60 protein-coding genes and 1 pseudogene (2 of these 61 running past the window's edge) are annotated in these 55,613 nt (G+C 59.3%); 36 read left to right on the top strand and 25 right to left on the bottom strand.

Going from position 1 to position 55,613, the window contains the following annotated elements:
• The 5 genes from AC0L7L_RS10640 to AC0L7L_RS10620 all read left to right on the top strand — a co-directional run.
• Positions 1-67, top strand: the 3' end of a protein-coding gene (locus tag AC0L7L_RS10640) for a helix-turn-helix domain-containing protein (protein ID WP_473513885.1). The gene continues 500 nt to the left of window position 1, outside the view; only the last 67 of its 567 coding nucleotides appear in the window; its start codon lies off the left edge, out of view; its stop codon occupies positions 65-67.
• A gap of 12 nt (positions 68-79) precedes the next feature.
• Positions 80-604: a GNAT family N-acetyltransferase gene (locus AC0L7L_RS10635; RefSeq protein WP_473508932.1), complete on the top strand. Its 525-nt coding sequence runs from the start codon at positions 80-82 to the stop codon at positions 602-604.
• A gap of 150 nt (positions 605-754) precedes the next feature.
• Positions 755-1,792: a histone deacetylase family protein gene (locus AC0L7L_RS10630; RefSeq protein ID WP_473508930.1), complete on the top strand. Its 1,038-nt coding sequence runs from the start codon at positions 755-757 to the stop codon at positions 1,790-1,792.
• A gap of 147 nt (positions 1,793-1,939) precedes the next feature.
• The gene (locus AC0L7L_RS10625; protein WP_473508928.1) at positions 1,940-2,608 is read left to right on the top strand and encodes a BA14K family protein; all 669 of its coding nucleotides are present in this window, start codon (positions 1,940-1,942) and stop codon (positions 2,606-2,608) included.
• Between the two features lie 179 nt (positions 2,609-2,787).
• Positions 2,788-3,285 (top strand): BA14K family protein, encoded by a 498-nt coding sequence (locus tag AC0L7L_RS10620; protein ID WP_272211882.1) that lies wholly within the window; start codon positions 2,788-2,790, stop codon positions 3,283-3,285.
• A 62-nt stretch (positions 3,286-3,347) separates the two neighbouring features.
• Here AC0L7L_RS10620 and AC0L7L_RS10615 read toward each other — a convergent pair whose 3' ends face one another.
• The 5 genes from AC0L7L_RS10615 to AC0L7L_RS10595 all read right to left on the bottom strand — a co-directional run bounded on the left by AC0L7L_RS10615 (position 3,348) and on the right by AC0L7L_RS10595 (position 8,637).
• Complete coding sequence (locus AC0L7L_RS10615; protein ID WP_473508926.1) at positions 3,348-4,601, bottom strand: class I SAM-dependent RNA methyltransferase; 1,254 nt, start codon at positions 4,599-4,601, stop codon at positions 3,348-3,350.
• Positions 4,591-5,370 (bottom strand): TlyA family RNA methyltransferase, encoded by a 780-nt coding sequence (locus AC0L7L_RS10610; RefSeq protein ID WP_473508924.1) that lies wholly within the window; start codon positions 5,368-5,370, stop codon positions 4,591-4,593. Before AC0L7L_RS10610 ends, AC0L7L_RS10615 begins: the two co-directional genes overlap by 11 nt.
• A 65-nt stretch (positions 5,371-5,435) precedes the next feature.
• On the bottom strand, positions 5,436-7,370 hold the full coding sequence (gene dxs / locus AC0L7L_RS10605) for a 1-deoxy-D-xylulose-5-phosphate synthase (protein ID WP_272211877.1): 1,935 nt from the start codon (positions 7,368-7,370) through the stop codon (positions 5,436-5,438).
• Positions 7,371-7,418: 48 nt separating this feature from the next.
• Positions 7,419-8,348, bottom strand: coding sequence for a pirin family protein (locus AC0L7L_RS10600; protein WP_473508922.1), 930 nt, complete (start codon positions 8,346-8,348; stop codon positions 7,419-7,421).
• Positions 8,349-8,382: 34 nt separating this feature from the next.
• Entirely contained in the window at positions 8,383-8,637 is a 255-nt protein-coding gene (locus AC0L7L_RS10595) for an exodeoxyribonuclease VII small subunit (protein ID WP_473508920.1), read from the bottom strand.
• Between the two features lie 280 nt (positions 8,638-8,917).
• Here AC0L7L_RS10595 and AC0L7L_RS10590 point away from each other — a divergent pair, with 280 nt between their 5' ends.
• Positions 8,918-9,316, top strand: a complete 399-nt coding sequence (locus AC0L7L_RS10590; protein ID WP_272211875.1) for an acyl-CoA thioesterase — start codon at positions 8,918-8,920, stop codon at positions 9,314-9,316.
• Positions 9,317-9,321: 5 nt separating this feature from the next.
• On the opposite strand, the gene AC0L7L_RS10585 is transcribed toward AC0L7L_RS10590, so the two are convergent.
• From AC0L7L_RS10585 to AC0L7L_RS10575, 3 genes are read right to left on the bottom strand one after another with little or no spacing between them, the layout of a single operon-like run.
• Positions 9,322-9,885: a biotin transporter BioY gene (locus AC0L7L_RS10585; protein WP_272211874.1), complete on the bottom strand. Its 564-nt coding sequence runs from the start codon at positions 9,883-9,885 to the stop codon at positions 9,322-9,324.
• Positions 9,882-10,505, bottom strand: coding sequence for an energy-coupling factor transporter transmembrane component T family protein (locus AC0L7L_RS10580; protein ID WP_473508918.1), 624 nt, complete (start codon positions 10,503-10,505; stop codon positions 9,882-9,884). The genes AC0L7L_RS10585 and AC0L7L_RS10580 overlap by 4 nt, the downstream gene beginning before the upstream one ends.
• Entirely contained in the window at positions 10,505-11,182 is a 678-nt protein-coding gene (locus tag AC0L7L_RS10575; RefSeq protein WP_272211871.1) for an energy-coupling factor ABC transporter ATP-binding protein, read from the bottom strand. The genes AC0L7L_RS10580 and AC0L7L_RS10575 overlap by 1 nt, the downstream gene beginning before the upstream one ends.
• Positions 11,183-11,298: 116 nt before the next feature.
• Between AC0L7L_RS10575 and AC0L7L_RS10570 the strand changes: the two genes are divergently transcribed.
• Entirely contained in the window at positions 11,299-12,498 is a 1,200-nt protein-coding gene (locus tag AC0L7L_RS10570) for a winged helix-turn-helix domain-containing protein (RefSeq protein ID WP_473508916.1), read from the top strand.
• Between the two features lie 68 nt (positions 12,499-12,566).
• Here the strand turns inward: AC0L7L_RS10570 and aroC are convergent, their stop codons facing one another.
• The 3 genes from aroC to fabI form a co-directional block, all read right to left on the bottom strand.
• The gene (gene aroC, locus AC0L7L_RS10565) at positions 12,567-13,664 is read right to left on the bottom strand and encodes a chorismate synthase (protein ID WP_272211869.1); all 1,098 of its coding nucleotides are present in this window, start codon (positions 13,662-13,664) and stop codon (positions 12,567-12,569) included.
• Between the two features lie 71 nt (positions 13,665-13,735).
• On the bottom strand, positions 13,736-14,329 hold the full coding sequence (locus AC0L7L_RS10560; protein WP_473508914.1) for a histidine phosphatase family protein: 594 nt from the start codon (positions 14,327-14,329) through the stop codon (positions 13,736-13,738).
• Positions 14,330-14,510: 181 nt separating this feature from the next.
• Positions 14,511-15,329, bottom strand: coding sequence for an enoyl-ACP reductase FabI (fabI, locus tag AC0L7L_RS10555; protein WP_473508912.1), 819 nt, complete (start codon positions 15,327-15,329; stop codon positions 14,511-14,513).
• Positions 15,330-15,587: 258 nt separating this feature from the next.
• On the opposite strand from fabI, the gene pdxH reads away from it, so the two are divergent.
• Together pdxH and AC0L7L_RS10545 are read left to right on the top strand one after the other, a co-directional pair.
• A complete protein-coding gene (gene pdxH / locus AC0L7L_RS10550) occupies positions 15,588-16,208 on the top strand; it encodes a pyridoxamine 5'-phosphate oxidase (RefSeq protein WP_473508910.1) in 621 nt (206 codons plus the stop codon).
• 34 nt (positions 16,209-16,242) lie between these two features.
• Entirely contained in the window at positions 16,243-16,713 is a 471-nt protein-coding gene (locus tag AC0L7L_RS10545; RefSeq protein ID WP_473508908.1) for a heme-degrading domain-containing protein, read from the top strand.
• Positions 16,714-16,723: 10 nt separating this feature from the next.
• Here AC0L7L_RS10545 and AC0L7L_RS10540 read toward each other — a convergent pair whose 3' ends face one another.
• The 3 genes from AC0L7L_RS10540 to AC0L7L_RS10530 all read right to left on the bottom strand — a co-directional run bounded on the left by AC0L7L_RS10540 (position 16,724) and on the right by AC0L7L_RS10530 (position 19,347).
• Complete coding sequence (locus AC0L7L_RS10540; RefSeq protein WP_272211862.1) at positions 16,724-17,206, bottom strand: GNAT family N-acetyltransferase; 483 nt, start codon at positions 17,204-17,206, stop codon at positions 16,724-16,726.
• 68 nt (positions 17,207-17,274) lie between these two features.
• Positions 17,275-18,693: a metalloprotease TldD gene (gene tldD / locus AC0L7L_RS10535; protein ID WP_473508906.1), complete on the bottom strand. Its 1,419-nt coding sequence runs from the start codon at positions 18,691-18,693 to the stop codon at positions 17,275-17,277.
• Positions 18,694-18,753: 60 nt separating this feature from the next.
• The gene (locus AC0L7L_RS10530) at positions 18,754-19,347 is read right to left on the bottom strand and encodes an invasion associated locus B family protein (RefSeq protein ID WP_272211859.1); all 594 of its coding nucleotides are present in this window, start codon (positions 19,345-19,347) and stop codon (positions 18,754-18,756) included.
• A 359-nt stretch (positions 19,348-19,706) separates the two neighbouring features.
• Between AC0L7L_RS10530 and coxB the strand changes: the two genes are divergently transcribed.
• The 14 genes from coxB to AC0L7L_RS10460 all read left to right on the top strand — a co-directional run bounded on the left by coxB (position 19,707) and on the right by AC0L7L_RS10460 (position 29,918).
• A complete protein-coding gene (coxB, locus tag AC0L7L_RS10525; protein WP_473508904.1) occupies positions 19,707-20,600 on the top strand; it encodes a cytochrome c oxidase subunit II in 894 nt (297 codons plus the stop codon).
• 16 nt (positions 20,601-20,616) lie between these two features.
• A complete protein-coding gene (ctaD, locus tag AC0L7L_RS10520) occupies positions 20,617-22,272 on the top strand; it encodes a cytochrome c oxidase subunit I (protein WP_473508902.1) in 1,656 nt (551 codons plus the stop codon).
• A 93-nt stretch (positions 22,273-22,365) separates the two neighbouring features.
• Positions 22,366-23,301, top strand: a complete 936-nt coding sequence (locus AC0L7L_RS10515) for a heme o synthase (protein WP_272211855.1) — start codon at positions 22,366-22,368, stop codon at positions 23,299-23,301.
• 7 nt (positions 23,302-23,308) lie between these two features.
• Positions 23,309-23,443 carry a hypothetical protein gene (locus tag AC0L7L_RS10510; protein WP_272211854.1) on the top strand — a complete coding sequence of 45 codons (135 nt, stop codon included), beginning with the start codon at positions 23,309-23,311 and terminating at the stop codon, positions 23,441-23,443.
• Positions 23,444-23,456: 13 nt separating this feature from the next.
• Positions 23,457-24,056: a cytochrome c oxidase assembly protein gene (locus AC0L7L_RS10505; protein ID WP_272211853.1), complete on the top strand. Its 600-nt coding sequence runs from the start codon at positions 23,457-23,459 to the stop codon at positions 24,054-24,056.
• A 96-nt stretch (positions 24,057-24,152) separates the two neighbouring features.
• Positions 24,153-25,037, top strand: coding sequence for a cytochrome c oxidase subunit 3 (locus AC0L7L_RS10500; RefSeq protein ID WP_272211852.1), 885 nt, complete (start codon positions 24,153-24,155; stop codon positions 25,035-25,037).
• A gap of 63 nt (positions 25,038-25,100) precedes the next feature.
• On the top strand, positions 25,101-25,379 hold the full coding sequence (locus tag AC0L7L_RS10495) for a GNAT family N-acetyltransferase (protein ID WP_473513883.1): 279 nt from the start codon (positions 25,101-25,103) through the stop codon (positions 25,377-25,379).
• A 39-nt stretch (positions 25,380-25,418) separates the two neighbouring features.
• Entirely contained in the window at positions 25,419-25,811 is a 393-nt protein-coding gene (locus tag AC0L7L_RS10490; RefSeq protein ID WP_272211850.1) for a DUF983 domain-containing protein, read from the top strand.
• Positions 25,789-26,538: an SURF1 family protein gene (locus AC0L7L_RS10485; RefSeq protein ID WP_473508899.1), complete on the top strand. Its 750-nt coding sequence runs from the start codon at positions 25,789-25,791 to the stop codon at positions 26,536-26,538. The genes AC0L7L_RS10490 and AC0L7L_RS10485 overlap by 23 nt, the downstream gene beginning before the upstream one ends.
• Positions 26,531-27,058 carry a mismatch-specific DNA-glycosylase gene (locus AC0L7L_RS10480; RefSeq protein WP_272211848.1) on the top strand — a complete coding sequence of 176 codons (528 nt, stop codon included), beginning with the start codon at positions 26,531-26,533 and terminating at the stop codon, positions 27,056-27,058. Before AC0L7L_RS10485 ends, AC0L7L_RS10480 begins: the two co-directional genes overlap by 8 nt.
• A 20-nt stretch (positions 27,059-27,078) precedes the next feature.
• Positions 27,079-28,074, top strand: coding sequence for a 4-hydroxy-3-methylbut-2-enyl diphosphate reductase (ispH, locus tag AC0L7L_RS10475; RefSeq protein ID WP_473513881.1), 996 nt, complete (start codon positions 27,079-27,081; stop codon positions 28,072-28,074).
• A 93-nt stretch (positions 28,075-28,167) separates the two neighbouring features.
• Entirely contained in the window at positions 28,168-29,130 is a 963-nt protein-coding gene (locus AC0L7L_RS10470) for a homoserine kinase (protein ID WP_272211846.1), read from the top strand.
• Complete coding sequence (gene rnhA / locus AC0L7L_RS10465; protein ID WP_473508897.1) at positions 29,131-29,574, top strand: ribonuclease HI; 444 nt, start codon at positions 29,131-29,133, stop codon at positions 29,572-29,574.
• A 35-nt stretch (positions 29,575-29,609) separates the two neighbouring features.
• Positions 29,610-29,918 carry a Dabb family protein gene (locus tag AC0L7L_RS10460; protein ID WP_473508894.1) on the top strand — a complete coding sequence of 103 codons (309 nt, stop codon included), beginning with the start codon at positions 29,610-29,612 and terminating at the stop codon, positions 29,916-29,918.
• A gap of 4 nt (positions 29,919-29,922) precedes the next feature.
• On the opposite strand, the gene AC0L7L_RS10455 is transcribed toward AC0L7L_RS10460, so the two are convergent.
• The 3 genes from AC0L7L_RS10455 to AC0L7L_RS10445 all read right to left on the bottom strand — a co-directional run bounded on the left by AC0L7L_RS10455 (position 29,923) and on the right by AC0L7L_RS10445 (position 32,525).
• The gene (locus tag AC0L7L_RS10455) at positions 29,923-31,023 is read right to left on the bottom strand and encodes a hypothetical protein (protein ID WP_272211844.1); all 1,101 of its coding nucleotides are present in this window, start codon (positions 31,021-31,023) and stop codon (positions 29,923-29,925) included.
• Between the two features lie 128 nt (positions 31,024-31,151).
• Entirely contained in the window at positions 31,152-31,637 is a 486-nt protein-coding gene (locus AC0L7L_RS10450) for a peroxiredoxin (RefSeq protein ID WP_272211843.1), read from the bottom strand.
• 54 nt (positions 31,638-31,691) lie between these two features.
• A complete protein-coding gene (locus AC0L7L_RS10445) occupies positions 31,692-32,525 on the bottom strand; it encodes a protein-disulfide reductase DsbD domain-containing protein (protein WP_473508891.1) in 834 nt (277 codons plus the stop codon).
• Between the two features lie 144 nt (positions 32,526-32,669).
• Here AC0L7L_RS10445 and AC0L7L_RS10440 point away from each other — a divergent pair, with 144 nt between their 5' ends.
• Together AC0L7L_RS10440 and AC0L7L_RS10435 are read left to right on the top strand one after the other, a co-directional pair.
• Positions 32,670-33,272 carry a YqgE/AlgH family protein gene (locus AC0L7L_RS10440; protein WP_272211841.1) on the top strand — a complete coding sequence of 201 codons (603 nt, stop codon included), beginning with the start codon at positions 32,670-32,672 and terminating at the stop codon, positions 33,270-33,272.
• A gap of 74 nt (positions 33,273-33,346) precedes the next feature.
• A complete protein-coding gene (locus AC0L7L_RS10435; RefSeq protein ID WP_272211840.1) occupies positions 33,347-34,417 on the top strand; it encodes a zinc-binding metallopeptidase family protein in 1,071 nt (356 codons plus the stop codon).
• Between the two features lie 18 nt (positions 34,418-34,435).
• Here AC0L7L_RS10435 and AC0L7L_RS10430 read toward each other — a convergent pair whose 3' ends face one another.
• The 4 genes from AC0L7L_RS10430 to thrC all read right to left on the bottom strand — a co-directional run bounded on the left by AC0L7L_RS10430 (position 34,436) and on the right by thrC (position 40,735).
• Complete coding sequence (locus AC0L7L_RS10430; RefSeq protein WP_473508888.1) at positions 34,436-37,333, bottom strand: EAL domain-containing protein; 2,898 nt, start codon at positions 37,331-37,333, stop codon at positions 34,436-34,438.
• A gap of 9 nt (positions 37,334-37,342) precedes the next feature.
• Positions 37,343-37,945, bottom strand: a complete 603-nt coding sequence (locus AC0L7L_RS10425; RefSeq protein ID WP_272211839.1) for a GNAT family N-acetyltransferase — start codon at positions 37,943-37,945, stop codon at positions 37,343-37,345.
• A 77-nt stretch (positions 37,946-38,022) separates the two neighbouring features.
• Positions 38,023-39,321, bottom strand: a complete 1,299-nt coding sequence (locus tag AC0L7L_RS10420; protein WP_473508885.1) for a M16 family metallopeptidase — start codon at positions 39,319-39,321, stop codon at positions 38,023-38,025.
• A gap of 13 nt (positions 39,322-39,334) precedes the next feature.
• The gene (gene thrC, locus AC0L7L_RS10415; protein ID WP_473508883.1) at positions 39,335-40,735 is read right to left on the bottom strand and encodes a threonine synthase; all 1,401 of its coding nucleotides are present in this window, start codon (positions 40,733-40,735) and stop codon (positions 39,335-39,337) included.
• Positions 40,736-40,934: 199 nt separating this feature from the next.
• On the opposite strand from thrC, the gene AC0L7L_RS10410 reads away from it, so the two are divergent.
• Positions 40,935-41,471: a hypothetical protein gene (locus tag AC0L7L_RS10410; protein WP_272211838.1), complete on the top strand. Its 537-nt coding sequence runs from the start codon at positions 40,935-40,937 to the stop codon at positions 41,469-41,471.
• 43 nt (positions 41,472-41,514) lie between these two features.
• Here AC0L7L_RS10410 and AC0L7L_RS10405 read toward each other — a convergent pair whose 3' ends face one another.
• The 4 genes from AC0L7L_RS10405 to AC0L7L_RS10390 form a co-directional block, all read right to left on the bottom strand.
• Positions 41,515-42,204: an HAD family hydrolase gene (locus AC0L7L_RS10405; RefSeq protein WP_473508879.1), complete on the bottom strand. Its 690-nt coding sequence runs from the start codon at positions 42,202-42,204 to the stop codon at positions 41,515-41,517.
• 84 nt (positions 42,205-42,288) lie between these two features.
• Positions 42,289-43,206 carry an NAD-dependent epimerase/dehydratase family protein gene (locus AC0L7L_RS10400; RefSeq protein ID WP_272211835.1) on the bottom strand — a complete coding sequence of 306 codons (918 nt, stop codon included), beginning with the start codon at positions 43,204-43,206 and terminating at the stop codon, positions 42,289-42,291.
• Entirely contained in the window at positions 43,203-44,063 is an 861-nt protein-coding gene (locus AC0L7L_RS10395; protein ID WP_473508875.1) for a glycosyltransferase, read from the bottom strand. Before AC0L7L_RS10395 ends, AC0L7L_RS10400 begins: the two co-directional genes overlap by 4 nt.
• Positions 44,064-44,066: 3 nt before the next feature.
• The gene (locus AC0L7L_RS10390; RefSeq protein ID WP_473508873.1) at positions 44,067-45,287 is read right to left on the bottom strand and encodes an NAD-dependent epimerase/dehydratase family protein; all 1,221 of its coding nucleotides are present in this window, start codon (positions 45,285-45,287) and stop codon (positions 44,067-44,069) included.
• Between the two features lie 193 nt (positions 45,288-45,480).
• Between AC0L7L_RS10390 and ybgC the strand changes: the two genes are divergently transcribed.
• From ybgC to glmM, 10 genes and pseudogenes are all read left to right on the top strand, one after another.
• A complete protein-coding gene (gene ybgC, locus AC0L7L_RS10385; protein ID WP_272211831.1) occupies positions 45,481-45,945 on the top strand; it encodes a tol-pal system-associated acyl-CoA thioesterase in 465 nt (154 codons plus the stop codon).
• 328 nt (positions 45,946-46,273) lie between these two features.
• A complete protein-coding gene (gene tolQ / locus AC0L7L_RS10380; RefSeq protein ID WP_473508871.1) occupies positions 46,274-46,993 on the top strand; it encodes a protein TolQ in 720 nt (239 codons plus the stop codon).
• A gap of 19 nt (positions 46,994-47,012) precedes the next feature.
• Positions 47,013-47,465, top strand: coding sequence for a protein TolR (tolR, locus tag AC0L7L_RS10375; RefSeq protein ID WP_272211829.1), 453 nt, complete (start codon positions 47,013-47,015; stop codon positions 47,463-47,465).
• A 9-nt stretch (positions 47,466-47,474) separates the two neighbouring features.
• On the top strand, positions 47,475-48,566 hold the full coding sequence (locus AC0L7L_RS10370; protein ID WP_473508869.1) for a hypothetical protein: 1,092 nt from the start codon (positions 47,475-47,477) through the stop codon (positions 48,564-48,566).
• Between the two features lie 71 nt (positions 48,567-48,637).
• Positions 48,638-49,946 (top strand): annotated as a pseudogene (tolB, locus tag AC0L7L_RS10365) (Tol-Pal system beta propeller repeat protein TolB).
• 207 nt (positions 49,947-50,153) lie between these two features.
• Complete coding sequence (gene pal / locus AC0L7L_RS10360; RefSeq protein WP_272211823.1) at positions 50,154-50,696, top strand: peptidoglycan-associated lipoprotein Pal; 543 nt, start codon at positions 50,154-50,156, stop codon at positions 50,694-50,696.
• Positions 50,697-51,012: 316 nt separating this feature from the next.
• The gene (ybgF, locus tag AC0L7L_RS10355; protein WP_473508866.1) at positions 51,013-51,675 is read left to right on the top strand and encodes a tol-pal system protein YbgF; all 663 of its coding nucleotides are present in this window, start codon (positions 51,013-51,015) and stop codon (positions 51,673-51,675) included.
• A gap of 77 nt (positions 51,676-51,752) precedes the next feature.
• Positions 51,753-53,006: a tRNA lysidine(34) synthetase TilS gene (gene tilS, locus AC0L7L_RS10350; RefSeq protein WP_473508864.1), complete on the top strand. Its 1,254-nt coding sequence runs from the start codon at positions 51,753-51,755 to the stop codon at positions 53,004-53,006.
• A 109-nt stretch (positions 53,007-53,115) separates the two neighbouring features.
• Entirely contained in the window at positions 53,116-55,065 is a 1,950-nt protein-coding gene (gene ftsH, locus AC0L7L_RS10345; protein WP_473508862.1) for an ATP-dependent zinc metalloprotease FtsH, read from the top strand.
• Between the two features lie 221 nt (positions 55,066-55,286).
• Positions 55,287-55,613, top strand: partial view of a phosphoglucosamine mutase gene (gene glmM, locus AC0L7L_RS10340; RefSeq protein WP_473513879.1) — the 5' portion only. The gene runs 1,032 nt beyond the window's last position; 327 of the gene's 1,359 nt are visible here — the first part of the coding sequence; the start codon lies at positions 55,287-55,289; its stop codon lies off the right edge, out of view.

Here is a 55,613-nt window from a genome sequence, read left to right as displayed (position 1 = left end):
GCACGTCTTTTCAAACCCAGGCACGACTGATGTCACCTATTCGGTGATCATCGAGCGCATGCCATAAGCAGGAGTTGTCATGCAGATCAGGCTTTTGAGCGGGTTGGAGGCCGAGGCCATGATTCCCTCGCTTTCGGTGCTTCTGGCCGACAGTATCGAGGATAATGCCTCGATGGGCTTCATGGCGCCTTATGATGCGGGAGCGGTCGAGGCCTATTGGCGGCAGGTGGCCGATGGCGTTGCTGCGGGGGTTGTCATCCTCGCGGTTGCCGAAGAGGGCGGAGAGATCATCGGCACGGTACAGGCTGGCCTCGCACAAAAGCCCAACCAGCCCCATCGCGGCGACGTCATGAAGTTGATCGTGTTGCGCCGGGCACGGGGTAGGGGGATCGCCCGCCGGCTGATGGACGCGCTGGAAGCGGAATGCCGCGTGCGCGGCCGTCTTCTTCTGGTGCTCGACACCGCCACTGGCAGCGCCGCCGAGGCGATCTATCCGCGCTTTGGCTGGAACCGTGTGGGTGTGGTGCCGGATTATGCGCTCTACCCGGAAGGCGGCTATTGCGACACGACCTTCTTCTACAAGCGCCTGGGTGATCTACCCTGATAGCATGGGCTGTTTCGCGTTCGCGCTGGCCATGCCGAGGGGCAAGCAGCATACGGTAAGATTGTCCCTTTGAAATTGGCGTCTGTTGTGGATTCTGGCTGCGAATGAGGCTACCCAAAGGAGGAATTGTGAAAACGAAGGGGGCCTGCAATGCGCATCATCTATTCAGAAGATCACAAGCTGCGTGATGCCAAGACCGAGCTGCATGGCGGTGAGTTGGTCAAACCCTTCGAAGGCCCTTTCCGGGTGGAGTGGATCCGTGCGGCGCTGAAGCAAAAGGGATTTTCAGACGAGGTAGCGCCGAGCCGCTATGACCTTTCCGTGCCGCTGAAACTGCATAATGCTGGCTATCTGGCTTTTCTGGAAACGGTTTGGGAGCGCTGGCTTTCGGCGGGCTTCACCACCGAGGCAATTCCGATTTCGCTACCAGTGCGTCGCTCCTACCACGCCCGCCCGCCGCACAATATCGACGGCCTTATCGGTTACTACGCCAATTCCGTGGAAACCTCGATCACCCAGGGCACCTATGAGGCGGCGATTGCGGCCAAGGATTGCGCGATGACCGGAGCCGACTATCTGGGCGCGGGCAACCGTTTCGCCTTCGCGCTCTGCCGTCCGCCGGGCCACCATGCCGGGATCGATCTTTTCGGCGGCTACTGCTTCCTGAACAACGCCGCCATCGCCGCCCAGCGTCTTCTCGACAACGGTGCGGAAAAGGTCGCCATCCTCGATGTCGATTTCCACCATGGCAACGGCACCCAGGATGTCACCTATGAGCGCGACGACATTTTCTTTGCCTCGCTGCATGGCGAACCGGATGATGCGTTTCCCTATTTCTGGGGCCACAAGGAGGAGACTGGCAAGGGGAAGGGCGAGGGCTTCAATGTCAATTTTCCGATGCTCCGCAACACCGCCTGGCCGGCTTATAGAGAAGCGCTGGAGGCGGCGCTGGATCGGATTATGGCCTATGGCGCGGATGCGCTGGTGCTCTCCCTCGGCGTCGATACCTTCGAGAAAGATCCGATTTCCTTCTTCCGGCTCAAGACCGCAAATTTCCTGGAAATGGGTGCGCTAGTGGCAGCGCGCGGCCTGCCGGTGATGACCGTGATGGAGGGTGGCTACGGTGTGCACGAAATCGGCGATAATGTTGCCAATGTTCTGATCGGACTGGAGGCCAGCGGGACCTGATTGCACGCGGCACGCCGACATATTTTCGGTGGTTTTGTCGTTAATGCTGCATTCAGGTTGAGAGTGTTAAACGCACTACCCCGGATTGCGGACGGTTCGTTTGTGCGGTCCGCCAACGCTTCTGATGTTCCCTTCTGGAGGCAGCTCATGTTCAAGGCGGCAAGAAAGGCATTGGTCACATTTGTGACGGCAGGCATGCTGGCATCGGCGGCGATCATGCCGGCGCAGGCACATCCCGTGGGCGGTTTTCATGGCGGCGGCATGGGACATTTCCACGGCGGTATGCCGCATCCTGCAGGGCCGGCATTTCGCGGTGGCCCACGAATGGCCCCCGGGCCCGCGCTTCACGGCGGGCTGCACCGGTCGCCGCCCTATCATCATCCTGTCGGCGGCCCGCATGGGGACGATCCTCACTGGCATGGCGGGCCCTACGGTCACGGCGGTCCCTATGGGCACGGTCCCTACGGGCACGGTGGCCCGTATCACGGGCATCCGCCTCCTCCGCCCTACAGGCCGTATCCCGTGCCCTATCCGGTACCTGTTTATGGTGGTCCCTATGGAGCTTACGGACCCGGCTGGTATGGCGGACCGAACTGGAACAACTGGGGGTCTGCGGTCGCATTCGGTGCAGGTGCCCTGATCGGTGGCGGTGTTACCGCTGCGGCAACCAGCAATTATTCGGCGCCGGTCGAGGCGGGGATAAACCCAAAGCACTACCAATGGTGCGAGGACCACTACAAATCCTATCGTGAGTCCGATAACACCTTTCAGCCCTATCACGGCCCGCGCAAGCAATGCACTTCGCCATACTATTGACGGGCCGGAGAACTGAAATGCTCTGACAGTACGTGTCGCCGTTTCGCTGGCGGCGCGTGCATCCGTTTTTATTTCTGAAACGTTAATCCTGGGTTCAGGCAGGTTTTATTAGCTTGTCCTTGTAATCGACAATTTCGGCGCCCGATTTTCGGCACTGAAGCAGTAAACAGGAGAAACAGATGACCAGAATGGTAAGTAAAACGGCAGCGGCCGTAATTGCCTCTGCCTTCATGGCGGTGAGCGTTCTGCCTGCTGAAGCAATGCCGGTGATGAACCCGGCCCAATCGATCAGCAATAATATCGAGACGGTCGAATATCGTGGCGGCGGTGACCGTTATCATGGCAATCGCGGAAATCGAGGCCGCGGCTATGACCGCGGTTACGACCGGCGCCACTATAATGGTGGTGGCTGGGGGTATCGTCCGCCTCCGCCCCGCGGCGGCTACTATGGCAACAACAATGATGCCTGGGTGCCGCTCGCTATTCTGGGTGCCGGTGCACTCATCATTGGCGGGGCGGTTGCGGCCAACCAGCGAAACCAGCCGCAGCGGACCTACGGGATCAACCCGCAGCACTATAATTGGTGCGAGGCGCGCTATCGCTCCTACCGTCCGGCGGATAACACGTTCCAGCCCTATAACGGCCCGCGCAAACAGTGCCTCTCGCCCTATTACTGATGCTGAACTTCGCGCTTGATCAGAAAACCCCGGTGGTCAAGGCCCCGGGGTTTTTCGTTGCCTCAGTCCCGGCTGAGAAAGGCGACAGTTTCCACATGGGCGCTCCAGAAGAACTGGTCGACCGGTGTAACCGTGTCGACGCGATAGCCGCCCGCCTTCAGGATTGCCAAATCGCGGCCAAGCGTTTGTGGATTGCACGACACGGCGACAATGCGCGGCACGGCTGAGCGTGCGAGCTCTTCGGCCTGGTCCTTCGCCCCGGCGCGAGGCGGGTCGAAGACGACCCCGTCATAGGGTGCGAGTTCACGCGGCAGGAGCGGCCGGCGGGCGAGATCGCGCCGCTCCGTCGTCACCTGTCTCAAGCCCTGCCGGTTTCGAACCGCTTGATCGAGTGCGGCAAGCGCCGGCCCATCGAATTCCACGGCATGAACGCGTGATTTCATCGCCAGGCGAAGCGAGAATGTGCCGAAACCGCTGAAGAGGTCGGCGACACGCTTCCGGCCTTTCATGTGTTTCAGGACCAGTCCCGTCATCGCCTCTTCGGCAAGCCTGGTCGCTTGGGCGAAGCTGGCAGGCGGGGGCAGAACCCTGGTGCCAGCGAGATCCAGCTCCGGTTTGGTCGGCTCCACCAAGATTTCATCGCCGATGGTTAGCCGGGCGATCCCCTTGACGGTCATGACTGCGCGGGTAGCGGCCTGGCGGCGTTCTTCCGACGGCGTCTTCAGGCCGGAGAAACTGATGTCGAGCCCGGTTTCCGTTTCCATCACCGCGATACGGAACGGCTCGCTGGTGGACACCAGAATGCCGGCAAGAAGCTTCAGCGCGGGCAGGCGTGCAAACAGCGCCGGCGTTAGCACCGGACACTCCTCGATGGCGACGATGTGATGACTTTCGGGGCTCGAAAAACCGAGCAGGATCCCGTTTTCAGTACGGCGGCCGGCAAAACTTGCCCGGCGGCGTTCGCCGGGTCCCGATGGCACCATTGGCGCGACAGGACAGTCGATCCCGTGGGCAGCAAGCGCGTCGATCACCACTTGCCGCTTGAAGGTGTCATAGCTGCTGCGTTCCAGATGCTGCAGCGAACAGCCGCCACAGGTGCCATTTTCGCCATCCGGTCCGAAATGGCGACAGGTTGGTTCGATCCTTTCGGCGGATGCATCGAGCAGCGACAGCATCATCGCCTTCGACTTTTCGCGCGCGACGGTGACTTTTTCGCCCGGCAGGGCAAACGGGATATAGACCGGGCCATCAGCACCAGCGGCAACGCCGTCGCCCTGGCTCCCAAGCCGTTCGATCACAAATGTTTCAGCGGCCATGGTGGTCCTGTTTTCCGGTTGCGCCGGGTTTTCTTCCGGCAAGCAGATATTCGCGGTTTCCGTCACTGCCTTCAATGGGCGACGGGGTGATGCCAAGGCTCTCCCAGCCCTGTTCTCCCACAAGCCAACTCTCAAGCGCTGCGGCAATTTCTGGCCCCGTGGCCGGGTCCTTCAAAAGTCCCTTCTTGCCGATATTTTCTTTGCCGGATTCAAACTGCGGTTTCACCAGAAGTACACAGAAAGCACCGGGTTTCGCCAGTGACAGCGCCGGCGGCAGGGCAAGTTTGAGCGAAATGAAGGACACGTCGGAGACCACGAAATCGACGGGCTTCTCGCCGATATCCTGGCGCGAAAGACGCCGCGCGTTTAGTCCTTCGATATTGGTCACGCGCGGATCGTCAGCAATGCGGGCTGCCATCTGGCCATGGCCGACATCGATTGCGGTTACATGGCGTGCGCCGCGTTCCAGGAGCACCTGGCTAAAGCCGCCTGTCGATGCGCCGATATCCAGTGCGCTGGCGCTCTCCGGCGAGAGGGAGAAATGATCGAGCGCGGCGATCAGTTTGAGTGCTGCGCGGGAAACATAGGCACTGGCAGGGTCGCTCACCGAGATCCGGCTGGTCGCTTGTACGGGTTCGCCCGGTTTCTTCGCTGTTCGCCCGTTCACGCAGACGGCGCCGCGCAAAATGGCGTCGCGCGCCCTTGAACGGGTCTTGAAATGATTGAGGCTGACCAGAAGCTGGTCAAGGCGCTGGGCGGTATCGGTCATCGCCGCTCCATGAACGCATTTTCCCGAAAGTGCAAGCAGGCAGGGCAGGTTTGCCGCGCCTGTCTCTAGCCCGTTGCGCCGGTCGAAATGCCGGACCGTCCGAGTGCACGGAAAACCGTATCGACAATACCGTCGCGGTCGAGCCCCGCCTTTTCGTACATCACCTCGGGCTTGGCCTGCTCCATCCAGACATCGGGCAGCACCATCTGTCGCACCCTCAGGCCCTGATCGAGCAGACCTTCATTAGCGAGAAACTGGATGACGTGGGCGCCGAAACCGCCGGCCGCACCTTCTTCAATCGTGACAAGCACTTCATGATGGGCGGCAAGCTGGCGGATGAGGTCATGGTCGAGTGGTTTGGCAAAACGGGCATCGGCCAATGTTGTCGAAAGGCCTGCCGCATTCAGCACGGTTGCCGCCTCGCGACATTCGCCAAGGCGTGTGCCGAAGGACAGCAACGCCACCTTTGATCCCTCGGAGATGATCCGGCCCTTGCCGATCTCGAGGATCTCGCCGCGTTCCGGCAGAGCTATCCCGGTACCTTCGCCACGGGGATAGCGGAACGAAATCGGACCTGCGGTGTAATCGGCGGCGGTGCGGACCATATGCATCAGTTCCGCCTCGTCGGCGGCGGCCATCACCACGAAGCCCGGCAGGGTGGCGAGATAGGTCGTGTCGAACGAGCCCGAATGGGTCGGTCCGTCGGCGCCGACAAAACCGGCCCTGTCGATGGGGAAGCGCACCGGCAGTCCCTGGATCGCAACATCATGGACGACCTGATCATAGCCGCGCTGCAGGAAGGTCGAATAGAGCGCGCAGAAAGGTTTCATCCCTTCGCACGCCAGACCAGCCGCGAAGGTGACGGCGTGTTGCTCGGCAATGCCGACATCGAAAAGCCGGCTCGGGTACAATTCCTGGAACTTGTCGAGACCGGTGCCGGAGGGCATGGCGGCGGTAATCGCCACAACATTGCTGTCATTCCGTGCTTCCTCGATCAGCGCTTTCGAAAAAACGGATGTGTAGCTTGGCGCATTGGGCTTGGATTTCGCCTGAGTGCCGGTCACCACATCGAAGCGGCTGACGGCGTGGCACTTGTCGGCGGCTTCTTCTGCCGGCCCGTAGCCCTTGCCCTTCTGCGTGACCACATGGATCAGAACAGGGCCGCGGGCGTTGTCGCGGGCATTGCGCAGCACCGGCAGAAGGTGTTCGAAGGAATGTCCGTCGATCGGGCCGATATGGTAGAAGCCAAGCTCCTCGAACATGGTTCCACCGGTCACGAAACCGCGGGCATGGCCGACGGCGCGCGAGATTGCGCGGTCGATGGATTTTCCGAGATAGGAGGTAATCCGCTTGGAAAAATCACGCACCTCAAGATAGGCGCGGCCGGAAGCCAGCCGCGCGAGATACGCGCTCATGGCACCGGTCGGCGGCGCAATCGACATGTCGTTGTCGTTGAGGATCACGATCTGGCGTGCGCCGAGCGCGCCTGCATTGTTGAGCGCCTCGAAGGCCATGCCGGCGGACATCGCGCCATCGCCGATAACGGAGATGACATTGCGCGGCTCATCCTGAAGCTTGGAGGCTACTGCCATGCCGAGCCCGGCGGAAATCGAGGTGGAGGAGTGGCCTGCACCGAAGGGGTCGTATTCGCTTTCGGCACGGCGGGTGAAACCGGAAAGGCCATTTTCCTGACGCAGTGTCCGCATTCTTTCGCGGCGTCCGGTCAGGATCTTGTGGGGATAGCACTGATGACCGACGTCGAAGATAACGCGGTCATGCGGGGTGTTGAAAACCTTGTGGATCGCGATCGTGAGCTCTACAACGCCGAGGCCCGCACCAAGATGGCCACCGGTGCGCGAAACCGCGTCGATCATCTCCGCGCGCACTTCTCCGGCAAGCTGTGGAAGGTCACGATCTTCCACATTGCGCAGGTCCGCGGGCAGGTTGATCCCGTCGAGAATGGAGGTTTTGGACGGTAGCGTCACTTCAACTTGCCTCATGCGCGAGCCGATCACGCGTTTTCGTTTCTAAATCGTTTCTATCGAATTTCAGCGTCCGGGCAAAGGAACAAATTCCGCTTCATCTCCGGGAACCAGGCCGAATCGGCCCTGACGCCAGTCTTCCTTCGCCTGTTCAATACGTTCTTTTGAAGACGACACGAAGTTCCACCAGATATGGCGCGGTTTTTCCAGCGCCGCTCCTCCAAAAAGCATGAGGTGGCATCCGTGTTCCCCCGTGCCGTTAATCGTGATCGTATCAAGGGGGGCGAGAACCAGCAATTGCTCGGGTCCGAAGACATCGCCGGCGATTTCGACTTCGCCGTCCAGAATGTAGATCGCGCGTTCCTCATGCTCGGCAGGAAATGAGAAACGGGCGCCGGGCCTGAGCGCCAGATCGACGAACAACGTGTCGGTGTGCGTGTGGACATCGGCCGTGAGGCCGGAAAAATTGCCCAGGACGACGCGCCCGCTGACGCCGTTTTCCGAAATCGTCGGCAGAGCGTTCTTTTCCGTGTGACCAAAGGCCGGGTCGATTTCCTCGTCATGCTCGGGAAGCGCGAGCCAGGTCTGCACGCCCGAAAGTGCATGGGGCCGCAGTCTGAGGTCATCGGGCGTGCGCTCGGAATGGACAATGCCGCGCCCTGCCGTCATCAGGTTGACGTCGCCCGGGCGAATGATGGTGTGGTTGCCCAGCGTGTCGCGGTGGCCAATCTCGCCCGATGTCAGATAGGTCACGGTCGACAGCCCGATATGCGGATGCGGCTTGACGTCCAGCGCCTCGCCATTGCCGCCGAAACGAGCAGGGCCCATGCGGTCGAAGAAGATGAACGGCCCAACCAGCCGGCGCTTGATCGTCGGCAGCGCCCGGCGCACCTCGAACCCGCCGATGTCGCTGGTACGCGGAATAATGAGCTGCGACACTGCATTGCAGGATTGTGCATCACCGAATTCAGGATCTTGTCCCGGAAAGAACGACATTGCTGCACACTCCCTGCGCTTCGGGCGCTCATTGTCAGGCCTGATCGAGCGGCTCGGTTCCAGCCGGCTTGCCCTCACGGTCGAGCCGGATTTTTTCGACACGCGCCTCGGCTGCGTTCAACAGCTTTTCGCAATGCTTCTTGAGCTCCTCGCCACGTGCATAAATGGCAATCGACTCATCCAGAGCCACGTCGCCGCGCTCAAGCCGTGCGACGATCCGCTCGAGCTCATCGACGGCGCGCTCGAAGGTCAGCTCGGAAACGGCAGTCGGCTTTGCCTGATCGGTCATGGTTCTGCCCCTTGAATTTTCCATCATCGCCCGCACTTATCGTGCCATGGCGGTTCAGGCAAGGTAGTGCCAACTGGCGCGATTGCAAGCAACCTTGAAGTCTGGGCTTTGAAGCGCGGATTGCAAGGCGCTAACCATTCGAGCACCGCATCATGGCATTTGATGTGGAAAGGCTCTATAGAACGCAGAGGTATCCCCGATTGCGGGAGACCCTGAGACACGTGTTGCGTAGCGGGCCGTTCGCCGAGGAAAAGGCAGTGCGGCCGGGAAGGTGTGACCGATGGACGACAGGCATCCGGAGCAAACTGAACTCCGCGTTCCCTACCGGGATATCGATATGCATGGGCGGATGCACACTGCCGCCTATATCGAGCACGCGGAAGAGGCGCTTGCGCGTTTCTGGCGTTACCGGCCGGAGGTGAAGAATGAGCCGTCCTATGTCGTGCGCAAGGTCGGCTGCACCTATTACCGAGGCCTGCGAAATGACGAACTGGCACGGCTGATCGTGCGGGCGGCAAAAATCGGGGGCAAATCAATCGGCTTCAACGTCGCCGTTCAGGCCGGAAACGAGATTGCCGCAGATGTCGAACTTCTGTGGACTGCCGTCAACAAGGACAGTGGCGAGCCCGCCCCGCTGCCCGAGGCTACGCGGGACTGGCTCTATTCTTTCCTGGACTAGGAAAATCAGGCCGATTTTCTCGGCAGCAGCGGATAGCCCAGCATCACCGCCCGACCGGCAATGGCCGCAAGCCCGGCCTTGATCAGGTCTCCGGGCACGAAAGCCAGTGTTCCGCCAACCGCCTTCGAAACACCGAGGCCCACGCCGAACGCCAGCCAGGCGATCCCGAAGAAATAGACCACCACGATACCACCCATGGCTGCGGCAATGAAAAAGCCGAATGTCTGGCGCAGCGGGCTTTCGGTATCTGCGTACATCTCGGCCAGCCCGCCTGAGATATAGGCTGCGGGAAGCCAGCCGATCAGGAACCCGGCTGTCGGTGCTACAAAGGCGCCAAGGCCGCCGCGACCGCCCGAAAGCACCGGAAGGCCGATGGCAACCAGCACGAACAGCAGCAGAACCGCCGCTGCGCCGCGTTTGCGGCCAAGGATGAGACCGGCCAGCATGACACCGAGCGTCTGCGCCGTTATCGGCACAGGAATAAAGGCGATCGGGATGGGCGGCAGAATGCCGAGCGCCACGATGATGGCCGTGAACAGCGATACCAGAACCAGGTCGCGTGAGGTCATTTCGTCTTCCTTTCTAGTGGCCCGCCTCGAATGCCGCGGGCGTCGATCGCATCGGCGATACTGTCGGCATCCCGCAAGGTCAAGATGATCAGCGGGACAATGGCGCCAGCCGGCCTGAAGCGAATGCCGCGCGCGCGGTGTGCATCGCGGATGGCACCATAACGTGACAAAATATCCGGCACAAAGCGGATGACAAGCCCGATTGCAAGGCCGATATCGGCGGCGCGCAGAAGGCCCGCGCGTTCAAGCGGCATGGCCCAGCGAGTGACGGTGTCGATGAAGGCCGGAACCGGCGTGGAAGCGGTAATGGCGGCGGCCAGAAACATCAGTGCCGATAGCCTAAGGACGGAAAGGGCCGCCACCAGCCAGGGATTGAAGATCAGGTTGAAGCCGCCAACCAGAAGAATTGCCGCGCCGATGGGCACAAGACGCGCAAACGCCTGGCGCGGTTTCAGCGGCAACAAAAAATAGAGGGTGACCGAAACGGCAAGCAGCGCGCCGAGAACGATGAGATTTCCGGTCAGGAACAGAGCAATGCTGAAGACGATCAGTCCGCCGAGTTTCAGGCTCGGTGCCAGCCGGTGCAGGAATGTATTGCCTTCGACATAAAGAGACTGCATCAGCGGTTCATCGCCTCGTACTGGTGGATGACATCATCGGCCGGACCGTCTCCGACAACACGCCCATCATGGAATAGCAGCACACGTTCAAAGGAAGCGAGTACCGTCAGGTCGTGCGAGATTGCGATCACATCCTCGTTGAGCGCATCAATGGTTTCGGCAACGCGTCTGCGGTTCTGGAGGTCGAGCTGGTTGGTCGGCTCATCCAGAATTACCAGCGAGGGGCGGGTGGCAAGCACCGTCGCAAGGGCGGCAAGCTGAAGTTCACCGCCCGAAAGCTCATGCGCGCGGCGCTTGGCAAGATGCGCGATGCCCAGTCGTGAAAGCGCTTCTTCGGTACGGGCAGCAAGGTCGGCCTTTGCCACGCCGCGCGCTTTCAGCCCAAGCTCGATATCGTCTTTCAGGATCGGCAGGATGATCTGGTTTTGCGGCGACTGGAACACGAACCCGGCATCGGCGTTGACAGCCTCGGCCTCTGTGACGGTGTCGCGGCCATTGACGCTCACGCTGCCTTTGGTTGGCTTGGTCAGCCCATTGATCAGCCGCGCAAAGGTGGTCTTGCCGGAACCGTTCAGTCCGATGATGCCGACGCGCCGGCCGGTCAGGTCCAGTTTCAGTGGATGAAGCGCCGTGCGACCTTCGAAGGTGACTTCGGCTTCCAGAAATTCGATTTTCAAATGCGTCCCCGGTTTTTTGCTGCCCCGGCGTCAAGCCATCCTCTTATAGGCATCAATGAGCGGTTTCGAAAGGCTTAGATGTTCTTATTTTGTCCGAATCGCCCTAACATCCGTCCATGGCAAAAATGATCGCGAACACTGATGCACGCCGCATCTTCCTTGCCCGCCAAGGACTTTCCGCTCCGCCTGGCCGGGCGATGGACAAGGCCGGTCTGCTGTCGCTGATTGAAAAGATTGGCTTTGTACAGGTCGACTCGATCCGGACTGTCGAGCGGGCCCATGACCTTATTCTTTTTTCCCGCAACCAGACTTACCGGCGCGCGCATCTGGCAGCGCTTCTCGAACAGGATCGCGGGCTTTTCGAGCACTGGACCCATGATGCCTCGCTGATTCCCGTGCGGTATTATCCTTACTGGAAGCACCGTTTCCGCCGGGAGGAAGCGCGGCTTGTCGAACGCTGGCGCAAATGGCAGGGCAGCGGTTTCGAGGCTGTGTTCGAGGAAACCTACGCCGCAGTCAAAGAAAGCGGGCCGCTGTTTTCTCGTGACCTGAAACAGGACGACCATGTTTCTGGCGGTTGGTGGAACTGGCATCCGGCCAAGACCGCGCTGGAATATCACTGGCGCACCGGTCGCATCGCCATATGCCATCGCGTCAATTTCCAGAAGGCCTATGATCTGTCCGAACGGGTGATCCCGGATCACCATCGCCTTGGCGAGGTCGGCCACGCTGAATTTGTCGACTGGGCCTGCCGGTCTGCGCTCGAGCGTCTGGGTTTTGCCACTTCGGGCGAGATTGCCGCCTTCTTCGACATCGTCAAGCCGCAGGAGGTGAAGACCTGGGTCGAGCAAAACCGCGACAGTCTGGAAGAGGTGATGATCGAGACCGTGGAACCGGGGCGCCCGCGCACCGCCTTTGCGCTGGCCGAAGAGGCCGGCACCCTTGCCGATGTGCCGGAGCCGCCGGGGCGTGTGCGGGTCTTGAGTCCCTTCGATCCGCTTCTGCGCGACCGGGCACGGGCCGAACGGCTGTTCGGGTTCTTCTATCGGATCGAGGTGTTCGTCCCGGAGCCGAAGCGGCAATACGGCTATTATGTGTTTCCGCTTCTGGAAGGCGCAAGGCTGATCGGACGCATTGACATGAAGGCGGATCGCAAACGCGCAACGCTCGACGTCAGAAAACTCTGGCTTGAACCGGGTGTTCGGGCGGCTGCAGGACGCCTGGAAAAACTTGATGCCGAGCTCCAGCGTCTCGCCCGTTTCACCGGTGTGGAACGGGTGGAATACCTGCCTGGCTGGCGGGAAACGCGGCTATAGTTTTGGCCCGATAATATTCACCCCGGCTAAAACGAAGCCGAGGTGAAGTGCAGTCTTGACTGACCAATTCAGTCGAGACGACCGGTCTGGCCACGGTCGCGCAGATAGTGGTCAGCAATGGTGCAGGCCAGCATCGCTTCGCCGATGGGCACGGCCCGGATGCCGACACAGGGGTCGTGGCGGCCCTTGGTTCTCAGCTCCACATCCTTTCCGTCCTGATCGATCGACTGGCGCGGGGTCAGGATCGAGGAGGTCGGCTTGATCGCGAAACGGGCGACGATCGGCTCACCGGTCGAAATTCCTCCGAGAATACCGCCGGCATGGTTCGACAGGAAATGCGGTTGGCCGTCATTGCCGGTCCGCATTTCATCGGCATTTTCCTCACCGGTCAGTTCGGCGGCGTTGAAACCTTCGCCGATCTCGACGCCCTTGACCGCGTTGATCGACATCAGCCCGGAGGCGATATCCTGATCAAGCTTGCTGTAGATCGGTGCGCCGAGACCTGCGGGAACGCGTTCGGCAACGACTTCGATAATCGCACCGACGGAAGATCCGGCTTTACGGATATCATCGAGATATCGTTCCCAGATCGGCACCATTTCGGCATCCGGGCAGAAGAATGGATTATTGTCGATTTCAGACCAGTCCCAGTTGTCGCGATTGATCTTGTGCTTGCCGATCTGGACCAGGGCGCCGCGATAGGTGACATCCGGTAAGATAATGCGTGCAATCGCGCCTGCGGCAACGCGCGCCGCGGTCTCGCGGGCCGAAGAGCGTCCGCCGCCGCGATAGTCGCGCAGCCCGTATTTGACGTCATAGGTATAGTCGGCGTGTCCGGGACGGTACTGGCGGGCGATCTCGCCGTAATCCTTGGAACGCTGATCGGTGTTTTCGATCATCAGCGAAATCGGCGTGCCGGTGGTGATATAGGTGCGGCCGTCTTCCTGCGGCAGGACACCGGAAAGCACTTTCACCGCATCGGCCTCGCGGCGCTGGGTGACAAAGCGCGACTGGCCGGGTTTGCGCCGGTCGAGATGTTTCTGGATATCTGCAAGCTCGAAGGAAATGCCGGGCGGGCAGCCGTCAATGACGCAGCCAAGGGCCGGGCCGTGGCTCTCGCCCCAGGTGGTGACGCGGAAAAGATGTCCGAATGTATTATGCGACATGAAATACCTCTGCCGTCGTTTCGCGGCTTCGCTCTATCGCAATTGATGGGTCAGGGAAAGGCAGAACCGTTTCAGTCAATCCAGCCGATCGTTCCGTCCGCCGGATCGATGCGCAAAACACTGTCCTGCGGAATGGCAAGCTCGGCGGCTTCTGCCGTCGAAATGCCGGCGACAATGCGGAACAGCGTACGGATCACGCCGCCATGGCAGACGCAGACAGTGGGGCCAACCACATCCTTCAGCCAGGCGCCGATGCGCCAGGACAGGATTTCGTAGCTTTCCGCATCGTCACCCGGCGGCACAAAGGCCCATTTGTCCTTCTCGCGTTCATGCACAAGCTCTGGTGCGAATGTGCCGACCTCTTCCAATGTCTGGCCTTCCCAGTCACCAAAGGAGAGTTCCTTAAGCCGATCGTCGGTGCGGTAGAGTTCGGGCGTCAGCCCCATGGCGGCGCGGGCCCGTTCCATGGTCTCACGGGTGCGTGAAAGCGGGCTTGCGACAAAATCGTAGAGCCGGGCTTGGTCCCCCAGGATCTCTCCCAGTACTGCGCCGTTGTTGTTGGCCTGACCACGACCGGTGTCGTTCAGGGGAATGTCCTTCTGGCCCTGAAGCCGGTATTCGGCGTTCCAGTCGGTCTGTCCGTGACGAATGGCGTAAATCAGCACTGTTTTATACCGTTCAATTTTCGTTAAAGGATGAAGCGAAAATTCAAATCGCTGGAATGGTTTTGCACATGTTTTGGTCAGCCGAGGGCCGCCAAAGGGCCGAAAATAGCCCGGAAGGTGAAGTTCGCCATCGGGCTGCGCAAACAAAAACGGCGCGGATTGGACCCGCGCCGTCTAAAAATCAGTCTTTGACCACCGAAATGTCAGGGGCGTCGACTGCCTTCATGCCGACCACATGATAGCCAGAATCGGCATGCAGAACCTCACCGGTAACAGAGGTTGAAAGGTCGGAAAGGAGGAACAGTGCGGTATTGCCGACTTCGTCGATGGTGACATTGCGCTTCAGCGGAGAGTTGTATTCGTTCCACTTCAGAATATAGCGGAAATCGCCGATAGCGGAGCCGGCGAGCGTCTTGATCGGCCCGGCCGATATGGCGTTCACGCGGATACCACGGCCGCCGAGGTCGACCGACATGTAGCGCACGCTGGCCTCGAGAGCGGCCTTGGCGACACCCATGACGTTGTAATGCGGCATCACCTTTTCCGCACCGTAATAGGTCAGCGTGATCATCGATCCGCCTTCATTCATGATCTGTTCCGCGCGCCGGGCGATGGCGGTGAAGGAATAGACCGAAATGTCCATGGATTTGCTGAAATTCTCGCGTGAAGTGTCGAGATAGCGCCCGGTCAGTTCGTCCTTGTCGGAAAAGGCGATTGCGTGCACGACGAAGTCGATCTTACCCCATTCCTGCTCAAGCGTTTTGAACACGTCCTCGACGCTGTCAGGATCGGTCACATCGCAATGGCCGGCCATCAGTGCGTTCAATTCTTTGGCCAGCGGTTCGACGCGTTTTTTGAGGTTATCGCCCTGCCAGGTGAGTGCGATTTCGGCGCCTGCTTCATGACATGCTTTGGCAATGCCCCATGCGATCGATCGGTTGTTGGCAACACCGAGAATAATGCCGCGTTTGCCTTTCATGAGGCCTTTTGCTTCAGCCATGTGTCGATGCTCCTTGCAACTCTCTTCGTTTCTGCCTATGGCATAGGCAGCAATACGGTTCAAGCAATCAGAACCGTGCTGGACCCGCTTTAACTTCCGAAAAGGGTATTGCCAAGCCCTTGCAAAATGCCCTGACCGGCCCTTGGCCGGGTGCCTGAAATGCCTTTTCGGCAAGCAAGGTGGCGAATTACTTGTTTCGGTTGTGTGCGGGATGCGGAATGAAACGCACCTGCCCGGTGCGAAGCGGGAGACTTTACCATGTCCCAGTCAAACGAGACCCCCCACGATTTTACGGCCGAAAATGATCCTTTCGCGCTCTTTGGCAAATGGCTGAAGGATGCCGAGGCAAGCGAGCCCAATGACCCTTCTGCCGTTGCTGTTGCCACGGTGGACGAGGACGGCCTGCCGAATGTGCGCATGGTGCTGATGAAGGGCTTCGATGTCAGCGGCTTCGTGTTTTACACCAATTTTGAAAGTCAGAAGGGCCGGGAGTTGCTCGGCCAACCGAAGGCGGCGATGTGCTTTCACTGGAAGTCGCTGCGCCGCCAGGTTCGGCTACGCGGCCCGGTCGAAGTTGTTTCGGAAGCAGAAGCCGATGCCTATTTCCAGTCACGTCCGCGCGGCAGCCGTATCGGCGCCTGGGCGTCGAAACAGTCGCGCGCGCTTGAAAGCCGGTTTGCGCTGGAAAAGGCCGTGGCTCAATACACTGCGAAATATGGTGTTGGTGAAGTGCCCCGCCCTGAATATTGGTCGGGTTTTCGTCTGAAGCCGATTTCGATTGAGTTCTGGCGTGATGGAAAGTTCCGCCTTCACGATCGGATTGAGTTTCGCCGGGATGAGCCCGCAGGCGGGTGGCATAAGGTCAGGATGTATCCATGAAACAGACCGGACTTTTGCGCAATGGGAGGGCAGGATGAGCGATATCGGCGATAAGGAAAAAGAAGTTGTGGCCCAGGAAGAGCGACTGGTGTTCCGCAGCTTCAGCGAGGATGATGCCTGGGATCTCGGTCAGCGGCTTGTTGGCAGGGCAATTGCGCATGATTCACCGGTGGTGATCAACATCCGCACGCCAAATCGCACGCTGTTTCACGCTGCCCTGCCAGGGTCTGCGCCCGACAACGACATGTGGGCGCGGCGCAAATCCAATGTTGTCTTCCATTTCCATCGCTCATCCTATGGGATCGAGCTGGAACACAGGCGCAAGGGCCGCACGATCGGTCCGGAAATCGGTCTCGATATCAGGGATTTCGCCGATCACGGCGGCAGTTTTCCGGTGCGTATCACGGGCACCGGCGTCTTCGCAGCCATCACCGTGTCAGGGCTTGCAAGCGCCGATGATCACGGATTGATCGTGACGGTGCTGGAAGAGTTGCTGAAGGGCTGAGAAATCGGCATCAAATCCCGGTTGGCACGCTGCGCTTTGCAGTGGGGCAGGGCTTCTGCATCAGGATCAGCGGATGCGGCAGGCCGTTATCGTCGGTTTCGCGGCGGCGAACGCCGCAAAAACCGTGGCGGCGGTAAAAAGCGACTGCGCGCTGGTTGGCGGCATAAACTTCGAGCGCCAGCTTGCCTTTCAGGTCGAAGGCATGGCGAAGCAACATGCCGCCTATCCCCGCTCCCTGACTTTCCGGTGCCACAAAAAGCCCGCCGATGAACTGATCCATCAAGCCTATGAAGCCGAGAGGGCCGTGATCTCCGACCGCGACCCAGGTTTCCGTTTGGGGTAAGTATTTTTCAGAGATTTCAAGGCGTTGCCGGAGAAGCAGATCCTCCGGCAGGAAGGGATGCGAGAGGCGCGAGGCCGCATACCAGATATCGGTCAGCCGCGCATTGTCTTCCGTCTCGAAGGGGCGGATGGCAAACGAGGCTTCGCTCATGACCGTGCTCGAAGTTTGGGGTACGCAATACATGCGCACAACAAAAACAGAGAGCGGTAAAGAATCCGCTAAGCTTGTGTGCCGCCAACGGTGACCTGATCAAGCCTCAGATGTGGCTGACCGACGCCAACCGGCACCCATTGTCCGGCCTTGCCACAATTGCCGATGCCGTTGTCGAGCGCGAGGTCATTGCCGACCATGGAAACCCGCTTCATCGCATCCGGGCCGTTGCCGATCAGCATCGCGCCCTTGATCGGCGCGCCGACCTTGCCGTTCTCGATCATGTAGGCCTCGGTGCAGGAGAACACGAACTGGCCGGAGGTGATATCGACCTGGCCGCCGCCAAAGGTGACAGCGTAAATGCCCTTCTTCACCGAGCCGATGATTTCTTCCTTGGTCTTGTCGCCGGCAAGCATATAGGTGTTGGTCATGCGCGGCATTGGCAGGTCCGAATACGACTCACGACGGCCGTTTCCAGTTGGGGCAACCCCCATTAGCCGGGCGTTCATGCGGTCCTGCATGTAGCCGGTTAGCCGACCGTTTTTGATCAGCACGTTGTAGCCGGACGGGGTTCCCTCGTCGTCGATAGAAATCGAGCCGCGACGATTGGCAATCGTGCCATCGTCGACAATGGTGACGCCGGGGGATGCGACCATCTCGCCGACCAGCCCTGAAAAGGCAGACAATCCCTTTCGGTTGAAATCGCCCTCAAGCCCATGGCCAACGGCCTCGTGGATCATAACGCCCGGCCAGCCGTTGCCGAGCACCACATCCATGGTGCCGGCGGGCGCCTCGATGGCTTCAAGGTTCACGAAGGCCTTGCGCAGCGCTTCTTCGGCACCCGATTGCCAGTCCTGACGTGCGAACAGATCGGCAAAACTCTCCCGGCCGCCAATGCCGAAGGAGCCGGTCTCCTGGCGATCACCTTCGCCGACGATGACGGAGATGTTGAGCCGCGTCATCGGGCGTACATCGCCGATGCGGTAGCCATCCGCCCGCAGGATATCGACAACCTGATGGCTGGCGGCGAGCGACGCCGAAACTTGACGCACGCGTGGATCGCGCTCGCGCAGATAGGCGTCGATCTCACCAAGCAGCCTGACTTTTTCCTCGAAACTCGGTGCGCCGATCGGATTGTCTTCGGAATAAAGCCGCGTGTTGGTGCCGCGCGGCGGCTCGGCATAGGTGCCCGTATAGCCGGAAGTCACGGCCTTGGCAGTAGAAGCCGCGCGTTTGAGCGCACTGAGCGACAATTCTCCCGCATGCGCAAAGCCGCTGGCCTCTCCGGCCACCGCACGCAGGCCGAAACCATGGCCGGTGTTGAACGAACCGCTTTTCAGCCTGCCGTCATCGAAGGTCAGTGATTCGTTCTGGCTGTATTCGACATAGAGTTCGCCATCATCGGCGCCGTGGAGCGTGTCCGAAACAATGTTGCGGATCGTGGTTTCGTCTGCATCGAAATGGCTGATGAGGTCGCGGTCCGTCATTCTGGCTTCCGTCCTTATGTCTTGTTTCAACGCCTATATAGGAAAGAAAAAGGCGCGATATCAGGGCAGAGCGTCAAAGCCCTCGCCAAAGCCGGTCAGGTCCACTGGAATGCCAATCGTGTCCTGATCGACGGAGAAGTTCAGCGTGAATACAGCCTCCGAACCGACGCGCATGATGTTCATCAGGTCGTCGTCGAGGTCGACCTCGACATAGCAGCCGTCGAGATAGCAGCGCGAGAACGAGGCTTTGCCGATGTTCACTCCGTCGACGAAAAGTCCCATGCCCTCGGGCAGGAACACGCCAAGCGGAGAGAGAATGCGCAGCAGCGTTGCCTGACGGTCGGCCGTTTTCAATACGGCAATGGACAGGCCGATTTCCGGGCGGTCATCGGCGATCACGTTTTGCATCAACGCACATTGTTCGAGACTGGCGCCGGGCGGCTGGTCGCAGATCATCGACCAGGCTCCGTGATTCGCGCGCACCATCGTCGGGTCCTGCTCGCCGCCGAGCTGAATGTTCTCGCCGGTCTGCGGCGCGGTGCTGTCCTGGGCGCTTGCATTTATGGCGGCAGGCGCAATCAGCGCGGCCGCAAGCGCAAGCTTTATTGCAGTGGAACTGACGGCCGACAGGACGTTTGCGGAGAAAGAAGGCATGGTACGGAATCCTGCATGAACTGAATGGCGTTGTCTTATGAAGCGGTTTTGCAGGTTTCAAAAGAAATTTTCAACGTTTCAGGCTGACCCCGTATGGCAAACCCGAAAAGAAATTTCGGAATGTATTAAGACCGCATGAGACAATTTGACGCTTCAAATCGGCAAATGCTATGGCATAATTGTGACTGAGGGAGAAAAACAGGCACACTGACTGCTCGGCGCAGCATCAGCAGGGAGTGCGCCAGCGCAAACAGATGTTATCATGGCCTTAAATACGCATCAGGCCTTTATGCCATATAGCGTTCTTGGTAAGGGTCCGGTTTGACCACGGTCAAACGATGGAGGGAGAATTCAACGTGATGAACAAGACCAGAGCATGCATGGCAGCTCTTATCTGTCTTGCGGGGACTGGCAGCGCCTTTGCCGCGCAGCCGCAGCCGTGGGAAATGGGCATGCAGCCGGCAGCTTCGCCGATCATGCATCAGATTCGCTGGTTCGAGCAGTATACGCTCTGGTTTATCGTGCCGATCGTGCTTTTCGTTCTGGCACTGCTGATTACCGTGATGGTGCGCTTCAGGGCGTCGAAAAATCCGGAAGCATCGCGCACCAGCCATAACACCATGATCGAGGTGGTCTGGACTGTCGCGCCGGTGCTCATCCTCCTGTTTCTGGCCATTCCGTCATTCAACCTTCTGACTGCTCAGCTGACCATGCCGGAAGACCCGAAGCTGACGATCAAGGCAACAGCGACGCAGTGGCTTTGGAGCTATGACTACCCGGAAATCGAAGATGGCGAGATTTCCTATTCCTCCTACATGCTGACGGAAGATCAGCGCGCCGAATACGGCAAGGAAGACAAAGCCGTCTATCCGCGCCTTCTGGCCGTTGACAACGAGATGGTGGTTCCTGTCGGAGAGACCGTCCGTCTTCTGGTCACGGCAGCGCCTACGGATGTTATCCATTCCTTCGCCATGCCGGCCTTCGGCCTCAAGATCGACGCCATTCCCGGCCGTCTCAACGAGACCTGGTTCAAGGCCGATGCCGAAGGTATTTACTATGGCCAGTGTTCCGAGCTCTGCGGCAAGGACCATGCCTTCATGCCGATTGCGATCCGCGCGGTTTCTGCCGAGCAGTTCGCCACCTGGCAGGCATCTGCCGCAAGTGATGTGGAAGCCGCCAATCAAGCGCTGATGGCCAGCATCGACAACGCAAAGCAGGGCGACGACGCCGTTCTGCTCGCTGACAACGACTAAGGGGGAGGAGACGATCATGGCCGAAGCAGGCATTCACACCGCTCACGACGACGACCATAAGCCCGGCTTTTTCGCCCGCTGGTTTCTGTCGACCAATCACAAGGATATCGGCACGCTCTACCTGATCTTCGCCATCTGTGCGGGCATCATCGGTGGCGCGCTTTCCGTTGCCATGCGCATGGAACTGCAGGAGCCCGGTATCCAGATCTTCAATGGCCTTGCCTCCATGGTCTACGGCGATGCAGGTGCTGCCGCCGTCGATCAGGGCAAGCATCTTTATAACGTATTCACGACGGCGCACGGGCTGATCATGATCTTCTTCATGGTGATGCCGGCGCTGATCGGCGGTTTTGCCAACTGGATGATCCCGATCATGATCGGCGCGCCCGACATGGCGTTTCCGCGTTTGAACAATATCTCCTTCTGGCTGATCGTTCCCGCCTTCCTGCTTCTGCTGATGTCCATGTTTGTGGAAGGGCCGGCAGGGTCGAATGGCGTTGGCGGCGGTTGGACGCTCTATCCGCCCTTCTCGTCAACCGGCATGCCGGGGCCAGCGGTGGATCTGGCGATTTTTGCGCTGCATGTGGCTGGTATTTCCTCGATCCTCGGCGCGATCAACTTCATCACCACCATTTTGAACATGCGTGCGCCGGGGATGACGCTGCATAAGATGCCGCTGTTCGCCTGGTCGGTTCTCGTCACCGCCTTCCTGCTGCTGTTGTCGCTGCCGGTTCTGGCGGGCGGCATCACCATGCTGCTGACGGACCGTAATTTCGGTACGGCGTTCTTCTCGCCCGAAGGCGGCGGAGACCCGATCCTGTACCAGCACCTGTTCTGGTTCTTCGGTCATCCGGAAGTCTACATCCTGATCCTGCCGGCCTTCGGCATCGTCAGCCACATCATCTCGACCTTCTCGAAGAAACCGGTGTTCGGCTATCTCGGCATGGCCTATGCCATGGTCGCGATCGGCGCCGTCGGCTTCATCGTCTGGGCGCACCATATGTATACGGTCGGCCTGTCGCTCGACACGCAGCGCTACTTCGTGTTCGCCACCATGGTGATCGCGGTGCCGACGGGCGTGAAGATCTTCTCGTGGATTGCCACCATGTGGGGCGGGTCGATCACCTTCAAGGCGCCAATGGTCTGGGCGATCGGCTTTATCTTCCTGTTCACCGTCGGCGGCGTCACCGGTGTTCAGCTTGCCAATGCCGGCCTCGACCGGTCGTTCCACGACACCTATTACGTCGTGGCCCACTTCCACTACGTGCTGTCGCTTGGCGCCGTGTTCGGGATCTTCGCCGGCTGGTACTACTGGTTCCCGAAGATCACCGGTTACATGTATAGCGAGCGGGTGGCGATCACCCATTTCTGGGTGATGTTCATCGGCGTGAATCTGGTGTTCTTCCCGCAGCACTTCCTGGGGCTTTCGGGCATGCCGCGCCGTTACATTGATTATCCGGATGCCTTTGCCGGTTGGAATGCGGTGTCGTCCTACGGCTCCTATATTTCGGCCATCGGGGTTCTCGTTTTCCTTTATGGGATCTTCGAGGCCTTTTCCAAGAAGCGGGTTGCCGGTGACAATCCATGGGGGCCGGGCGCGACCACGCTCGAATGGCAGCTGTCCTCACCGCCGCCCTATCACCAGTGGTCGGAACTGCCGCGTGTGCGCTGATTGCGCGCCTGTGATCCAGAATAAGGTCGCGCGCCCGCGCTTGGAACGAAGGGCGCGCGGACTTTTCTCTAGAACTGAAAGACTGAGCAGAACATGACAGTATTGGACAGCGAAACCGCCCTTGCGCATTCTGATATCGGACTTTCGGAAGCAACAGCGCGTGATTATTTCGCGCTTTTGAAGCCAACGGTGATGTCGCTGGTGGTGTTTACCGCTTTTGCCGGGCTCTTCCTGGCGCCCGGCCCGATCAACCCGGTCATGGGAGCGATCGCGATCCTGTGCATTGCCACAGGTGCGGGGGCGGCCGGCGCTCTCAACATGTGGTACGATGCCGACATCGACGCCATCATGTCGCGCACGGCGAAACGGCCCATTCCGAGCGGCCGTATCGACCGTCAGGAAGCGCTCGCTTTTGGCATTGCGCTGTCCTGTTTTTCGGTGGCAACGCTCGGTCTTGCGGTCAACTGGTTTTCCGCCGGGCTGCTGGCCTTCACCATCCTTTATTACGCCGTCTTCTACACCATGTGGCTGAAGCGCTCGACGCCACAGAACATCGTGATCGGTGGCGCTGCCGGTGCGTTTCCGCCGATGGTTGGCTGGGCTGCTGTCACCGGCGGTATCTCACTTGACAGCGTCATTCTGTTTTCGATCACCTTCCTGTGGACCCCGCCGCATTTCTGGGCTCTGGCGCTGTTCAAGATGCGCGACTATGCCGATGTCGGTATCCCGATGATGCCGAATGTCGCTGGTGAGAAATCGACCAAGAACCAGATGGTGGTTTATGCGGTGCTGACCGCGATTGCAGGCGTTGCACCGGCCTTGACCGGTCTTGCAAGCCCGGTCTACGCGGTTTTCGCCGGAGCCATGGGCGCCTGTTTCGTTTATGCCTCGCTGAAGGTCAGGGCGATGCCAGAGGGTGATGAACGGATGGTGCCTGCGAAGAAGATGTTCGGCTTCTCGATTTTCTATCTGTTTGCGATCTTCGCGGCGCTGATTGCCGATCGCGCCTTTTTCATGATGTTCGGCTGAGGTGATCATGATCGATACAGTCAAGCTCACGGAAAAGCAGAGAAAGGCCCGGCGTGGACGCAACGTCGCGCTCGGCGCGGTGTTGTTCGGCCTTGTCGTGCTTTTCTACATCATCACCATGATCAAGTTCGGATCGGTCTGAGGAGGCAGCAAGCATGACGGAGGAGAGCAGACAGAAGCCGCGCAACAACGGTGCCGTTGTGGCGATGTGTCTTGTCTTCGTGGTCGGCATGACCGGCATGAGCTTTGCCGCCGTGCCGCTTTACCGCATCTTCTGTCAGGTGACCGGCTATAACGGCACTGCTCAGCGTGTTGAGCAATATTCCAACACCATTCTCGACAAGACCATCAAGGTCACGTTCGACGCCAATGTCGCGCCGGGGCTTGATTGGGAGTTCAAGCCGATGCAGGCATCTGTTTCACCGAAGATCGGTGAGACGGTGCAGGTCATGTTTACCGCGCGCAACAAATCAAGCGAACCGATCAACGGTCAGGCGATCTTCAATGTGACGCCGCTGCAGGCGGGGGCCTATTTCAACAAGGTCGAATGCTTCTGTTTTACCGATACGACGCTTCCGCCGGGTGAGACCCTTGAAATGCCGGTTGTCTTCTTCGTCGATCCGGCCATCGTCGACGCCGAAGAGACGAAGGACATCAGGGTGCTGACCTTGTCCTACACATTTTTCGAGCATGAGAAGCCCGCCGCAGCAGAGGCCGCTGCGCTGAACCTAAAGGCTGCCGACACCAAGAGCTGAGCCGGCCTTATGATTTGCGGATTGTCATCCGCGGGGATTGATTAACGCAGCAATTTCGGCCCTTATGCTGCGAGGGAGAGGAAACGGGGACCACCAATGGCGGAAACGCAACACAAAAATCACGACTACCATATCATCGACCCGAGCCCCTGGCCGCTGGTCGCATCCATCGGTGTTTTCCTGATGGCTTTTGGCGGTGTCGGCTATATGCGCTATCTGAGCGGCGGCTCGTTCACGATGCTGGGGCTGGATCTGGCGCAGCCCTGGCTGTTTCTGATCGGACTGGTCGTTGTTCTCTACGTGCTTCACGGCTGGTGGTCGGATACGATCAAGGAGGGGCAGGAGGGCCATCACACGCCGGTGGTTTCGCTGCATCTGCGCTACGGCATGATCATGTTCATCGCCTCCGAGGTGATGTTCTTCGTTGCCTGGTTCTGGGCCTTCTTCGATGCCAGCCTGTTCACCGGCGAGGCAATTCAGGCTTCGCGCGTCGTGGCGACGGGCGGGACCTGGCCGCCGGAAGGCATCGCTGTTGTCGATCCCTGGCATTTTCCGCTTTATAACACCGTTATTCTGCTGCTGTCCGGCACGACGCTGACCTGGGCGCATCACGCGCTGCTGCATGGTGACCGCAAGGGCATGATCCAGGGCTTGTCACTGACGATTGTCCTCGGCATTCTGTTCTCTGCCGTTCAGGCCTACGAATATTACGAAGCGCCGTTTGCATTCAAAGACTCGATCTATGGATCAACATTCTTCATGGCGACGGGCTTCCATGGTTTTCATGTGATTGTCGGCACCATCTTCCTGATCGTTTGCCTTGTGCGGGCTTCGCGTGGCGCGTTCACGCCAAAGCAACATTTCGGCTTCGAGGCGGCCGCCTGGTACTGGCATTTCGTCGATGTCGTGTGGCTGTTCCTGTTCTTCACGATCTATATCTGGGGCGGCTGGGGCGCGCCGCTTGCCGAAACCGGCCACTGATTGTTCAATCCCGGCCGTCGCTTGAAAGAACAGCGGAGGCCGACCTCCTCATGAGGCCGCGTTATCGATATTCGGGAAGAAAAGACCGCTTCGGGTGGCCGTTATTTCAAAGTGCTGGACGGTCATGAGGCCGAGATGACCTATTCGCGGGCATCCGACAGCTTGGTCATCGTTGATCATACCGGTGTGCCCGATGCGCTGCGCGGCAAGGGGGCGGGGCAGGCGCTTGCCGAACATGCGGTGGCGGCGGCCCGTGAGGGCGGCTGGAAAATCATTCCGCTCTGCCCTTTCTTCAAGGCGCTCAGCATGCGTCACGAAGAATGGCAGGATGTCATTCAGTAAGAGGCGTCGCGCTGTGCTCCGGCGACGACGAGCAAGTCCATGTCACAAGACGATCACACGCATAAACACGTCAATCTCTTGATGTCGGGGCTTACCGGGCGATGCCCGCGTTGCGGGGAGGGCCGACTTTTCGATGGCTTTCTGGCGTTGAGGCCCGAATGTAAAAGTTGCGGCCTGAGCTATGCATTTGCTGATTCCGGCGACGGACCGGCCGTTTTCGTGATGTTCGCCGTTGGTTTTCTTGTGATTGCGCTGGTGCTGTGGTCCGAAATCACCTATTCGCCGCCGCTCTGGGTGCATGCGATCATCTGGGTGCCGGTCACCATCGCGCTGTCTCTCGGTGCGCTCAGGGCCTTCAAGGGCGTACTGATCGGCCTCCAATACCGCCACAGCGCCGCCGAAGGCGTGATTGACCGCTCCGACGATGCCTAAGCGCCTGTCGCCTGCCAGCGTCATCGGCCTCATTCTGGCGCTTGCGGCCTTTGTCTGCCTTATCCTGCTCGGAAACTGGCAGGTCAGCCGGCTGCACTGGAAAGAAAACCTGCTGGCCACCGTCGATGCCCGTCTTCAGGAACCTCCGGTTTCGCTGGCCGAAATCGAGGCATTGTCGGCGCAAGGAACCAATATCGAATATCGTCCGGTGACGGTGACCGGTCAGTTTGAACATCGCGGCGAGCGGCACTTCTTCGCAACCTTCGAAGGCCAGTCGGGTTACTATGTTTATACGCCGCTGCGGCTTGCAGACGAGCGTGCCGTTCTGGTCAACCGTGGCTTCGTACCCTTCGACATGAAGGCAGCGGAGACGCGGGGCGAGGGGCAGGTGGGCGGCGCTGTGACGGTGACCGGGCTTGCCCGTGAGCGCCTTTCGCAAAAGCCATCTTTTCTGGTGCCCGAAAACGATCTGGCGCAGAATATCTTCTACTGGAAAGATATCGATGCCATGACGGCTTCCGCCGGTCTCGACCGGGAAAAGGTGCTTTCCTTCTTCATCGATGCCGATGATGCGCCCAATCCCGGCGGCCTGCCGGCCGGCGGCGTTACCCGGATCTCGTTTCCGAACAATCATCTGCAATATGCCATTACCTGGTACGGTCTGGCGGCGGTGCTGGCGATCGGCGTTGCCGTTCTCGTCTTCAAAGGACGACGACGGGATGATTGACCTTCTGGCGCCGGGTCTCGACATTGTCTTTTGCGGAACCGCCAAGGGCACGATTTCCGCCCGCACCGGCTCGTTTTACGCCAATCCGTCGAACCGGTTTTACCGCGTGCTTCATGAGAGCGGTTTGACGCCGGAGCGTTTTACCCCTTCAGATTTCCGCAGGCTGCTCGATTACGGCATCGGCCTCACCGATCTCAATCAGATTGAAAGCGGCATGGACCGGGTGTTGACGGAAAAGCATTTCGACCCTGACGGCTTTCGGGAGAAAATGCAGCAATACCGCCCGAAACTTGTGGCCTTCACCAGCCTGACGGCCGCGCGGATATTCTATGCCGACAAACAGGTGCGCTGCGGCCTACAGCCGGTCGGCATCGGCGATATACCGGTTGTCGCGCTGCCATCCACATCCGGCGCCAACGCGCATTGGACAAAGGACCGACATCATTGGTATCAGTTGCCGGAGTTGATTTGCCGCGCCGAAAACCCATCTTGGAGCGAGCATCACAAGGCGACGGAATGACGAACACGAAAGAGCCGGACATGAGCAACAGCCCACTTTCCATCCGTCTGTGCGGACCGCGCGGCTTTTGCGCTGGTGTAGACCGCGCCATCCAGATCGTGGTGCTGGCGCTGAAGCGCTATGGCGCGCCTGTCTATGTGCGCCACGAGATCGTCCACAATCGCTATGTGGTCGAGGGCCTGGAGGCCATGGGCGCGATTTTTGTCGAGGAGCTTGATGAAATTCCCGCGGCGCACCGCGATCAGCCGGTGGTGTTTTCTGCCCACGGCGTGCCGAAATCTGTGCCTGCCGATGCGGAAAGCCGTAACCTGTTTTACCTCGACGCCACATGCCCGCTGGTTTCCAAGGTGCACAAGCAGGCCATGCGTCACGAACGCCTTGGCCGCCATGTGGTGCTGATCGGCCATGCCGGGCACCCGGAAGTCATCGGCACGATGGGACAATTGCCGGAAGGCGCGGTGTCGCTGGTCGAGACGGTGGAAGATGCCGAAGAGTATGAACCTGCCGATCCGGATAATCTCGGCTATGTGACCCAGACGACACTTTCGGTGCAGGATACCGCGGAGGTTATTGCCAAGCTCAGGGAGCGTTTCCCGAATCTGACCGCGCCGTCCGCCGATTCGATCTGCTATGCGACCACCAACCGGCAGGAGGCGGTTTCTGCTGCTGCACCCGGCTGCGATCTTTTCATCATCGTCGGCGCGCCGAATTCCTCCAATTCGAAGCGTCTTGTGGAGGTCGCAAGCCGCGCCGGCGCCAAACGCGCCATGCTTGTCCAGCGCGCCTCCGAGCTTGATTTCGAAGCGATCGGGACGATCGGCACGCTCGGTATTTCAGCGGGCGCTTCCGCCCCTGAAGTGGTGGTCAACGAGATCATCGAAGCGTTCCGCGCGCGCTTTGCGGCGACGGTGGAACTTGCTGAAACCGCCATTGAAAACGAACATTTCCTGGTCAACCGCGAACTGCGCGATGTCGAGCTGACGGTTGAGGATATGGCGTTTGTGAACGGGCGGTAGGAGCTCAAGCGTCAGGCGAAGCTGCTATCGCCTGCTTGACAGCGACGCGGCCATCGTGAAAACCAGCAGCAGTTTTTCCATCGAGGATTTGCATTGGCCGTCTATACCGACATTAACGAGGTTGAGCTGAAGGACTTCCTTCAGGCCTATGACACTGGAACGCTTTTGTCCTTCAAGGGCATTGCCGAGGGTGTCGAGAACTCGAATTTCCTGCTTCACACGGACCGTTTTCCGCTGATCCTCACGCTTTACGAAAGGCGTGTTGATGAGAATGATCTGCCGTTTTATCTCGGTCTGATGCAGCATCTGTCCGAGCGTGGCATTTCCTGCCCGCTGCCGTTGCCACGCACCGACGGCGCGCTTTACGGGCGGCTGTGCGATCGTCCGGCCGCATTGATCTCGTTTCTCGAGGGCATGTGGCTCCGCAAACCAGAGGCGCGCCATTGCCGGGAGCTTGGTGCGGCGCTCGCCCGGTTGCACATTGCCGGACAGGATTTTGCAATCCGCCGCGAGAACGCTCTTTCGCTGAAAGGCTGGGTCAACCTCTGGGACAAGTCTGCCTTCCGCGCAGATGAGGTTCTGCCGGGCCTTGAAGGCGAGATCACCGAGGAGCTGGCGCTGCTTGAAGATTGCTGGCCGGTGGATCTGCCGGAAGGTGTCATCCATGCCGATCTGTTCCCCGACAACGTATTTTTCATCGGTGACGGACTTTCCGGTCTGATCGACTTCTATTTCGCCTGCAATGATTTTCTGGCTTATGATCTGGCAATCTGCCTCAATGCCTGGTGCTTTGAAAAGGACGGCGCTTTCAACGTCACCAAGGCTCGGGCACTGATCGAGGGCTATCAGAGTGTGCGTCGCTTAAGCGATGCAGAAATCGAGGCGCTGCCGCTGCTGGCGCGCGGTTCGGCGCTGCGGTTTTTCCTGACCCGGCTTTACGACTGGTTGACGACGCCGGAAGGCGCGCTGGTGGTCAAGAAGGACCCTCTGGAATATCTGCGCTATCTCCGCTTCCACCGCTCGGTCAAAAGTGCCGGCGAATACGGGCTGTCGTAAATGAAGAATGTCGAGATTTTTACCGACGGGGCCTGTTCGGGTAATCCCGGCCCCGGCGGCTGGGGTGCGGTGCTGCGCTATGGCGACACGGAGCGCGAACTTTCGGGCGGCGAACAGCTGACCACCAACAACCGCATGGAACTGATGGCGGCTATCGAAGCACTGAAAGCGCTGAAACAGCCTTGCACGGTTTCGCTTTATACCGATAGCGTCTATGTGAAAGACGGGATCGGCAAATGGATCCATGGCTGGAAGAAGAACGGCTGGAAAACCGCCGCGAAGAAACCGGTCAAGAATGTCGAGCTCTGGCAGATGCTCGAAGACGAGCGCAATCGCCACGACGTGACGCTTCACTGGGTGAAGGGCCATGCCGGCCACGAAGGAAATGAACGCGCCGATGAACTGGCGCGTCAGGGGATGGAACCCTATAAAAAGGGGCGCTAGGTGCGAAAGCCCAGTCGCCTTCCTGGAGGACGAAGATGATCTTGCACTGTGTTTTCATACGTTTTAGACAGGAGGTCACGGCCTCCGAAAAAGAAGCGATCTTTACCGGGATTACCGCCCTCAAGGGGATCATCGACGGCATTGTCGATGTGAAGGCTGGCCCGAACGTTTCGCCGGAAGGCCTCGACAGCGGTTATGCAGACGGTTTTGTGGTGACGTTCGAGAATGCAGCTGCGCGTGATGTCTATCTCGAGCATCCCGACCACAAGGCCGTGGCCGGAGAAATCGTGGCGGCCGCCGCTGGCGGAATGTCTGGTATTCTGGTTTTTGACATGAAGGTCTGAGGGCTCAGGCCACCAGGCGGACGAGCAACCTGCCAAGCGGCAAAAGTGCGATCCGCCATCCCAAGCGTAGCAGGCGAAAGCCGAAATAGGCCGCTCCTGCAAACCAGACGGCAAATGATGCAGTCCAGCCTGCCGCTGTCAGAAAAAGGCCGGTGAGCGTCACCGCGCCGGACCCCAGAAGGAAAAGGATCGCGCGGAAGTGCTTGCCGACGCGTGCCGACAGCTTGCCGAGCCTGGTGAGGTCAGCAGGGGTGTCCGCCACCTTCAGCATGTCCGTTCCCGCACGAAGGCCTTGCTTGGTCATCACGGTCCCGACATTGGCTGCTGCATCCTGTATGCGCATCAGCGGCTTGGCGTTCAGGGACGAAGACAGCGCACGGCTTGCAGCCGGGACATTGCCGCGTTTGAGCATGGGGACGGCGGTGCGCAGCGCCGGTGCGTTGACCGCCTGACGCGAAAGCCGCGTGAAGGATCGCCTGAGCGGCGCTGTCAACGCACCGGCCTTTCCCGCCGCCTTGAGCGCACTGGTGCCGACCTTCGCCGTTGTCGCAGAGCCTGCCGAGAGAATGACAGCGCCGGTAATGCCGAGACCGGCCACGGAAATGCCGAGGATGAACGGGTCGTAGTCTTCGCCGGAAAGATAGGCACCGCCTTCGATGATGATGTCACGAACATCACCGACCGTTGTCAGGTCGGTGACGATTGCTCCGACAAGACCGGCCGCGCTGTCGGGGCGGCCGGTCAGGGCGCCTTCAAACAGGTCTGACAGTTGATTGCCGATGCTGTTTTGGTTGGAAACTGCGACCTCGGTCCTGTCGCGCAAAGCGCCATCTATGCGAATGCCGCGACTGTCGGCCAGCGCCAGAATGCTTGCCGCAAGGTCAGGGTCCTCACCCGCAAGTGCCTCAAGGATTGCGACCTCGTATTGCTCAGGAGGAAGGCGATCAAGACGATATTCGGTGATTGCGACGGGGTCGTCATAAGCGCCGATAAGTCTGGCCGCGCTGATGCCGTTGGGCACGACAAAAGGGGTCGTTATTACAAGGATCGCGATGATCGCTGCCGTGACGAGCCCGCGAACCGATTTCCAAGCCTCAAGCCTCATTGCAGCCATCCCCGTTTGCTGCATTTTAAATCAGTTCGCCCCCCAAGTGAAATAGCCGGCAAGCTTTGGCGGGCAGGGGATGAGCGCTATTGCGCCGGGCCGAAGACTAGATCCGACCCGGCAGAAAATCAGAGCTGGCCGAGAATGGTGGCTGCGGCCGAGACCGTCGCCTCACCGGAGTTATCCTCGATATTGAGCTCTTCGATGACCCCGTCATTCACCAGCATGGAATAGCGCTGCGAGCGCATTCCGAGCCCGGCGCCGGAAAGGTCGAGTTCCAGATCGAGAACCTTGGCGAACGCGCCATCAGGGTCAGATAGGTACCGGATCTTGCCTTCGCCGCCCGTGGCCTTGGCCCAGCCGCCCATGACGAACGGGTCGTTGACGGCCACAACCGCTATCTCGTCGACGCCGCGCGCGAGGAACGCATCCCGGTTTTCCAGGTAGGTCGGCAGGTGGTTGATCGAGCAGGTCGGCGTGAATGCACCCGGCACGGCGAACAGTACAACCCGCTTCGACTTAAAGAATTCATCGCTCGAAACTTTCTCCGGCCCGTTTTCCGTCAGCTCCATGAAGGTGGCGGAAGGCAGGTTTTCTCCCTTGGCAATCGGCATTTTGAAATCCTTTTTTTGCTTTCGATCAAAAGACGTAAGGAAGACTTAGGGTCGCTATGGCGACATGACAAGCGAAGTTTCCATGGCACGGCCGCCTGATTTGGCCAGAAGCAGCCAGTCCCCCTCCAACGGATCGGCATCTACGGGCAGGTCTGAAAGCGGGATATCGATGACATAGTGTCCGTCCATCGATTGTCCCGCCGGTGCCTCGATGATGTAACCGTTGCTGTTCGCAAGGGTGATTTCGTTTTGGGCCGGTTCTCCGGGAAGCTTCAGAACAATCCGGATACCGTTTCCGGTCAGCACCGCGCCGTCGACACGAAAATCGTCCGAGGGTTGTTCGGGAAGCGTCGTGCGGGCTACCGCCATGATTGCCTTGTCGACAGGGGTTTCGGCAAATGATGCAGCTTCAGCCGGAATGTCGAAATGTGCCTGGAAGGGGATGCAGATATCCTTGCAGAGGCCAATGAAGGCCGTGACGCTCAAAGCCGGCAGAACACCGGGATCAGCCTTCAGCAGAAGTGGGAAGGTTACCGGGCCGTCATAGCCCATATCGGTCATCTCCGCGATCCTGAGCCGTTCAGGCACCGGGTATTCAATGGCCTGCAGATGCGCTTCTGCTGTACCGGAAATGGTAATCTGCGGCGGAATTCCGCTTTCACCCGGCTCGCGCCAATAAGTGATGAAGCCTTCTTCGGGCTCCACCTGAAGCGCTGCCAGGATGGTGCCATCGTCTGAAGGCGGGGTCACAATGACGCGCATGCGCCCGCCGGTGTCTTCAACCCACGGGGTGGCGGCTGCAAGGGCCTGTCCTGCGGTTGTGCAGGCCGTCGCCAGCACAAGGGCGGCGATGGATGTTTTTTTGTCCTTGGTTTCATGGCCAGACATTTAACCCAGACGCGTGCGCGCCGCTATGTAGTTCATGCCGTTTTCGGACAATTTGAATTGAACATTGCGTGACCTTGCCTCATGCCCGGGTAAGGCCTACGATCATTTTTTGTAAGCGGCGCAAACACTTTGCTGGAGGCCGACTTGTTTGAGAACCTGATAACGGAGCGTGAGCGCGGCCCATTCGATGGCCAGTTTCTGATCGCGATGCCACAACTTGCAGAAAGCGATTTTGAGCGCAGCGTGATCTATATCTGTGCCCATTCCGATGAGGGGGCGATGGGGTTCGTTATCAATCGTGCCCAGTCGGTCACCTTTCCCGAGGTGCTGGAGCAGCTCAAAATCGTGGATGAAGACCAGCCGGATTTCACCGCCCCGGAGATCGGCGGTTTTCCGGTCCTTTGCGGCGGGCCAGTCGAGCCTGGTCGTGGCTTTGTCCTGCATTCGGACGATTACGCCGGCGACGGAAGCATTCCTATCACCGATGATCTGTTTATGACGGGCACACTGGATGTGTTGCGTTCTGTTGCATCCGGCAACGGGCCGGGAAAAGCCACATTGTTGCTCGGTTATGCAGGGTGGGCACCGGGCCAGCTTGAGAGCGAGATCGCCAATAATGACTGGCTGACCTGTCCGGCGATCGAGGAATTGCTGTTCGATCGTGATCTCGACAGCAAGTATGAGCGCGCGCTCTTTTCCATGGGTGTTCGTCCATCATCGCTTTCTTCCAATGTCGGGCACGCCTGAAACAATTCCGCGCCATTTCCGTTTATAGGAAGCTGACGGTCTCCCATCGGGGCGGCCGCAATCGCGAGGCAGCCATGAAGATTTTCGAATGCGACCATTGCGGCCAGACTGTCTACTTCGACAATGAGGTCTGCGTTGCCTGTGGCCACCGGCTCGGGTTCGACCCGGATACTATCGCAATCTATGCTCTCAAGCCGACCGATCAGGTCAACTGGCACAAGGCTGACGATAGCGAGCGCACGTTCCGCTTCTGCGCCAACGCCAGTTTTGGCGTCTGCAACTGGCTCTTGCCGGAAGGTGGCGCGGAGGAGTTCTGTCCTTGCTGCCGGCACAACAATCTGATCCCTGACACCGGAACCGAAGCAGGGCTCAACCGGTTCCGCCGGATTGTGGCGGCCGAACGCCACCTCTTTTATTCGCTGCTGCGCTGGGGCGTCTATACACCGACACGGGCCGAAGACCCCCAAGGCGGCCTTGTCTTCGATTTCCTCGAAGACAAGGTTGATCAAAGCGGCTATCTCCAACCGGCAATGACTGGCCACGAGAACGGTGCGATATCGTTGAGGGTTGCGGAAGCCGATGATGTGACGCGCGAGATTGCGCGCAACCAGATGAACGAGCCGTATCGCACATTGCTGGGCCATTTCCGTCACGAAGTCGGTCATTATATCTGGGACCGGCTGGTGCGTGACGGTGGCCGGCTTGATACATTCCGGGCCGTTTTTGGCGATGAGCGAGAAGACTATCAGGCCGCGCTGCAGCGCCACTACGACAACGGACCACCCGCCGGCTGGCAGGAGAATTTTGTCAGCGCCTACGCATCGACCCACCCGTGGGAAGATTTCGCCGAAAGCTTTGCGCATGCACTCCATATTGTCGACACGCTGGAAACGGCGCGCGCGTTCGGGCTGAAGGTTGATGATGTCGAACCGGAGCCACTCGATGATCCCTATCAATGCGAAAGCGGCAAACGGCTTGCCGATTCCTGGGTGCCGCTGACGCTCGCGATCAACGCGATTCACAAATCCATGGGGCAAAAGGACTTCTACCCCTTTGTCCTGTCTTCGGCGATCATCACAAAGCTGGATTTCGTGTTCACGCTGCTGAACAGGCAGTCGGGCAGCAAATCTCCTGACAGGCACTGACGCGCGCTGCCTGCGGGATCAACTGGCGGTTGCCAGTCCTTCCCGCAGCAGGCGCAGAGCCACGGAGCCTGCCGCCGGCGCACCGTAAAGCGGCCCGCTGGTATAGGTGCAGCCGGCCTCGTCGAGCGCCTTTGCATCGGTCGCAGAGCTCACATCTGTCACGCCGACAGATGTTCCAAGGCGCGACGAAAGACCGACAAAGGCCTGAACGAGGTCGATCTGCACTTCCTGGTTATTCTTGAAGATCGCATTATCGACATAGGTCGCATCGAAGCGAAATCCCTTCAGCAGGGTCAGTGAACCATGGCCATTGCCGAAGCCGGACAGTGTCACGCCGGCACCAATCGTGCGCAGATATTGCAGCGCAAGCTTGGCCTGTTCCGGTGCCTTTTGCACGACATCTTCGGGGATCGAGAAGACGATCTGCCGTGGTGCGTTTTCCGACTGACGCACCAGGTTCTCCAGCTCGATCAGCGTGCTGGTGCGCAGCATGTCAGTCGAATTGAGTTCGATTGAGACGAATGGCCGAGCGTTGGGAAGGGTCTGCTGCCAGGCGGATAGATCTTCGAGTGCCTGCTTGGCGGTGTAAATCACCAACTCGGCCGAATGCCCGGATTCGCGGCTGATCTCGAAGATCTCGCCGGTCGAAATATCACCGCGCTGGGGATGTTTCCAGTTTAGAACACAAGAGAAACCGGCAACCTTGTGCCCTTCTGTGCGCATGATCGGCCGGTAAAGAACCGACATTTCCTTGCGATCGATTGCGCGCGCCAGATCGGCTTCCATCTGCTTGCGTTCGTCGTCCAGCATTCTCAGTGCCGGTCGATAGGTCTCAACGGCGTTGCCACCCATGCGTTTGGCGCGCAGCATTGCCAGCCTTGCATCCTCAAGCAAGGCTTCAGCGGACTCGGGGCTGTCGTGCCAGGAGGCGATGCCGATCGAGGAGGTCAGCGAGATATCGCGATGCTCAAAAGTGACCGGGACATCAATCGCGGCCACCAGTGCGTCGGCAAAGGCGGCGACGTCGTCGGGCTCCGTCTGTGATTGAAGAATGATGGCAAAGCTGTTTCCGGCGAGGCGTGTCAGCGTATCTTCCGGTTTCAACAGCCGCTGTATGCGGCGCGTCAATGCGATCAGTATATTGTCGCCGGCTGCAAAGCCGAGCGTTTCGTTGATATCGGTGAACCGGTCAATGTCAGCGACAATCAACGTCGGCCTCAGGTCTGATGTGGTTCTCGACATGGCGATCAGGCAATGCAGCCGATCGAGGAGAATCGCCTGGTTTGGCAGACCTGTCAGATTATCGGATACGGCGTCCTGCAGGAGCCGTTGCGTGCTGACTTTCTGGTCCGTCTGGTCTGTCAGCGTGCCGACACAACGGATTACCTCACCATCGGTGCTGAGCACCGGTCGGGCACGGATCAGCATCCAGTGATAATGGCCGTCATTGGCGCGGATGCGGAACTCCAGCTTCATGCGACCGCGGCGCCACTCCAGAAACAGGTCCAGTGTCGAGCGGAAGCGGTCCCTGTCTCCGGGATGCAAATATTGCAGCCATGTCCGGGCCGGGCCGTTGAGCGCGCCGGCTGCCAAACCAAGCTTTGGCGCGAAGTCAGGCTCCGTGACAATCCGGTCACGGCCGACATCCCAGTCCCATACGGTGGCCTCGGTTCCCAGGAACGCCAGGGCCTGGCGTTCGAGATCGGAAAACAGCCCGGGCTGATAGGCACCTCCTGCAAAGGAATGCTGGATGACCGTGAAGCCGAGCAAAAGCACAATAAGAACGAGTCCGCCAACAAGCGCGGGTTCCACAATGTCATTGTCGACCCGTCCCGAAACGGTCATCCAGGCGGCAAACAGCCATGCGAGGATCAGCGCCCAGGCCGGCATCAGCAGGATCGCGCGGTCGTAGCGGCGGAAGCTCAGATAGACAATCAGGACGACGCCGGCCAGAACCGTTGCCGCGAAAGACAGGCGGGATATGCCGGCGGCGGCCGATGGCTCGAACAGTGCCAAGCCGAAAAGCGTCATAAGCAGAACGCCCCAGGCGGCTGCGGCATAGCCGAGTTGGGTGTGCCAGCGCGCAAGATTAAGGTAGGTGAACAAAAAGACCACGAGGCTGAACGCGACGGCAACATCTGCACTGGCACGCCATATCCTGAGGTCGCCCGGCGACAGTGGAATGAGCTGGTTTAGAAAGCTGAAGTCGATCGCGACGTATAGCAGCACAGACCAGGCTAACATCGCGGTTGCCGGAAGCACGGATGTGCCCTTCACCACAAAAAGAATGCTCAGGAATACGGCGAGCAGACCGGCAATGCCAAGGACGACGCCATGATAGAGCGTGAAGGCATTCTCGGTGTCCTTGTAGGCTTCAGGTTGCCAGAGATAGATCTGCGGCAGTTCGGCCGAATTGAGCTCTGCGACGAATGTGATGACGGCGCCAGGGTTGAGCGTGATCGAAAACACGTCGGCGTCATCATTTTTTGCCTTTGTAAGCGCAAAGCCTTCGGAGGGGGTTATCGCCTCAATGCGTGAGGAGTCGAGATCAGGCCAGAACATGCCCGAGCCGGGCAGGCGAAAATGCGGCGCCACAATCATCCGCTCAAGCTGCTCGTCGGAAATGTTGGCAAGCGAGAAGACTGCCCAGTCGCCCGGATGTTCTTCACTGCTGGAGCGCACTTCGATCCTGCGACGGATGCCATTGGAATCCGGAACTGTCGAGATCTGCAGCACGCTGCCTTCATTGGGGTATAGCTCGACGTGATTCGTCAGATCGATTGCAACATCGCCACGCGAAACCTCGACCGGTTCAAGCGCCAGAGCCTGAACTGCCGTGCAAAGGAAAAATACTGCAAGCGCAAACCAGGCGAAAGCGTTTTCGGGGAACCGTCGGTACTCGGGGGACAATCGCATCTGTGGTCTTCAATTCCCTTTGGCGCCATGATCATCGTTCAGCAGGGCATAGAGGTGGTGATCGTGCCACTGGCCGTTGATGAGAAGATACTTCCGCAAATGCCCTTCCTTGCTGAAACCGGCCTTTTGCAGAAGAGAAGCGCTACGCTGGTTTGACGGGATACAGGCGGCCTCAATGCGGTGCAACCTCAACTCTTGAAAGATATATGGAATTACGATTCGAAGTGCGGCGAACATGTGGCCTTTGCCAGCAAAGGGTTCTCCCATCCAGTATCCAAGCATGCACGCCCGTGCGACGCCATAGCGAATCATGCCGATCGTGATGCCGCCGACAAGGGTGTTGCTCTTCTTCAGAAAGATGAACAGCTGGATGCTGCTGCCATTGTCGAACTCGTGGTTGATTCGGGCGATGCGTTGGCGAAATGCGCGCTCGGTCAGGTCGTCAGTGTTCCAGGTCGGCTCCCAGGGCTGCAGGAAGGTGCGGCTTCTGATCCGCAACTGCCGCCAACCGTGGAAATCCGATGCGCGCGGCAGGCGCAGCAGATAATCCCCTGACCGGAGTGCGAACGTGCGTCGCCTGAGTGTTTTAGGCGTGGGCAGAAAGGCGAACAACTGACAGTCCCCGCTCTACTGAGCCCTCAAACTCGGGAATGTGATCCAAACCGCGCTTGTGTTTCAGCATCACAATATCAAAGGCTCGCCTTCGCTGCCTTGTTCTCTACGAATGACAGACTTTCAACGATATCATCCAGAGGTGCGAGCTGCTCAATGGGGCCGACGGCAGACAGGGTTGGCGTGGCATCATAGAAGGCGCGGCCTGCAAGGTCTGTCAGCCTGCGTGGGGTGATGTTTTCGATCCGCATCATCATTTCCTCGTTGGGAATCGGACGTCCCCAGAGCATGACCTGACGCGCGATCTGTCCGGCGCGTGCGGAGGCGCTCTCCTGTCCCATGAGAAGCTGCGCACGGATCTGGGCACGGGCGCGCTCAATCTCGGTGGGATCGACGTTTTCGGCGGCACGGCGCAGTTCATTGATGATCACCGGCACCAACTCGGGCAGCTGGTCGCCGCCGGTCGCTGCATGAACGGCGAACACACCCGAGTCTGAAAAGCCCCAATGGAAAGCGTATACAGAGTAGCACAACCCGCGGATCTCGCGGACTTCCTGAAACAGCCTGGACGACATCCCTCCGCCCAGGATGTTGGCGAGAATCTGCGAGCAGTAGAAATCCTGAGCGTGATATGCCGGACCCTCGAAGCCGAGGATGACCTGAGCATCGGAGAGCGTCCGCATTTCCCGGGCCTCGCCACCAGTATAACTCGCGGCCTCCACGAGTGGCGGCGTTGCCGGCTTTTGCGGCAGTGAAGCGAACCGGTCGGCTACGAGACGCGCGAAGGTATCATGATCGACGGCCCCGGTCGCGACGATGTAAATCCGGTCGGTCGTGTAGTTGCGGGCGAGGTAGCCGCGGATATCGTCGGGCGTGAAGCCCATCACAGTTTCCGCTGTGCCGAGGATCGGCCGGCCAATCATCTGGTCGTGATAGGCAGCGCCTGCGAAATTGTCGAAAACCACGTCATCAGGGATGTCGCTGGCCGCGCCGATCTCCTGCAGGATGACGTTTTTCTCGCGTGCGAGTTCCTCTTCATCGAAGGCAGAACTTGTGAGGATATCGGCCAGAATATCAACGGCAAGCGGCAGATGATCCTTCAGAACTCGCGCGTAATAAGAGGTCGTTTCGGTCGAGGTGGCGGCATTGACCTCTCCGCCGACATTTTCGATCTCTTCCGCGATCTGACGCGCTGTCCGACGCTTGGTTCCCTTGAAGGCCATGTGTTCCAGAAGGTGTGCAATGCCATGCTCGTTCTGGAACTCATTGCGTGATCCCGACTTGATCCAGGTCCCGATCGCCACGCTCTCGATATGAGGCATGTTCTGGGTAACGACGGTCAGCCCGGAGGGAAGCCGGGTGTACTCTACTGTCATGCGATCCTGCTTCCTATCGTTGGCTTCCAGCGCTCAATCCGTTGCGAATAAATGCTTCCACCTTGTCGAGTTCAGGTGGAAGGACATTGAAACGCTCCTCCTTGTCCATCAGGTCAGCAAGCCATGGCGGAAGCGCCGGGTCAATACCGCTCGCTGATTTTACGGCGGCCGGGAATTTTGCCGGATGCGCCGTGGACAGGACGACCATCGGATTAGTCGACTGATGGGCGCGTGCCACCGACATCGCGACGGCAGTATGCGGGTCGATCAGCGCACCGGTTTCGGCAAGCGTATGCGCGATTTCTGCGGCGACGTCCTGCTGGTCGGTGCGACCGGCCGCAAACACGCATTGAATGCGTTTCAGCGTCGCCTCTTCGATATCGAAGGCTCCGGATTGTTTGAGCCCGGCCATGGCCCGGCGAATATAACCGGCATCGCGCCCGCTCGCCTCGAACAGAAGGCGTTCAAAATTTGAGGATATCTGAATGTCCATCGAGGGCGATGTCGTCGCCTCGACTCCGCGCATTTCGTAGCGACCGGTCTCAAGTGTGCGCGCGAGAATGTCGTTCTCATTGGTTGCGATGACCAACCGGCCGATTGGCAGGCCGATCTGCCGTGCCACATAACCGGCGAAGATATCGCCGAAATTGCCGGTTGGAACCGTGAAGTCGATCTCGCGGTCCGGGGCGCCGAGGGAAACGGCAGCGGTGAAATAGTAGACCACCTGGGCCATGATGCGTGCCCAGTTGATGGAATTGACACCGGAAAGCCTGACCTCGTCGCGAAAGCGCGCGTCGGCGAACATCGCCTTGACGAGGTTCTGGCAGTCGTCGAAATGCCCTTCGATGGCGATTGCGTGGACATTGGGTGCGCCGAGGGTCGTCATCTGCCGCTGCTGGACGGGCGATACCTTGCCGTGCGGGAACAGGATGAAAATGTCGGTGCGCGTGCTTGCCGCAAAGGCGTCGATCGCTGCTCCGCCGGTGTCACCCGATGTCGCGCCGACGATGGTGGCGCGCGTGCCGCGGGTCTTCAGCGCGTAATCCATCAACCGCGCCAGAAGCTGCATGGCGACATCCTTGAAGGCGAGTGTCGAGCCATGAAAAAGTTCAAGCGTGAAGCGGTTTGCGCCGCTCTGCACCAGCGGCGTTACAGCTTCGTGCCGGAACGTGGCATAGGCCTCGTCGATCATGACCTTCAGGCGATCGTCGGGGATTTCGCCGCCGATGAAAGGCTTGAGGATGGTAAAAGCGATCTGCTGATAGGACTTGCCGCGCAATGCCCGGATATCGTCTGCGGACATCCTCGGCCACTCGCGCGGAAGGTAGAGGCCGCCATCCGTTGCGAGGCCCGCGAGAAGTGCGTCGGAGAAACCGAGGGTCGGAGCATCGCCCCGCGTCGAAATATAGTCCACGCAAAGCCCCTTTGTGCTTGCCAGGTTCCGTAAAATGTCTAGCTTGTGGCACGCTTTGGCCTTTCCGGTTGTCGGAAAGGCTTCGGGTGTTGCTCGTGCCTGCGGGTCATGCCAGACAATCGAATTCTTGCGTTCGCGCTGATATAGAACAAAGCTGCGGGGCTTGAAAAGCCCTGGAGAGAGGAAAGGAATACTTGCCGTGTCATTTAGCACAACCTGCCGCCTGGCCGCTGTTCTGGCTTTTGCCGGGCTTGCGGCCTGTACTACGGGTTCGCCGGAGGCACCTGTCGTACCGGCCCAGCCGGTAACCCCGGGTGTCAATCTGACGGCGCTGTCGCGCATCTGCCCGCAGGTGCTGCTGGACGACGACCAGACTTACAAGCGGATTTATTCGCCGGCCGGTTCGGATTCGGCTGAAAATCTCGCCTATCAGGTCTCGCTGTCCGACTATTCACGCAGTTGCACCGTATCGGCAACCAGCGAACAGCTGTTGCTGCAGGTTGTCGTTGCCGGTCGCCTCGTCGGTGGCCCGAAGGCCCGGCCGGGTGTTTACAAGGTTCCTGTGCGCGTGGAGATCGTGGACGGCGATGTCGCCCTTTATGACCAGGTGACCATCAAGGAAGTCGAGCTGCCCGCAGACGGGGTCTCGACCCAGTTTCTGTTCCGCGCCGATGGGCTGCCCGTTCCGGCCACAGCCGGTTCAAACACGCGCGTCAGGGTCGGTATCGACAGGTGATTGCTGAGGCCGGCCGCTGCCGGCCCTTCCATCTGTGGCCCGCCTATACGGAGTCTGACCACTCCAGAAGGGCCGTTGCGACCGCCGGAAGGTCCTCCATCCGGTGGATGACCGTTTCGGCGCCGGCCTCGGTCAATTGATCGGCATGGGTCGGGGTCGAATGTGATGCGCCGGTAAAGCCTACAACCCGCATGCCGGCCGCCGTGGCACCGGTGACGCCGTGGACCGAATCCTCGATAACCAGAGTGTTTTCCGGCCGGGCCCCCATCTTTTCGGCACCATGGAGAAACACGTCAGGTTTCGGTTTGGCCCGATCGGGTCCGAGGCTTTCGGCGGAGAATATTTTCGGTTCGAAAACGTCGATGAGGCCGACCTTGGTCAGCATCATTTTGATACGTTCTTCCGTGGAGTTGGAGCAGATACAGCGCGGTTCGGAAAGCTGGGCTACGGCTTCCCGCACGCCGGCAATCGGCTGCAGTTCGCGCTTCAGGCGGCTCTCCAGAATCGTATGGTGCTGCTCGATCAGGGTCGACTGAAGAGGGATTTCGGCTTCGTTTTCGACGGCAAGCAGGATGTCGCGCCATGTCATGCCGGAAAACCGCTCGCCGATTTCGCCGGCGGTGATGGGATAACCCGCCTCGGTCAGAAGTTTCGATTCCACCTGCGCGGCAAGAATTTCCGAATCGACCAGAACGCCGTCGCAGTCGAAAATGATGAGGTCAAAGCGGCTCATGTCTAGATCCTGTTGGTCATTTAAATCTCGGGATGCGGCACAATAGCACGCTGCAGATAGTATGGATCCGCGCCCAGATCAATTTCATGAATGATCGCCGCGCGCCCGTCTGGCCAGAAAACCTTCGACGAGGGTTTGCAGCGAAGCGCTGAAAAGCGGCATGCCGCCCGTGCGCCATCCAAGCGCGTTGAGCCGGCCAGTCGCCATCGCATTGACCGTGTCATGGTCGGCGCGCGCCGGAAGTGCATGGGGCGAGACAAGTGCGGCCTTCAGCGGCGCAAGAATGGTGTGGTTGTCGACTACAATATCCGTCACGTGAAGCGCCTTGCCGGAAACCTTGGGGATCGGCGCGCGGATAACGGCCAGTACCGCTCCAGCAAGGTCGCGCCCGTTGAGTTCGCTGCCTGCTCTCGGTTCGATCGTCTCGCCCGCGACATAGCGGTTAAACAGGGTCTCCCACTTATTGGGGTAGAGGTCCCCGTAAATTCCCGTGGCGCGCAGGCTGACGGTCACGAAACCGGGTTCAGCCAAGGCGGCAAGTGCCATTTCGGTTTCGAGCTTGGCTTTGCCGTAAAGGCTTGCCGGGTTGGGTTCCAGGGCCTCCGGCAGGGGCGTTCCGGAAGGATAGCCGTCAAACACCGCACGGCTTGACAGGAAGACGCAGTGTTTGACACCGGCTTTCCGGGCGGCCTCAAATAGAGCAATGCTGCCATCAACATTCCGTTTCAGAAAACCGTCCGGGTCGTCACCCTCGCCGCCGCGATACCGACCGGGCAGGTGGGAAAAGGCCGCATGGAGGAAGACATTGATACCGGCGAACAGGTCACTTGAAACCTGTTCGGTCGCCAGATCGAGCGGTTTGTAGCCGACCGCAGGCGGAAACATCCCGTCTGGCGGCGGATTGCGACCGGCGACCGTGACCCTGTGGCCCGCCGCAAGACACTCCTCCACGATATAGCGGCCGGCGAGACCCGTGCCGCCGCTGACGAGAACATGTTTCATGCCGGTTTTTTCGGGTTCTCGAGCGTTGTGATATCCGGGATCTGGTCGCCGTCGAAATAGGCCCACCAGAGATCGATCAGCGGTTTCAGCGCCTCCGCCTTGGGATGTTCGTCTTCCCACGGCTTTTCATACTGGTAATGCAGAATGCCGATATCGGACCAGTTCCACAGTTCCGGCAGATTGAACCAGACATATTGCAGCATGTTCATGAACACAGGAAGGCCGTGCCAGTCGGGAAAGAAATCCTGCAGAAAGGTCTGGTCGGTCCGCCGCCAGAAGGCCTCCGGGGCATCAAGTGTCTCCAGCATGGCATCGAAGGTGGCCATGTCAGGGCGGGCGACGAATACGCCGGAATTCAGCCGGTGAAAGTCGGCGAGGCTCTCGTACACATTGGGAGCTGCGGAAAATTCCGGATAAAAGAACAGCTTGTCGATATTCTTCAGCACGATCGCGTCGGCATCGATGAATACGGCCGCGTGGTATTCCACAAGCTGCCAGAGCCGCAGTTTGCAGAAATTGTCGAGTGGGGTGTGGAAGTCCGGCTTGCGGCCCTTGGTGAAGGGCGCATTGTCGTGGACTTCGCGCCGGGCATGGCGAGCGTTGAAGGCATCTGAAAGCGGCAGATGATCGACCCCGATCATACGACAGCCGATATCCTCAAGCTGTTTCAGGCTTTCTTCAGGCGTGCCGCCGGTATGAAGCACGACGACGTCTGCCGGCGTGCCGCTCAGGAAGATCGAACGCGCAAGCGCAAGCGCGCCCATGGCGTAATCGGCATTGGTGACCAGTGTGACGAAGGCAAACGGAGCCTTGGCGTCCGCGCTGCGGCGGACGCCTTCATGTGAGGGGTCTGGCATCAATTACGAAACCGACTTCAGCGAGTTGCCTTCGGGATCGCGATTGATCTTCGTGGCAATGTCCTTGGTCCAGGCGGAAACGGCCGGCACGCGTTTGCGATCAACGCGATAGGCGTATTTCTTGCCGATATCGACGATCTCTCCCAGAAGGCCTTCCTTCAGTGTCGTCGGGTTGAGGCCGAGCGACAGGAACTTGTCGTTCTTGACGATCAGGTCGTTTTCCGGCGCTTCCTTGCGCGGATTGGGCAGCCAGGCGATCTCGGTGCCGGTCATGTCCGAGATCATCTTGGCCAGATCGCGGACCCTGTGGGTTTCGGTCATCTGGTTGAAAATTTCCACACGGGCGTTCTTCTCCGGCGGGTTGTTGAGCGCAAGCTCGATGCAGCGCACCGAATCCTGAATGTGGATGAAGGCGCGGGTCTGGCCGCCGACACCGTGGACGGTCAGCGGATAGCCGATCGCCGCCTGAATCAGGAAACGGTTCAGCACCGTGCCGTAATCGCCGTCATAGTCGAAGCGGTTGATCAGCTGTTCGTGGCGCTTGGTCTGCTCGGTGTGGGTGCCCCAGACAATGCCCTGATGCAGGTCGGTGATCCGAAGGCCGTCATTCTTGGCATAGAAGGCGAACAGCAGCTGATCCAGACACTTGGTCATGTGGTAGATCGAACCGGGGTTCGAAGGATAGAGGATTTCCTGGCTGACCTTCTCGCCCGTGGTCGCTTCGATATCGACCGGCAGGTAACCTTCCGGGATTGCCGCACCCACGGTAGAGTAACCGTAGACGCCCATCGTGCCGAGATGGATGACGTGGGCGTCAAGGCCGATCTCGACCAGCGCGTTCAGCAGGTTGTGCGTCGCGCTCACATTGTTGTCGACCGTGTAGTTCTTGTGGCGGTCGGATTTCATCGAGTAGGGAGCCGCGCGCTGTTCGGCGAAATGAATGATGGCGTCCGGTTTTTCATCGGCCAGCCACTGTTTCAGGATTTCGTAGTCCTTGGCGAGGTCGATGAGATGGAAGTGGATCCGGCGACCGGTTTCCGCGTGCCAGATGCGTGTGCGCTCCTGAATGGAGTCCATCGGGGTTAGCGACTGAACACCGAGCTCGGTGTCGATCCAGCGCCGCGACAGGTTGTCGACGATATGGATTTCGTGTCCGGCATCTGACAGATGCAGCGACGTTGGCCATCCGATGAACCCGTCTCCGCCCATAACCGCAATTTTCATGGAGCCACTCCGATCCGTTTTATCATGCAGTGAAATTCGGTGCTAACCGATAGCAGTATGACATAAATGCAATGTTTTTTTACGCAATCTCTGCGAATGCCGCCCAGAGATCTTTCCAGTCTTGCTTTCGTCATTGCGAAGCCATCTTGCACTGGACTAGGACAAGACGCAAAACGACGAGACGAGGTTTGAGATGACAGACAAAAGTGGCGGAAATGTACCGGATTTGAGCGGCAGGCTTGAAGGCGGTGAACATTGTCTGCACCAGCGGGTCTATTATGAGGATACCGATTTTTCAGGCATCGTCTATCACGCACGCTACCTGCATTTTCTTGAGCGCGGACGGACAGACTATCTGCGCTGCCACGGTGTCGAGCAGCACACGCTGCATACGATTGATGAGGAGGGGCTCGCCTTCGCGGTTCACCACATGGATCTGAAATTTGTCCGTTCGGCGCATATGGATGACATCCTCGAAATCCGGACTCGGACGATAAAAGCGACCGGTGCGCGTATGGTGTTGGAACAGTCGATTGCCGCTGGTGGCGTGCTTTTGACCACAGCGACCGTCACCGTGGTTGTGATCAACAGGCATGGCCGCGCCCGGCGCATGCCGGATGACTTGGCCCGGACATTGCTTGAGGCAAAGGGCGCGTAGGCCTGCTGGTCTGCCGCCGGGCTTGATAAAACATGAGTATTATGTGAAGGAATTTGGCCACCGCGCTGCGGGGTGTGTGATTGTGGCTTGCTGCCATGGTTTTCAGGGGCTTTCGGTCCGCCGGTAACCGGGTGTTAACCATAATCATGTTTGATGTGATATGCGGGATTTCAGGCCGGTTTGCCTAGGTTTCACCACGTTTCTATACGAGATGGAGCTAATATGCGTGCTTCTGCCAATCTCCTCGTCATCTGAATTCTGTCTCGCAGGCGGCTCTAACTGTACCCGCCCGGTCAACCGGGCCCATATATTCAAGGACTTACGTCACATGGAACAGCTTGGGTTGGAAGCAGCACACGCCGATGTCGGCCTGCTGGCGCTTTTCTTGCAGGCCGGCATGATCGTCAAACTGGTCATGATTGGTCTGATCGCCGCCTCGGTCTGGACGTGGGCGATTGTGATCGAGAAGATCATCGCCTACAACAAGGAACGCCGCGCCTATAACCAGTTCGAGGATGCCTTCTGGTCGGGCACCTCGCTGGAGAAACTCTATTCGAATCTTTCGGATCGCAAGACCTCCGGCATGTCCGCGGTTTTTGTCGCCGCCATGCGCGAGTGGAAAAAATCATTCGAGCGCGGCGCGCGCGCGCCGGTCGGTCTGCAGATGCGCGTTGAAAAGGCGATGGATGTCGCCATTCAGCGCGAATCTGAGAAGCTTGAAGCCCGCCTCGGCTTTCTGGCCAGCACCGGTTCGGCCGCGCCCTTTATCGGCCTGTTCGGCACGGTGGTCGGCATCATGACCTCGTTCCAGGCGATTGCCGGTTCGAAATCGACCAACCTTGCTGTTGTCGCTCCCGGCATCGCCGAAGCGCTGCTGGCAACCGCCATCGGCCTGGTGGCGGCCATTCCCGCCGTTGTTGCCTACAACAAGTTCGCCGCCGACAGCGGCAAGCTTGTCGGTCGCATGGAAGGTTTTGCCGACGAGTTTGCCGCGATCCTGTCGCGTCAGATCGACGAGAAGCTCCAGTCGCGCCCGGCTGCGGAATAAGCGGAAGGGAGATTGCGATATGGGAATGTCCACGGGAACAGGGGCAGCAGGCGGCAGTCGCCGCGGACGCAGGCGTGCCCGCCGCGGCCCCGTCAGCGAAATCAATGTGACGCCGCTTGTCGATGTCATGCTGGTGCTGTTGATCATCTTCATGGTTGCCGCACCCATGATGACCGTCGGTGTTCCGATCGACCTGCCGGAGACCCAGGCGCAGGCGATGAATTCCGATACACAGCCGATTACCGTTTCGGTGAACCCCGAAGGCCAGATATTCCTGCAGGAAACGGAGATCGGGATTGACGAGATCGTACCGAAGCTCGAGGCGATTGCCACTACGGGCTACAGCGAACGCATCTATGTGCGCGGCGATGCCAACGCCGATTACGGCACGGTAATGCGGGTGATGGCGCGGATTTCAGCAGCGGGTTTCAAGAATATCGGGCTGGTCACCCTGCAGGAACAGGATAGCTGATCTTTCGCCATGACGCGCAGCATCGCCATTTCTTTTGTTCTGCACTGTCTGGTCATCGGCTGGGCAGTGTTTCTGCTTGGCTCGCCGCCTTCGATGGAAGTGGCTGATGTCGATGCCCTGCCGGTGACGCTGATCCCGATTGAGGATATCACGCAGGTGCAGCAGGGCGATGAGGATGCCGAACTTGCCGAAATCGCCGCGCCGTTGCCGACGCGGCGGCAAGATCGGGTGGACGATGCGCAAAATATCGGTGAAAACGAGATTGATCTGAACACCGCGCCTGATGCGGCTCCAGACGAGATCGAGCAGGAGCAGGCTGTGCTGCCCACGCCCTCGGCTGATGAGACCCCGCCCCAGCCGCAGGAAGATGCCGCCGAAGCACCGCCGCCCATGCCAGCGCCGGCCGAACGGCCGGAGCCCGCACCCGAACCCACACCGGCCCCTGAGCCGACGCCCGAGCCTGAAGCGGTCGAAACGCCCGAGCCCGCCCCGGTGCCGGAACCGGAGGAAGCCCTTCCGCCCGAGCCCGCACCCGAAGCGCCTGCGGAACCCGAACTCGCGTTTCCGGAGCAGGCACCACTGCCGACCCGTAGGCCGCAGCAGCCGGCATTGCGTGAGACCCGCACGGCGCAAGCACCGCGCACCGACAGCCAGACAACGGCCTCGACAGAGCAGGACGACTTCAATGTCGATGACATTGCGGCACTTTTGAACCGGACCGAAGCAACCGGGGGCGGCGCACAGCGTAGCGAAACGCCGGCGGCGCTTGGTACCCAGCGTTCGTCGCCAGGCGCGCAGCTCTCGCAGAGCGAGCTTGACGCACTGCGCGGGCAGATCCAGCGCAACTGGTCGATCCTCGCCGGGCTTGACGGTGCGGAGGGTGTTCGCATACGCATACAGATGAAGCTTGATCCATCCGGTGCGATTGTCGGTACGCCCGAGGTGACGGCAACCGGTGGAAGTGAGAGCGCACGGCGTATTCTGGCCGGAGGCGCACGCCGTGCCGTGCTGAAATCTTCCCCTTTCGTCCAACTTCCGCCCGAAAAATATGACGCCTGGAGCGAAGTTATCGTGAACTTTGATCCGAGCCAGATGCTCTGAAGACTAACCGGAGGACTGCGGAGCGCTCCGCATCAGACCGTCGCAATCAACGCTGAAAGGCCTGACCTGTCATGCTCAAACGCTGTCTTGTATTTCTCTCTGTCGCCTGGGCCGGCCTCGGCCTTATCTTCGTGGCACCGGCCAATGCGCTGGTTGAGATCGATATTTCGCGCGGCAATGTTCAACCGCTGCCGATCGCGATTACGGATTTCATATCGGATGACGGTCTGGGTGCGGATATTTCGGGGGTGATTGCCGCTGACCTTCAGCGTTCCGGCCTGTTCAAGGCGGTGGATCGCTCCGCTTTCATTCAGCAGATCAACGACCCGGACCAGACCCCGCGGTTTCAGGACTGGCAGTTGATCAACGCCGAGGCTCTGGTCGTCGGCCGTGTCACCCGCGAGGCGGATGGCCGGCTGCGCTCCGAGTTCCGGCTCTGGGATACCTATGCCGGCCAGCAGATCATTGGTCAGCAATTCTACACCCAGCCTGACAACTGGCGCCGTGTCGCCCATATCATTGCTGACTCTATCTATCAGGCACTGACGGGCGAACAGGGCTATTTCGACAGCCGCATCGTCTTCGTATCGGAAAGCGGACCGAAGACCGACCGCAAGCGCCAGCTCGCGATCATGGACCAGGATGGCTACAATGTCCGGATGCTGACCAACGGTGATTATATGGTGCTGACGCCACGCTTCTCGCCGAACCGGCAGGAAGTCACCTACATGTCCTATGAAAACGATCAGCCGCGCGTCTATCTTCTGCAATTGGAGACCGGTCAGCGCGAAGTTGTCGGCAATTTCCCGGGCATGACCTTTGCGCCGCGGTTTTCACCCGATGGTCAGCGCATCGTCATGAGCCTGCAGCAGGATGGCAATGCCAATATTTACACAATGGACCTCAGAACCCGCGCGACAACACGGCTGACCAGCACCAATGCAATCGACACATCGCCGTCCTATTCGCCGGACGGTAACCGGATTGTGTTCGAAAGCGATCGCGGCGGACGCCAGCAGCTTTATGTCATGAATGCGGACGGCTCGAACCAGCAGCGAATCTCGTTTGGCGATGGCAGCTATTCGACACCGGTATGGTCTCCGCGTGGTGATCTGATCGCTTTCACCAAGCAATCCGGGGGTAAATTCTCGATCGGGGTGATGAAACCGGACGGTAGCGGCGAGCGAGATCCTGACCACGGGCTTCCACAATGAAGGGCCAACATGGGCGCCGAACGGCCGTGTTTTGATGTTCTTCCGCCAGAATGCCGGTGAGGGAGGCCCGCACCTTTATTCCATCGACCTGACGGGTTATAACGAGCAACGCGTTTCGACACCCGATTTCGCGTCGGACCCGGCCTGGTCGCCGCTTCTTGAATAGCGGCGCGGGTGGATTTAGTACCCGCTTCATCGTTCGTTAACGACCTTTGTTCAGGGGGTATTAACGGCGATTTGGTAGGTGATTGGGAAAGGTCGATCGGCCCGCTTTCAGCGGTGCGCAGCCGGTCGGACTGCAATTTGTATTAGCGTATTCGATCCGATTTCCCTGTGTCGGGCATTTTATTGGAACGCTTGAAGGAGAGCGGTAATGAGCCGAGCTATGCTTGGAATTGAAGGCCTTTCCAGAAAGAAGGCGATGAGATCCGCTGCTGTGGCGCTGTGCGCGGTCCTGGCGCTGGGCCTTGCAGGCTGCGCATCCAAGCAGGATAACCTGCCGGGCAGCGGCCAGGGCATGGCGGGTGCCAATGCAGGCGTCGCTTCTGCGGGCAGCGTGCAGGATTTCGATCTCAATGTCGGCGATACGGTCTATTTCGAGACGGATTCTGCCGCGATCACCCCGATTGCTGCCCAGACGCTCGACAAGCAGGCCCAGTGGCTGCAGCGCTACACCAACTATTCGATCCGCATTGACGGCCATGCCGACGAGCGCGGCACGCGCGAATATAACCTTGCGCTCGGTGCACGCCGCGCCACGGCAACCAAAAACTATCTCGTGTCACGGGGCATTCCGGCAAACCGGCTCTCGACCATTTCCTATGGCAAGGAACGGCCTGTCGCCGTCTGCGACAACATTTCCTGCTGGTCTCAGAACCGCCGCACTGTCACGGTGCTGCGTGGCGCCGGAAGCTGATCCGGCTATATCGATCGAGAAAAAACCGGCTTCGTGCCGGTTTTTTTGTGCCTGCAGTGCAACAAACTGCGTTTTGATCTAAATATGGCCTGAAACAGCGTGTCCGAGGAGAGACAAGTCTGTTTTATAGGGTTCAGGGACAGTTTTTTTGGGAAAAGGATTATGAAAAAAGCATTTCTATGTCTGCTGGCGGGCTCTGCCTTTTTGGGCTTGCAGACAAATGCGGGTGCGGCCGGCTTTTCGGTTTTCCCGGCAAAGAGTGGAGTTTCGCCGCAAACCGTGCAGGTGCAGGCAAGCGATCCTGCCATGCGAGATCATGCAGCTTGAGGAGCAGATCAGGAGTCTCAACGGCCAGGTTGAGGATTTGAGCTTCCAGATGCTGCAGATGGAAGAGCGAATTCGCAAATTGCAGGAGGATATGGAATTCCGCCTGCAGGATCTCGAAAGCGGCATGTCGGCACCTTCTGCGCCTGCGTCTTCTGACAACGGGCTCGACAATGAGGCTGCATCGATCGACAACCCGCCGCCGATGCCAGACAGCGCAATGAACGATGCGACAATGCCCGGCGACCTGCCCGGGGCCGCCGGGAGCGGCAGCAATGATGCCGCCTTTTACAATGTAGCCTACAATCTCATTCTCTCGGGTGATTATCAGCAGGCCGAAGATGCGTTCGGCGAGTTTGTGCTGAGCTATCCCAACAGCCCGCTGATTCCCGATGCGAGCTTCTGGCTCGGCGAATCGATGCTGGCCCAGCAAAAATACAATGAAGCAGCGAAGACCTTCCTGAATGCCTACAAGGCTTACGGCACATCCGACAAGGCGCCGGAAATGCTGCTGAAGCTTGGTCAGTCTCTGGCTGGCATGGGCAATAGCGATGCTGCCTGCGCCACCTTCTCTGAAGTTCCGGTGCGCTATCCCGATGCCGCACAGGCTGTTCTGACAAAGGCAAGCGCGGAACTTTCGGCCAACGGATGCTGACGCAGGCGCATGTGCCTTTTGCCGATGCTTTGCCCGCCAGCACCCCTCTTCGTGCGGCACATGAATTTCTCCTTACCTTGAAAAAGGGCTGTCATGTTCTCGTTGCCGTCTCCGGTGGCGGTGATTCGATCGGTCTTCTTGCTGCGCTCGATGTGGCGAGATTGGTCTCGGGCAGAAGCGATGTCCGGCTGTCGGCTGTGACCGTCAATCACGGGCTTCGTGCCGAAGCGGCCGACGAAGCAGCATGGGTTTCAGGCGGGTGCGCCCTGCGCGGAATTGCCCATGAAACGGTGCTTTGGGATGCGCCCAAGCCGCTTTCGGGACTGATGGCTGCAGCGCGCCATGCCCGCTATCGGCTGTTATGCGGTGAAGCAGAGCGCTGCGGGGCTGATGTTATCGCCGTGGCCCACACGCTGGACGACCAGGCCGAGACCTTTGCCATGCGGCGCGCACGCAGCGCGTCGGCGCTGGCAACGGGAATGGCGGAGAAGACCCTGATCGAAGGCCGTATGTGGGTCGTGCGGCCTTTTCTGCAGGTCGGCCGCGGCGCGATCCGCCGCTTTCTTCAGGCGCACGGGCTGTCATGGATTGATGACCCCAGCAATGACGACACACATTTTGAACGTGTGCGCACACGCCAGGCCATTGGCGCAGCTGTTGAAAAACTGGCTGTCCAGGCCGGGACTGCCGCACGGGAGCGCGCAGCGGTTTCCCGCAAGGCGGCAGACCTTTTTAGCGCCGCGGCCACGATCCATGTCGGCGGCGTTGCCCGGCTTGATGGTAAACGGCTTCTCGAAGATCCGGCTCCGGCGCGCTATCTGCTCAATCTTCTGATCCCCGCGATTGGCGGCCTGGCCTATGGTCCGGGCCGCTCTGTACTTGAGCGCGTTATGGTGGTCTGTGCGGCCCCGCATGGAACCCGCATGACAGCCGGGCGCTGCCTTTTTGAAAATAACCGCGGACAAGTTTTTGTGCTGCGCGAAGGTCGCGAATTGCCGCACATCGAGATAGGGCCGGGGGCGTGGGCGGTCTGGGACGGGCGCTTTCGTATCGAAAACCAAACGCAGGCTGAGCTTCATGTCGCTCCGGCGGGTCTCGAAATTGGAAGTGAAGGCGATTATGCGAACGTGCCACCGCGTCTGGCACGACTGGCGACCGCCACTCGTCCAGCGATGATGCCTGATGCCGCGGCGCAAGGCACTCTTTCAGAGGTCTATCTGGCACCTTTCGACCGGTTTCTGTCCGGCTTCGACCTGGAACCCGCCAGCACCATGGCGGTTGCTTTCGGTCATACCGCCTATCGCTCACCGGCCGAGGCCTATTTGCGTTGAGAAAGTGAATCTTGGAACCTGCTTGTCTTGGCAAGACATGGTGCGGACCCTATGTTAGGCGTAATTCAGTGGCATCCTATGTGCCGGAAATTTGATTTCGGGGAGTTTAATGAACCCAAACCTACGCAATATTGCGCTGTGGGCCATAATCGCGCTGCTGCTGGTCGCGCTTTTCAGCATGTTCCAGTCGACGCCCTCGCAGAATGCTGCGAACCAGGTGCCTTACTCGCAATTCGTGAATGATGTCGATTCCGGCCGGGTCAAGGAAGTGACCATTACCGGGAACAACATCACTGGCAGCTATTCCGGTGGCGCCAGCACGACCTTCCACACCTATGCGCCGGTCATTGATGACTCCTTGCTGAACAAGCTTGAGACAAACAAAGTCGACGTCACCGCCAAACCGGTGAATGACGGCTCCGGCGGTATCCTGAGCTATGTTGGCACGCTTCTGCCCATGCTGCTGATCCTCGGTGTCTGGCTGTTCTTCATGCGCCAGATGCAAGGTGGCTCTCGCGGTGCGATGGGGTTCGGCAAGTCCAAGGCAAAGCTTCTCACGGAAGCCCATGGACGGGTGACCTTTGACGATGTCGCCGGTGTTGATGAAGCCAAGCAGGACCTTGAGGAAATCGTTGAATTCCTGCGTGACCCGCAGAAATTCCAGCGCCTTGGCGGCCGTATTCCGCGCGGCGTGCTGCTGGTCGGACCGCCCGGGACCGGTAAGACGCTTCTGGCGCGTTCGGTTGCCGGCGAAGCCAATGTGCCGTTCTTCACGATTTCCGGTTCCGACTTCGTTGAAATGTTTGTCGGTGTCGGTGCATCGCGTGTACGCGACATGTTCGAACAGGCCAAGAAAAACGCACCCTGCATCATCTTTATTGACGAAATCGATGCGGTGGGCCGTCATCGCGGTGCCGGTCTCGGTGGTGGCAACGACGAACGTGAGCAGACGCTGAACCAGCTTCTGGTCGAGATGGACGGTTTCGAGGCCAATGAGGGTGTTATTCTGATTGCCGCAACCAACCGTCCGGACGTTCTCGACCCCGCGCTCTTGCGCCCCGGTCGTTTCGACCGGCAGGTCGTGGTGCCGAATCCGGATATTGTTGGTCGCGAGCGTATCCTGAAGGTGCATGCCCGCAACACGCCTCTGGCGCCGAATGTCGACCTCAAGGTGGTTGCCCGCGGCACGCCGGGCTTTTCCGGTGCTGATCTGATGAACCTGGTGAACGAAGCGGCGCTGATGGCGGCACGACGCAACAAGCGTCTGGTCACCATGGCCGAGTTCGAGGATGCCAAGGACAAGATCATGATGGGCGCCGAACGGCGTTCCTCTGCCATGACCGAGGCTGAGAAAAAACTCACGGCCTATCACGAGGCCGGTCACGCCATGGTCGCGATAAAGGTGCCGGTGGCCGACCCCGTCCACAAGGCGACGATCATTCCGCGCGGACGTGCTCTTGGCATGGTGATGCAGCTGCCCGAGGGCGACCGCTACTCCATGAGCTACAAGTGGATGATCTCGCGGCTTGCGATCATGATGGGCGGACGTGTTGCCGAAGAACTGACCTTTGGTAAGGACAACATCACCTCCGGCGCGTCCTCCGATATCGAGCAGGCGACCAAGCTTGCCCGGGCGATGGTGACGCAATGGGGCTTTTCCGATGAGCTCGGTCAGGTTTCCTACGGCGAGAATCAGCAGGAGGTCTTCCTCGGCCATTCTGTTTCGCAGAGCAAGAATGTCTCCGAATCGACCGCACAGAAAATCGACTCGGAAGTGCGCCGCCTGATCGATGAAGCTTATATAGAGGCGACGCGTATCCTGAAGGAAAACCACGACGGCTTTGTCGCGGTTGCCGAAGGACTTCTCGAATACGAGACGCTGTCTGGTGATGAAATCAAGTCCATCCTGAAGGGCGAGAAACCCTCCCGTGATCTTGGCGATGACACTCCGCCTTCGCGCGGCTCAGCAGTCCCCTCCATGGGCCCCAAGAAGGATGCGCCATCGGGTAAGCCTTCCGACAGTAAGGAAGGCGACGGTTTCGAGCCGCAGCCCAACTGAGAAACAAAAAACCGCCGGCAGCCCCGGCGGTTTTTTTGTGCCTTTTGCGGCGCGATCAGTGCATCCGTTTCCAGCGTTGTCGGTAAACGTCACGGTAACGTCGTGTTAGCGTTGTTGACGTTATTTTAAGTGTCTTGGAGCGGTTTTTCTGCCATGAGGTCGCGTTAACAGCCCGGCAGAGATATGACCGTCGCCCCAGGGCGGCGCAGATGAGGAACGACATGGCACGCAAGTATTTCGGAACCGACGGTATCCGCGGACAATCCAACACTTTCCCGATGACACCCGACCTTGCCATGCGCGTTGGCATCGCGGTGGGCACGATTTTCCGCCGCAACGATCATGGTCGCCGCGTGGTGATCGGCAAGGATACGCGGCTTTCCGGCTACATGCTGGAAAATGCGCTGGTCGCCGGTTTCACCGCCGCCGGCCTCAATGTCTATCTCCTGGGCCCGATTCCGACGCCGGCTGTCGCCATGCTGACCCGTTCGCTCCGGGCCGATGTCGGGGTGATGATTTCTGCCTCCCATAACCCCTATGCCGACAAC

The sequence above is a fragment of the Martelella sp. K41-7 genome, assembly GCF_055808365.1.
This window is presented reverse-complemented; position numbering and strand designations above follow the sequence as displayed.

Bases quoted from the DNA above. Each gene is read 5' to 3' on its own strand.
- ybgC (WP_272211831.1), top strand. From the start codon at position 45,481: ATGACAGACAAAAGTGGCGGAAATGTACCGGATTTGAGCGGCAGGCTT.
- AC0L7L_RS10460 (WP_473508894.1), top strand. From the start codon at position 29,610: ATGATCTTGCACTGTGTTTTCATACGTTTTAGACAGGAGGTCACGGCC.
- AC0L7L_RS10615 (WP_473508926.1), bottom strand. From the start codon at position 4,601: ATGGCCGCTGAAACATTTGTGATCGAACGGCTTGGGAGCCAGGGCGAC.
- AC0L7L_RS10540 (WP_272211862.1), bottom strand. From the start codon at position 17,206: ATGAGCGAAGCCTCGTTTGCCATCCGCCCCTTCGAGACGGAAGACAAT.
- ybgF (WP_473508866.1), top strand. From the start codon at position 51,013: ATGCAGCTTGAGGAGCAGATCAGGAGTCTCAACGGCCAGGTTGAGGAT.
- aroC (WP_272211869.1), bottom strand. From the start codon at position 13,664: ATGTCGCATAATACATTCGGACATCTTTTCCGCGTCACCACCTGGGGC.
- AC0L7L_RS10500 (WP_272211852.1), top strand. From the start codon at position 24,153: ATGGCGGAAACGCAACACAAAAATCACGACTACCATATCATCGACCCG.
- AC0L7L_RS10585 (WP_272211874.1), bottom strand. From the start codon at position 9,885: ATGACCTCACGCGACCTGGTTCTGGTATCGCTGTTCACGGCCATCATC.
- AC0L7L_RS10545 (WP_473508908.1), top strand. From the start codon at position 16,243: ATGAGCGATATCGGCGATAAGGAAAAAGAAGTTGTGGCCCAGGAAGAG.
- AC0L7L_RS10420 (WP_473508885.1), bottom strand. From the start codon at position 39,321: ATGACAGTAGAGTACACCCGGCTTCCCTCCGGGCTGACCGTCGTTACC.
- AC0L7L_RS10600 (WP_473508922.1), bottom strand. From the start codon at position 8,348: ATGTCGTTCTTTCCGGGACAAGATCCTGAATTCGGTGATGCACAATCC.
- AC0L7L_RS10480 (WP_272211848.1), top strand. From the start codon at position 26,531: ATGATTGACCTTCTGGCGCCGGGTCTCGACATTGTCTTTTGCGGAACC.
- coxB (WP_473508904.1), top strand. From the start codon at position 19,707: ATGAACAAGACCAGAGCATGCATGGCAGCTCTTATCTGTCTTGCGGGG.
- ctaD (WP_473508902.1), top strand. From the start codon at position 20,617: ATGGCCGAAGCAGGCATTCACACCGCTCACGACGACGACCATAAGCCC.
- AC0L7L_RS10405 (WP_473508879.1), bottom strand. From the start codon at position 42,204: ATGAGCCGCTTTGACCTCATCATTTTCGACTGCGACGGCGTTCTGGTC.
- AC0L7L_RS10625 (WP_473508928.1), top strand. From the start codon at position 1,940: ATGTTCAAGGCGGCAAGAAAGGCATTGGTCACATTTGTGACGGCAGGC.
- AC0L7L_RS10510 (WP_272211854.1), top strand. From the start codon at position 23,309: ATGATCGATACAGTCAAGCTCACGGAAAAGCAGAGAAAGGCCCGGCGT.
- AC0L7L_RS10435 (WP_272211840.1), top strand. From the start codon at position 33,347: ATGAAGATTTTCGAATGCGACCATTGCGGCCAGACTGTCTACTTCGAC.
- AC0L7L_RS10630 (WP_473508930.1), top strand. From the start codon at position 755: ATGCGCATCATCTATTCAGAAGATCACAAGCTGCGTGATGCCAAGACC.
- ispH (WP_473513881.1), top strand. From the start codon at position 27,079: ATGAGCAACAGCCCACTTTCCATCCGTCTGTGCGGACCGCGCGGCTTT.
- AC0L7L_RS10595 (WP_473508920.1), bottom strand. From the start codon at position 8,637: ATGACCGATCAGGCAAAGCCGACTGCCGTTTCCGAGCTGACCTTCGAG.
- tldD (WP_473508906.1), bottom strand. From the start codon at position 18,693: ATGACGGACCGCGACCTCATCAGCCATTTCGATGCAGACGAAACCACG.
- AC0L7L_RS10505 (WP_272211853.1), top strand. From the start codon at position 23,457: ATGACGGAGGAGAGCAGACAGAAGCCGCGCAACAACGGTGCCGTTGTG.
- AC0L7L_RS10455 (WP_272211844.1), bottom strand. From the start codon at position 31,023: ATGAGGCTTGAGGCTTGGAAATCGGTTCGCGGGCTCGTCACGGCAGCG.
- pal (WP_272211823.1), top strand. From the start codon at position 50,154: ATGAGCCGAGCTATGCTTGGAATTGAAGGCCTTTCCAGAAAGAAGGCG.
- AC0L7L_RS10530 (WP_272211859.1), bottom strand. From the start codon at position 19,347: ATGCCTTCTTTCTCCGCAAACGTCCTGTCGGCCGTCAGTTCCACTGCA.
- pdxH (WP_473508910.1), top strand. From the start codon at position 15,588: ATGTCCCAGTCAAACGAGACCCCCCACGATTTTACGGCCGAAAATGAT.
- AC0L7L_RS10610 (WP_473508924.1), bottom strand. From the start codon at position 5,370: ATGACCGATACCGCCCAGCGCCTTGACCAGCTTCTGGTCAGCCTCAAT.
- fabI (WP_473508912.1), bottom strand. From the start codon at position 15,329: ATGGCTGAAGCAAAAGGCCTCATGAAAGGCAAACGCGGCATTATTCTC.
- AC0L7L_RS10580 (WP_473508918.1), bottom strand. From the start codon at position 10,505: ATGCAGTCTCTTTATGTCGAAGGCAATACATTCCTGCACCGGCTGGCA.
- AC0L7L_RS10590 (WP_272211875.1), top strand. From the start codon at position 8,918: ATGGACGACAGGCATCCGGAGCAAACTGAACTCCGCGTTCCCTACCGG.
- AC0L7L_RS10635 (WP_473508932.1), top strand. From the start codon at position 80: ATGCAGATCAGGCTTTTGAGCGGGTTGGAGGCCGAGGCCATGATTCCC.
- AC0L7L_RS10370 (WP_473508869.1), top strand. From the start codon at position 47,475: ATGACGCGCAGCATCGCCATTTCTTTTGTTCTGCACTGTCTGGTCATC.
- AC0L7L_RS10390 (WP_473508873.1), bottom strand. From the start codon at position 45,287: ATGAAAATTGCGGTTATGGGCGGAGACGGGTTCATCGGATGGCCAACG.
- tolR (WP_272211829.1), top strand. From the start codon at position 47,013: ATGGGAATGTCCACGGGAACAGGGGCAGCAGGCGGCAGTCGCCGCGGA.
- AC0L7L_RS10490 (WP_272211850.1), top strand. From the start codon at position 25,419: ATGTCACAAGACGATCACACGCATAAACACGTCAATCTCTTGATGTCG.
- AC0L7L_RS10400 (WP_272211835.1), bottom strand. From the start codon at position 43,206: ATGAAACATGTTCTCGTCAGCGGCGGCACGGGTCTCGCCGGCCGCTAT.
- AC0L7L_RS10620 (WP_272211882.1), top strand. From the start codon at position 2,788: ATGACCAGAATGGTAAGTAAAACGGCAGCGGCCGTAATTGCCTCTGCC.
- ftsH (WP_473508862.1), top strand. From the start codon at position 53,116: ATGAACCCAAACCTACGCAATATTGCGCTGTGGGCCATAATCGCGCTG.
- AC0L7L_RS10395 (WP_473508875.1), bottom strand. From the start codon at position 44,063: ATGCCAGACCCCTCACATGAAGGCGTCCGCCGCAGCGCGGACGCCAAG.
- AC0L7L_RS10445 (WP_473508891.1), bottom strand. From the start codon at position 32,525: ATGTCTGGCCATGAAACCAAGGACAAAAAAACATCCATCGCCGCCCTT.
- AC0L7L_RS10515 (WP_272211855.1), top strand. From the start codon at position 22,366: ATGACAGTATTGGACAGCGAAACCGCCCTTGCGCATTCTGATATCGGA.
- AC0L7L_RS10430 (WP_473508888.1), bottom strand. From the start codon at position 37,333: ATGCGATTGTCCCCCGAGTACCGACGGTTCCCCGAAAACGCTTTCGCC.
- rnhA (WP_473508897.1), top strand. From the start codon at position 29,131: ATGAAGAATGTCGAGATTTTTACCGACGGGGCCTGTTCGGGTAATCCC.
- AC0L7L_RS10570 (WP_473508916.1), top strand. From the start codon at position 11,299: ATGGCAAAAATGATCGCGAACACTGATGCACGCCGCATCTTCCTTGCC.
- tolQ (WP_473508871.1), top strand. From the start codon at position 46,274: ATGGAACAGCTTGGGTTGGAAGCAGCACACGCCGATGTCGGCCTGCTG.
- AC0L7L_RS10450 (WP_272211843.1), bottom strand. From the start codon at position 31,637: ATGCCGATTGCCAAGGGAGAAAACCTGCCTTCCGCCACCTTCATGGAG.
- dxs (WP_272211877.1), bottom strand. From the start codon at position 7,370: ATGAGGCAAGTTGAAGTGACGCTACCGTCCAAAACCTCCATTCTCGAC.